Source organism: Paenibacillus campinasensis (genome assembly GCF_002272015.1).
Classification (GTDB): Bacteria; Bacillota; Bacilli; order Paenibacillales; family Paenibacillaceae; genus Paenibacillus_AQ; species Paenibacillus_AQ campinasensis.
Window position 1 is genome coordinate 1 of sequence record NZ_NPBY01000074.1, and the last position, 54207, is coordinate 54207.

At 43.4% G+C, this 54207-nt stretch carries 73 protein-coding genes; 60 read left to right on the forward strand and 13 right to left on the reverse strand.

Annotated features, from left to right (window positions below; all coding sequences use genetic code 11):
• Positions 1-88 precede the first annotated feature (88 nt).
• The 24 genes from CHH67_RS21110 to CHH67_RS21225 all read left to right on the forward strand — a co-directional run bounded on the left by CHH67_RS21110 (position 89) and on the right by CHH67_RS21225 (position 15065).
• Positions 89-583: a hypothetical protein gene (locus CHH67_RS21110; RefSeq protein WP_095267356.1), complete on the forward strand. Its 495-nt coding sequence runs from the start codon at positions 89-91 to the stop codon at positions 581-583.
• Positions 584-693: 110 nt separating this feature from the next.
• Positions 694-2193: a hypothetical protein gene (locus tag CHH67_RS21115; protein WP_095267357.1), complete on the forward strand. Its 1500-nt coding sequence runs from the start codon at positions 694-696 to the stop codon at positions 2191-2193.
• 497 nt (positions 2194-2690) lie between these two features.
• Positions 2691-2855 (forward strand): hypothetical protein, encoded by a 165-nt coding sequence (locus CHH67_RS26315; RefSeq protein ID WP_179292187.1) that lies wholly within the window; start codon positions 2691-2693, stop codon positions 2853-2855.
• Between the two features lie 17 nt (positions 2856-2872).
• Positions 2873-3157, forward strand: a complete 285-nt coding sequence (locus tag CHH67_RS21120; RefSeq protein WP_095267358.1) for a hypothetical protein — start codon at positions 2873-2875, stop codon at positions 3155-3157.
• Positions 3154-3438, forward strand: a complete 285-nt coding sequence (locus CHH67_RS21125) for a hypothetical protein (protein WP_095267359.1) — start codon at positions 3154-3156, stop codon at positions 3436-3438. Before CHH67_RS21120 ends, CHH67_RS21125 begins: the two co-directional genes overlap by 4 nt.
• Before the next feature lie 65 nt (positions 3439-3503).
• Positions 3504-5267: a DNA cytosine methyltransferase gene (locus CHH67_RS21130; RefSeq protein ID WP_095267360.1), complete on the forward strand. Its 1764-nt coding sequence runs from the start codon at positions 3504-3506 to the stop codon at positions 5265-5267.
• Between the two features lie 657 nt (positions 5268-5924).
• Complete coding sequence (locus CHH67_RS21140; protein WP_179292188.1) at positions 5925-6323, forward strand: sigma-70 family RNA polymerase sigma factor; 399 nt, start codon at positions 5925-5927, stop codon at positions 6321-6323.
• Positions 6324-6329: 6 nt separating this feature from the next.
• Entirely contained in the window at positions 6330-6482 is a 153-nt protein-coding gene (locus CHH67_RS21145; RefSeq protein ID WP_095267363.1) for a YvrJ family protein, read from the forward strand.
• Positions 6483-6496: 14 nt separating this feature from the next.
• The gene (locus tag CHH67_RS21150; RefSeq protein ID WP_095267364.1) at positions 6497-6685 is read left to right on the forward strand and encodes a helix-turn-helix domain-containing protein; all 189 of its coding nucleotides are present in this window, start codon (positions 6497-6499) and stop codon (positions 6683-6685) included.
• Positions 6686-6832: 147 nt separating this feature from the next.
• Positions 6833-7303 (forward strand): hypothetical protein, encoded by a 471-nt coding sequence (locus CHH67_RS21155; RefSeq protein ID WP_095267365.1) that lies wholly within the window; start codon positions 6833-6835, stop codon positions 7301-7303.
• A gap of 692 nt (positions 7304-7995) precedes the next feature.
• Positions 7996-8898: a tyrosine-type recombinase/integrase gene (locus tag CHH67_RS21165; protein ID WP_095267367.1), complete on the forward strand. Its 903-nt coding sequence runs from the start codon at positions 7996-7998 to the stop codon at positions 8896-8898.
• Positions 8899-8938: 40 nt separating this feature from the next.
• A complete protein-coding gene (locus CHH67_RS21170; RefSeq protein ID WP_095267368.1) occupies positions 8939-9130 on the forward strand; it encodes a hypothetical protein in 192 nt (63 codons plus the stop codon).
• A 345-nt stretch (positions 9131-9475) separates the two neighbouring features.
• On the forward strand, positions 9476-9772 hold the full coding sequence (locus tag CHH67_RS21175; RefSeq protein ID WP_095267369.1) for a hypothetical protein: 297 nt from the start codon (positions 9476-9478) through the stop codon (positions 9770-9772).
• A gap of 25 nt (positions 9773-9797) precedes the next feature.
• Positions 9798-10025, forward strand: coding sequence for a hypothetical protein (locus CHH67_RS21180; RefSeq protein WP_095267370.1), 228 nt, complete (start codon positions 9798-9800; stop codon positions 10023-10025).
• Positions 10026-10140: 115 nt separating this feature from the next.
• Positions 10141-10347, forward strand: a complete 207-nt coding sequence (locus CHH67_RS21185; protein WP_095267371.1) for a hypothetical protein — start codon at positions 10141-10143, stop codon at positions 10345-10347.
• A gap of 68 nt (positions 10348-10415) precedes the next feature.
• Entirely contained in the window at positions 10416-10973 is a 558-nt protein-coding gene (locus CHH67_RS21190; protein WP_095267372.1) for a hypothetical protein, read from the forward strand.
• A gap of 232 nt (positions 10974-11205) precedes the next feature.
• Complete coding sequence (locus CHH67_RS26320; RefSeq protein ID WP_179292189.1) at positions 11206-11382, forward strand: hypothetical protein; 177 nt, start codon at positions 11206-11208, stop codon at positions 11380-11382.
• A 738-nt stretch (positions 11383-12120) separates the two neighbouring features.
• Positions 12121-12303, forward strand: a complete 183-nt coding sequence (locus tag CHH67_RS21200) for a hypothetical protein (RefSeq protein WP_095267374.1) — start codon at positions 12121-12123, stop codon at positions 12301-12303.
• A gap of 77 nt (positions 12304-12380) precedes the next feature.
• Complete coding sequence (locus CHH67_RS21205) at positions 12381-12632, forward strand: hypothetical protein (protein ID WP_095267375.1); 252 nt, start codon at positions 12381-12383, stop codon at positions 12630-12632.
• An 86-nt stretch (positions 12633-12718) separates the two neighbouring features.
• The gene (locus tag CHH67_RS21210; RefSeq protein ID WP_144029299.1) at positions 12719-12931 is read left to right on the forward strand and encodes a hypothetical protein; all 213 of its coding nucleotides are present in this window, start codon (positions 12719-12721) and stop codon (positions 12929-12931) included.
• 328 nt (positions 12932-13259) lie between these two features.
• Complete coding sequence (locus CHH67_RS21215; protein ID WP_095267377.1) at positions 13260-14114, forward strand: ArdC family protein; 855 nt, start codon at positions 13260-13262, stop codon at positions 14112-14114.
• A 54-nt stretch (positions 14115-14168) separates the two neighbouring features.
• Positions 14169-14411, forward strand: coding sequence for a 3-isopropylmalate dehydratase (locus CHH67_RS21220; RefSeq protein ID WP_244908284.1), 243 nt, complete (start codon positions 14169-14171; stop codon positions 14409-14411).
• Between the two features lie 140 nt (positions 14412-14551).
• Entirely contained in the window at positions 14552-14749 is a 198-nt protein-coding gene (locus tag CHH67_RS26580) for a hypothetical protein (protein WP_218832063.1), read from the forward strand.
• 31 nt (positions 14750-14780) lie between these two features.
• Positions 14781-15065, forward strand: coding sequence for a hypothetical protein (locus CHH67_RS21225; RefSeq protein WP_095267378.1), 285 nt, complete (start codon positions 14781-14783; stop codon positions 15063-15065).
• 73 nt (positions 15066-15138) lie between these two features.
• Here CHH67_RS21225 and CHH67_RS21230 read toward each other — a convergent pair whose 3' ends face one another.
• Together CHH67_RS21230 and CHH67_RS21235 are read right to left on the reverse strand one after the other, a co-directional pair.
• On the reverse strand, positions 15139-15726 hold the full coding sequence (locus tag CHH67_RS21230) for a Cap15 family cyclic dinucleotide receptor domain-containing protein (protein ID WP_095267379.1): 588 nt from the start codon (positions 15724-15726) through the stop codon (positions 15139-15141).
• 3 nt (positions 15727-15729) lie between these two features.
• Positions 15730-16629, reverse strand: a complete 900-nt coding sequence (locus CHH67_RS21235) for a nucleotidyltransferase domain-containing protein (protein WP_095267380.1) — start codon at positions 16627-16629, stop codon at positions 15730-15732.
• 189 nt (positions 16630-16818) lie between these two features.
• Here CHH67_RS21235 and CHH67_RS21240 point away from each other — a divergent pair, with 189 nt between their 5' ends.
• Both CHH67_RS21240 and CHH67_RS21245 read left to right on the forward strand, forming a co-directional pair.
• Positions 16819-17658 (forward strand): ATP-dependent DNA ligase, encoded by an 840-nt coding sequence (locus CHH67_RS21240; protein WP_218832065.1) that lies wholly within the window; start codon positions 16819-16821, stop codon positions 17656-17658.
• Positions 17659-17734: 76 nt separating this feature from the next.
• Positions 17735-18244: a hypothetical protein gene (locus tag CHH67_RS21245; protein WP_095267382.1), complete on the forward strand. Its 510-nt coding sequence runs from the start codon at positions 17735-17737 to the stop codon at positions 18242-18244.
• Here CHH67_RS21245 and CHH67_RS21250 read toward each other — a convergent pair.
• On the reverse strand, positions 18241-20205 hold the full coding sequence (locus CHH67_RS21250) for a DUF2325 domain-containing protein (protein WP_095267383.1): 1965 nt from the start codon (positions 20203-20205) through the stop codon (positions 18241-18243). The two genes, CHH67_RS21245 and CHH67_RS21250, sit on opposite strands and share 4 nt — an antisense overlap.
• Before the next feature lie 219 nt (positions 20206-20424).
• On the opposite strand from CHH67_RS21250, the gene CHH67_RS27120 reads away from it, so the two are divergent.
• From CHH67_RS27120 to CHH67_RS21300, 10 genes are all read left to right on the forward strand, one after another.
• On the forward strand, positions 20425-20550 hold the full coding sequence (locus CHH67_RS27120; protein WP_280523063.1) for a hypothetical protein: 126 nt from the start codon (positions 20425-20427) through the stop codon (positions 20548-20550).
• Positions 20551-20674: 124 nt separating this feature from the next.
• Complete coding sequence (gene tnpA / locus CHH67_RS21255; protein WP_095267384.1) at positions 20675-21073, forward strand: IS200/IS605 family transposase; 399 nt, start codon at positions 20675-20677, stop codon at positions 21071-21073.
• A gap of 11 nt (positions 21074-21084) precedes the next feature.
• Positions 21085-22191: an RNA-guided endonuclease TnpB family protein gene (locus tag CHH67_RS21260; RefSeq protein WP_095267385.1), complete on the forward strand. Its 1107-nt coding sequence runs from the start codon at positions 21085-21087 to the stop codon at positions 22189-22191.
• A 1462-nt stretch (positions 22192-23653) separates the two neighbouring features.
• Positions 23654-24064 carry a hypothetical protein gene (locus CHH67_RS21270; protein ID WP_095267387.1) on the forward strand — a complete coding sequence of 137 codons (411 nt, stop codon included), beginning with the start codon at positions 23654-23656 and terminating at the stop codon, positions 24062-24064.
• A gap of 37 nt (positions 24065-24101) precedes the next feature.
• The gene (locus CHH67_RS21275) at positions 24102-25028 is read left to right on the forward strand and encodes a helix-turn-helix domain-containing protein (RefSeq protein ID WP_095267388.1); all 927 of its coding nucleotides are present in this window, start codon (positions 24102-24104) and stop codon (positions 25026-25028) included.
• The gene (locus CHH67_RS21280; protein WP_095267389.1) at positions 25012-25563 is read left to right on the forward strand and encodes a DUF5983 family protein; all 552 of its coding nucleotides are present in this window, start codon (positions 25012-25014) and stop codon (positions 25561-25563) included. The genes CHH67_RS21275 and CHH67_RS21280 overlap by 17 nt, the downstream gene beginning before the upstream one ends.
• 185 nt (positions 25564-25748) lie before the next feature.
• Positions 25749-26231, forward strand: a complete 483-nt coding sequence (locus CHH67_RS21285; RefSeq protein ID WP_144029301.1) for a hypothetical protein — start codon at positions 25749-25751, stop codon at positions 26229-26231.
• Between the two features lie 348 nt (positions 26232-26579).
• Positions 26580-27014 carry a hypothetical protein gene (locus tag CHH67_RS21290; protein ID WP_095267391.1) on the forward strand — a complete coding sequence of 145 codons (435 nt, stop codon included), beginning with the start codon at positions 26580-26582 and terminating at the stop codon, positions 27012-27014.
• A 144-nt stretch (positions 27015-27158) separates the two neighbouring features.
• On the forward strand, positions 27159-27356 hold the full coding sequence (locus tag CHH67_RS21295) for a hypothetical protein (RefSeq protein ID WP_244908285.1): 198 nt from the start codon (positions 27159-27161) through the stop codon (positions 27354-27356).
• Positions 27316-28422: a zeta toxin family protein gene (locus CHH67_RS21300; protein ID WP_095267392.1), complete on the forward strand. Its 1107-nt coding sequence runs from the start codon at positions 27316-27318 to the stop codon at positions 28420-28422. The genes CHH67_RS21295 and CHH67_RS21300 overlap by 41 nt, the downstream gene beginning before the upstream one ends.
• 101 nt (positions 28423-28523) lie before the next feature.
• On the opposite strand, the gene CHH67_RS21305 is transcribed toward CHH67_RS21300, so the two are convergent.
• Positions 28524-28745, reverse strand: a complete 222-nt coding sequence (locus CHH67_RS21305; protein ID WP_179292191.1) for a helix-turn-helix domain-containing protein — start codon at positions 28743-28745, stop codon at positions 28524-28526.
• Positions 28746-29284: 539 nt separating this feature from the next.
• Here CHH67_RS21305 and CHH67_RS21310 point away from each other — a divergent pair.
• The 10 genes from CHH67_RS21310 to CHH67_RS21360 all read left to right on the forward strand — a co-directional run bounded on the left by CHH67_RS21310 (position 29285) and on the right by CHH67_RS21360 (position 34374).
• Positions 29285-29575: a hypothetical protein gene (locus CHH67_RS21310; protein ID WP_095267394.1), complete on the forward strand. Its 291-nt coding sequence runs from the start codon at positions 29285-29287 to the stop codon at positions 29573-29575.
• A 435-nt stretch (positions 29576-30010) separates the two neighbouring features.
• Positions 30011-30232 carry a hypothetical protein gene (locus CHH67_RS21320; protein WP_095267396.1) on the forward strand — a complete coding sequence of 74 codons (222 nt, stop codon included), beginning with the start codon at positions 30011-30013 and terminating at the stop codon, positions 30230-30232.
• A complete protein-coding gene (locus tag CHH67_RS21325) occupies positions 30225-30587 on the forward strand; it encodes a hypothetical protein (protein WP_095267397.1) in 363 nt (120 codons plus the stop codon). Before CHH67_RS21320 ends, CHH67_RS21325 begins: the two co-directional genes overlap by 8 nt.
• Positions 30584-31081 (forward strand): hypothetical protein, encoded by a 498-nt coding sequence (locus CHH67_RS21330; RefSeq protein ID WP_095267398.1) that lies wholly within the window; start codon positions 30584-30586, stop codon positions 31079-31081. The genes CHH67_RS21325 and CHH67_RS21330 overlap by 4 nt, the downstream gene beginning before the upstream one ends.
• Positions 31082-31350: 269 nt before the next feature.
• A complete protein-coding gene (locus CHH67_RS21335) occupies positions 31351-31569 on the forward strand; it encodes a hypothetical protein (protein ID WP_095267399.1) in 219 nt (72 codons plus the stop codon).
• A gap of 86 nt (positions 31570-31655) precedes the next feature.
• Positions 31656-31922 carry a hypothetical protein gene (locus CHH67_RS21340; protein WP_095267400.1) on the forward strand — a complete coding sequence of 89 codons (267 nt, stop codon included), beginning with the start codon at positions 31656-31658 and terminating at the stop codon, positions 31920-31922.
• A 34-nt stretch (positions 31923-31956) separates the two neighbouring features.
• Positions 31957-32325 carry a hypothetical protein gene (locus CHH67_RS21345; protein WP_095267401.1) on the forward strand — a complete coding sequence of 123 codons (369 nt, stop codon included), beginning with the start codon at positions 31957-31959 and terminating at the stop codon, positions 32323-32325.
• The gene (locus CHH67_RS21350) at positions 32322-32663 is read left to right on the forward strand and encodes a hypothetical protein (RefSeq protein ID WP_095267402.1); all 342 of its coding nucleotides are present in this window, start codon (positions 32322-32324) and stop codon (positions 32661-32663) included. The genes CHH67_RS21345 and CHH67_RS21350 overlap by 4 nt, the downstream gene beginning before the upstream one ends.
• 621 nt (positions 32664-33284) lie before the next feature.
• A complete protein-coding gene (locus tag CHH67_RS21355) occupies positions 33285-33593 on the forward strand; it encodes a hypothetical protein (protein ID WP_095267403.1) in 309 nt (102 codons plus the stop codon).
• Positions 33594-33657: 64 nt separating this feature from the next.
• Positions 33658-34374, forward strand: a complete 717-nt coding sequence (locus CHH67_RS21360; RefSeq protein WP_095267404.1) for an LPD29 domain-containing protein — start codon at positions 33658-33660, stop codon at positions 34372-34374.
• A 252-nt stretch (positions 34375-34626) separates the two neighbouring features.
• Here CHH67_RS21360 and CHH67_RS21370 read toward each other — a convergent pair whose 3' ends face one another.
• The 5 genes from CHH67_RS21370 to CHH67_RS21390 all read right to left on the reverse strand — a co-directional run bounded on the left by CHH67_RS21370 (position 34627) and on the right by CHH67_RS21390 (position 38432).
• On the reverse strand, positions 34627-34962 hold the full coding sequence (locus tag CHH67_RS21370; RefSeq protein WP_095267406.1) for a hypothetical protein: 336 nt from the start codon (positions 34960-34962) through the stop codon (positions 34627-34629).
• A gap of 84 nt (positions 34963-35046) precedes the next feature.
• Positions 35047-35385, reverse strand: coding sequence for a YolD-like family protein (locus tag CHH67_RS21375; RefSeq protein ID WP_095267407.1), 339 nt, complete (start codon positions 35383-35385; stop codon positions 35047-35049).
• A gap of 152 nt (positions 35386-35537) precedes the next feature.
• The gene (locus tag CHH67_RS21380) at positions 35538-36593 is read right to left on the reverse strand and encodes an RNA-guided endonuclease TnpB family protein (RefSeq protein WP_095267408.1); all 1056 of its coding nucleotides are present in this window, start codon (positions 36591-36593) and stop codon (positions 35538-35540) included.
• Between the two features lie 4 nt (positions 36594-36597).
• Entirely contained in the window at positions 36598-36996 is a 399-nt protein-coding gene (tnpA, locus tag CHH67_RS21385; protein WP_095267409.1) for an IS200/IS605 family transposase, read from the reverse strand.
• A gap of 152 nt (positions 36997-37148) precedes the next feature.
• Positions 37149-38432, reverse strand: coding sequence for a DNA polymerase IV (locus CHH67_RS21390; RefSeq protein WP_244908286.1), 1284 nt, complete (start codon positions 38430-38432; stop codon positions 37149-37151).
• 165 nt (positions 38433-38597) lie between these two features.
• Here CHH67_RS21390 and CHH67_RS21395 point away from each other — a divergent pair, with 165 nt between their 5' ends.
• Positions 38598-39929: an AP2 domain-containing protein gene (locus tag CHH67_RS21395; protein ID WP_095267410.1), complete on the forward strand. Its 1332-nt coding sequence runs from the start codon at positions 38598-38600 to the stop codon at positions 39927-39929.
• A gap of 295 nt (positions 39930-40224) precedes the next feature.
• Here CHH67_RS21395 and CHH67_RS21400 read toward each other — a convergent pair whose 3' ends face one another.
• The gene (locus CHH67_RS21400; RefSeq protein ID WP_218832067.1) at positions 40225-41610 is read right to left on the reverse strand and encodes a DUF2325 domain-containing protein; all 1386 of its coding nucleotides are present in this window, start codon (positions 41608-41610) and stop codon (positions 40225-40227) included.
• 11 nt (positions 41611-41621) lie between these two features.
• A complete protein-coding gene (locus tag CHH67_RS21405; protein WP_095267412.1) occupies positions 41622-41840 on the reverse strand; it encodes a hypothetical protein in 219 nt (72 codons plus the stop codon).
• 165 nt (positions 41841-42005) lie between these two features.
• Between CHH67_RS21405 and CHH67_RS21410 the strand changes: the two genes are divergently transcribed.
• From CHH67_RS21410 to CHH67_RS26015, 5 genes are all read left to right on the forward strand, one after another.
• On the forward strand, positions 42006-42245 hold the full coding sequence (locus tag CHH67_RS21410) for a hypothetical protein (RefSeq protein ID WP_095267413.1): 240 nt from the start codon (positions 42006-42008) through the stop codon (positions 42243-42245).
• Positions 42246-42448: 203 nt separating this feature from the next.
• Positions 42449-43126, forward strand: coding sequence for an LbetaH domain-containing protein (locus tag CHH67_RS21415; protein ID WP_095267414.1), 678 nt, complete (start codon positions 42449-42451; stop codon positions 43124-43126).
• Positions 43123-43464, forward strand: coding sequence for a hypothetical protein (locus CHH67_RS21420; protein WP_095267415.1), 342 nt, complete (start codon positions 43123-43125; stop codon positions 43462-43464). The genes CHH67_RS21415 and CHH67_RS21420 overlap by 4 nt, the downstream gene beginning before the upstream one ends.
• Positions 43465-43515: 51 nt before the next feature.
• Positions 43516-44322 (forward strand): hypothetical protein, encoded by an 807-nt coding sequence (locus tag CHH67_RS21425; RefSeq protein WP_095267416.1) that lies wholly within the window; start codon positions 43516-43518, stop codon positions 44320-44322.
• Positions 44323-44449: 127 nt separating this feature from the next.
• Positions 44450-45556 (forward strand): CRISPR-associated protein Csx16, encoded by a 1107-nt coding sequence (locus CHH67_RS26015; protein ID WP_144029304.1) that lies wholly within the window; start codon positions 44450-44452, stop codon positions 45554-45556.
• 132 nt (positions 45557-45688) lie between these two features.
• Here CHH67_RS26015 and CHH67_RS26325 read toward each other — a convergent pair whose 3' ends face one another.
• Entirely contained in the window at positions 45689-45841 is a 153-nt protein-coding gene (locus tag CHH67_RS26325) for a hypothetical protein (protein ID WP_179292192.1), read from the reverse strand.
• A 164-nt stretch (positions 45842-46005) separates the two neighbouring features.
• Here CHH67_RS26325 and CHH67_RS21435 point away from each other — a divergent pair, with 164 nt between their 5' ends.
• The 8 genes from CHH67_RS21435 (at position 46006) to CHH67_RS21470 (ending at position 51351) form a co-directional block, all read left to right on the forward strand.
• Positions 46006-47655, forward strand: a complete 1650-nt coding sequence (locus CHH67_RS21435) for an AAA family ATPase (protein WP_095267417.1) — start codon at positions 46006-46008, stop codon at positions 47653-47655.
• An 11-nt stretch (positions 47656-47666) separates the two neighbouring features.
• Complete coding sequence (locus CHH67_RS21440) at positions 47667-48050, forward strand: DUF1257 domain-containing protein (RefSeq protein WP_095267418.1); 384 nt, start codon at positions 47667-47669, stop codon at positions 48048-48050.
• 5 nt (positions 48051-48055) lie between these two features.
• Positions 48056-48256, forward strand: a complete 201-nt coding sequence (locus CHH67_RS21445; RefSeq protein ID WP_095267419.1) for a DUF2997 domain-containing protein — start codon at positions 48056-48058, stop codon at positions 48254-48256.
• A gap of 1 nt (position 48257) precedes the next feature.
• Positions 48258-48818 (forward strand): 4Fe-4S single cluster domain-containing protein, encoded by a 561-nt coding sequence (locus CHH67_RS21450; RefSeq protein ID WP_095267420.1) that lies wholly within the window; start codon positions 48258-48260, stop codon positions 48816-48818.
• Positions 48819-48832: 14 nt separating this feature from the next.
• Positions 48833-49390: a hypothetical protein gene (locus CHH67_RS21455; RefSeq protein ID WP_095267421.1), complete on the forward strand. Its 558-nt coding sequence runs from the start codon at positions 48833-48835 to the stop codon at positions 49388-49390.
• A gap of 109 nt (positions 49391-49499) precedes the next feature.
• Positions 49500-50066, forward strand: coding sequence for a hypothetical protein (locus CHH67_RS21460; RefSeq protein WP_095267422.1), 567 nt, complete (start codon positions 49500-49502; stop codon positions 50064-50066).
• A 116-nt stretch (positions 50067-50182) separates the two neighbouring features.
• On the forward strand, positions 50183-50728 hold the full coding sequence (locus CHH67_RS21465; protein WP_095267423.1) for a hypothetical protein: 546 nt from the start codon (positions 50183-50185) through the stop codon (positions 50726-50728).
• On the forward strand, positions 50725-51351 hold the full coding sequence (locus tag CHH67_RS21470) for a hypothetical protein (RefSeq protein ID WP_095267424.1): 627 nt from the start codon (positions 50725-50727) through the stop codon (positions 51349-51351). Before CHH67_RS21465 ends, CHH67_RS21470 begins: the two co-directional genes overlap by 4 nt.
• Positions 51352-51647: 296 nt before the next feature.
• Here CHH67_RS21470 and CHH67_RS21475 read toward each other — a convergent pair whose 3' ends face one another.
• The gene (locus CHH67_RS21475) at positions 51648-52094 is read right to left on the reverse strand and encodes a PBECR3 domain-containing polyvalent protein (protein WP_095267425.1); all 447 of its coding nucleotides are present in this window, start codon (positions 52092-52094) and stop codon (positions 51648-51650) included.
• Positions 52095-54207 lie beyond the last annotated feature (2113 nt).

The window sequence follows — 54207 nt, forward strand, 5'->3', positions numbered from 1 at the left end:
GGGTTTCGAAGCAGCAAATTCGACCTGATAAGCTTGTGCCAAGCGGCAAGCACACCGGCCGCACACTGATTTAAATGGAGGGATTAATATGAACCTGCATCATGTATACGTTAATCGAAATGAGACCATGCAACCAAAGAGTCTTCACGAGCAACTGCGTGAAATCGAAGAAAAAATCGCAGAGGAATTTTCTCAGGACCTCAAGGGAGAACGTATCTCCGACCAATTCAATGAGTGGAGAAAAAAACATAAGGAGCTCGGTATAAATATTAGATATCTTCTCCAAGGTATGAGGGATACTCAGGGATATATAGATGAGCAACAAGCCGAAATTGATCGGCTTGAGCAGCAAGTTAAACAGTTTTCGAGAAATATGGCTAAAACCAAACAGGCCAAAGAAAACCGGGAATACGCATCTTTGTTAGTCAATGAAATCATTCCTCGGTTTAAAGAGCAGATACAGTATAGTGAAATATCAATTCAAAGGAAGAAGCTCGTCTTGGATGGTTATTCGTGGCCAGAAGCAATACGAATGAGGCCGGAGCCAGACTCGGAGGAGATAGAAAACCCTGTTCTGTTTTGAACGATCGATCTCTAGGGGCGGGCTTCAGTATAAATTGTGCGGTCATAAGAACGTTGATTATAGGCCGCCTGGAAAAACCAGGCGGCGGCAGATTAATAGGAGGAATATTGATGAAATTCCGGAAAAATGCCTACTCAATTGAATACGATCATGTCGGAGATGTATCTTTCGTGGATCGGAAAGGAATATGGACGGCCAGTTATGTCAGACGAAATTCTCTAGAATCTTCCGTATCGAAATTTTCATTCGCACTCTATTTTCAAGCGAATCTTGAGCGGCTGCCGAAAGCCAGTCCTTATAAGGAATACTGTAATATTTACATGGGAGAGAATACGACGCCCGAGATGATGAAATCGAGGATTAAGTCAGCGTTTGGATATACTCCGGAGCGAGACACCGTGATTGGTATGTATCATCATTTCTTGAGATTGAGCAATGCTTGCCTTGAAGAAGATCAATACTATGCTTTGCAAGATAAGGAAGAAGCAAAAGCGATTCTCGAAAGAATAATTGTTCAAGCCAGGCGGCGGATTCATTCCAATCAAATGACTCCTTATACGGATTGCCGGTTCAGTACAGATCGACGCTTGGCCTATGAGAAGTATTTAATGAAGGAAGAGATCGAGGAGGCAAGGGAAGCGCAGAAGGCGATTAACGGGCACGCATTTGAAGAACCGATGTCTATCATTCAGAAGACCGGTCTCCTTGCTAAGTTAAATCACAGAATCGAACAAGAAATTGAATTATATCGCCGTACGAAAGAAATTGAAGCAAACCAGGAACTGAATGCTTATTTATTGGAGCTGCTTGAGGTTGATGTCGATTTCCGGAAACTGGTATCACTAACACTCTCCTGTTACGGGGATATCCGGACGGCTGACTTCAAAGTTGAAGTTGCACATCGGATGTTTGGCTACACTAAGCAGTTGGATGATTTTCGTAAAACAGCTTACGAAGCTCTTCACACCTTGCTGACGAAATATCGATTGCCGACTTATGATCTGCATATCCTGGTTCGGATCGGGGAGGTATATTTGAAGAAAGGTGGCATGCTGCCGCCGCCAAATGCTCCTTTCGAAAGAAGGCAGGGGGAGTTTTATTATCGGGACAAGATCTTTTGTGGGATCGACTCGTATACAATTCGGCAAGTTGGGCGGGTTTACTTATATACAGACTGCGATAGAAAGCTCTCTATTAACCAGGCTTGTCATTTTGAGAAAGCGCCATACGTTGATCAACCGAGTGAAGTAGAGCACTTTTTGCACAATGAACTGGCAAGGTTGAACAATACTTTTCTCTTTCCTGAAGCCCATAAGCGTCCCCTTGGGGAAGTGATTCGACATTTAGGGGGCAAGGGTTTTAAAGTCAAGAAACTGAAAGAAGAGTATATGCGTAAGCTAAACGAATCGGTTGCTGCTGGGGCATATGAAGCATACCAAACAATCCTTGACGTATTCCGGTATTTTTATTTGGAGGAACGCTTGGCTGATCTCCATGATTTGGCTAAAGTGTCCAACCAGGATTCTATCCAAAAAATCCAAGCTGAACTGATGGATCTGCAGCGTAAACATCATTCTGTTTTAAACTTTGGGGAGAGTATCTTATCTTAGAGCCATGAAACCCCACCACCCACGAAAAGCCCAAGCGACCAGCGGAAAACCACCGCTGTTCCATTGGGCTTTTTGCGCTATAAGGAAGCGATCCTTTCGGATCGCCTGGAATATAGGCGCACTGTGGGTACCCGGTGGCATGGGGAAATAAACATGGTTGGAACCGGAAACCGGTTCCTTGATTGTAACGCTTTTTCGCTTTTGCCACCCGCATGTTAACCGGAACAGGCCAACTAAATAACCAGCCGATCGAGCCTCCGGCTTCGCCCCTCCATCGCCTGGTTATTAAGTTGGCCAACCGACTATTCAAGGGGCAAAAAACTCTTTCCTTCCAAAGCATGATTGTTATGGTGGGAAAGAGTTTTTTTGCTTTAACCCTTGATTAGCCGGTTATGTTCCGGTTCCCAAGCTCCATGTCAAAAGGCGAAAAAACGCCCTTTGGGACCGCATCTCATGCGGTTGGCAACGCCAAAAAGCTATTTTGAAAGGAGATCACAATGTTTGTAGCCCAACCCATTGATTTTGATGAAATATCGGAGTGCCTGGCTCAAAAGCAATACGAAGAATCAATGTTGAAACTAAAAGCTGCCTATGAAAAGGCCCGGGCGAATGGGGATCAAGAGAAAATGACCGCGCTGCTTGAAGCGATGGATGAACTTTAAAAGGAGTGGATCAGGTAATGAAGATTTCGGTACAGAAGCATAAAGAGGAAGGCAGAACGGCAGGGTTTGAAGTGGAGCTGATCTGTAAAAGTGAAGCAGAATTCAGAAAGGCTTTCGAGGAGATTAAGGGAGTGGACGGGGTGAGATGGTGCGGCTGCCCGGTCGAGGAAGATGAATATTATTCGGATATGATTGCTTATCTTCCAAAGGTTCCGGGTGTCCTGGTTTCGGAATTGCAAGACGAAGCCCGAGCGATCGCAAGGGAGTGCAAGTATATTCTAAAGTCTAAAAATTTGAAATGAAAGGTGTGATCATGATGGAAGAGCTCTTGCTGTATCTAAGGATTCTTCACGGTGACGTCAATACAGCAAACGAAGTAAAGCTATTTATATCACAGCTGCTTGGACGGATCGAGTTTGGAGAATTTGAGGAAGGGATAACCCAGGTTATAGACTTCCTAAACATGCATGAACAAACCAACTTGAAGGTAGCCAGTTTTACAGAAGAAATGATCGCTCTCATTAAGCGTGGAAGTTTTACAGATGTGAACGAGGACAAAATGTATGGTTTTATCTTCTGCTAGGACATTAAAGCGGTGGATCGACAGGAGTCGATCCACTGGAATACTACCAGGAAGGTGAGAATTTTATGAAATCCTTCAAATTTACATATTGGAGAAAACGAGATGTGATTCTTTCCAAACCAGGGAAAGATACAGCGAAAAAAATCAGCATACTGAATCAAAAATATGGATATGACAAGGATTATATAGGAGAGATTACGGTTGACAATTTCGCTGGTGGAGGCGGGGCCTCCACCGGAATGGAGCGTGCATTAGGCTGTTCCGTTGACATCGCCATCAATCATGATCGCGATGCTATCGCGATGCATAAAAAAAACCATCCTCATACCAAACATTACTGTGAAAACGTTTGGGAAGTCGATCCTTTGGAAGCAGCCGCCGGACGCCCTATTGGATTAGGATGGTTCAGCCCGGACTGCAAACATTTTTCAAAAGCGAAGGGAGGTCGTCCAGTTCAGAAAAACATCCGCGGTCTTGCGTGGGTTATGGTCAAATGGTGTGGAAAAACTCATATGCGGATGGCCATTTTGGAGAACGTCGAAGAGTTTACTTCATGGGGGCCGCTGATTGCTAAGCGGGATCCCCAAACGGGACGTGTTTTGAAAGTGGATGGAAGTGTCGCTGCTCCGGGTGAAGTTGTCGCTTGGCGTGACCAGCAGCTCACACCAGATCCAAAGAGAAAAGGAAAATATTTTCGGGATTTCATCCGGACGCTAAAGAAGCTTGGATATGCTGTCGAATGGAGGGAGTTACGCGCTAGAGATTATGGCGCACCAACAAGTAGGAAGCGCTTGATCCTCATGGCGCGCTGCGACGGCAAGCCGATTGTATGGCCAAAAGAAACGCATGGCCATCCGGATAGTCCTCAAGTGAAAAGCGGTAAAATGAAGCCTTGGCGAACCGCTGCTGAAATTATTGATTGGTCTATTCCTTGTCCGAGTATCTTCGACCGAAAACGGCCGCTTGCAGACAATACACAGCGGCGAATAGCTAAAGGTATTGAAAAATTCGTACTCAATGATCCAAACCCCTACATATTGCCTTTTGTAATCAAGGTGAACCATCAGGGAGAAGGTTTTCGGGGGCAGTCGATACAAGAACCTATGCAAACAATAACCTCAAAAAATGGCTGGGGAGTTGTAACGCCGTTCGTAGCAAGAATTGGGCAAACCGGGTTTGGGGGAGATCGGCTGCAGTATCCGGTGACAAACCCTCTAACGACCATTACAACAAAAAACGAGCATTTGCTTGTCAATCCCGTCTTGATCCAGATGGGATACGGTGAACGAAAAGGGCAGGAACCCCGGGTGCTAGATCTCAGTCAGCCGATCGGAACCATAACTGCAGGAGGTAATAAATTCGGGATTGCCGAAGCGATTCTGCAGAGTGAAGGCGAAGCTGCTTTAAAGGACATAGAAGATAGGAGCCTTAACGTTGCCGCATTCTTGATGCAGTACAATGGTGCAAGCATCGGGCAGCGCCTGGATCAACCGATCAATACGATCACCACGAAGGATCGATTCGGTATTGTGGTTGTAATCCACGGAGTTCCTTTCCGAATCGTTGATATTGGTTTCCGAATGCTAGAACCTCACGAATTGTTTGCTGCGATGGGCTTTCCTGACAGTTATATCATCAATATTGACGCTGACGGAAGAACCATATCGAAATCTCAACAGGTAGCCAGATGTGGCAATTCGGTTCCACCAGCGCTGCCGGAAGCCTTGGTTCGGGCAAACCTGCCGCATCTTTGTACAGGGGCAGGAACACGATTGACCTTCGAACGATACAGAGTATCCGGAGAAGGGCAAATGGAGTTTTCAATTTAATGGGACCAGCAAAAATAAGCAGCTGAAAACACTTTTAATCATGAGAGGACGTCCATTGGACGTCTTTTTGACGTTTCACAACAACTAAAAGGCAGGATAAACCGATAGTTAATCCGCCAGAAAAACACAGGAGGGAGGGTTATATTTCAAAGGCGCTTTTCAATTGAATAGGTGAACTTGAAAGTTTCCAAATCATGCTCGAAAACAAGCAAGCAAAGGAGAGTATTAAAATGTTAACATTTGCGACAATAATGACGGGAATTATCCATGCATTGATTTTTATCGAGAGGCATCCTATGCTGCAGGCACTGGTTGAGTTCCTTCTCTGGAAAATATGGAACTGGATTAAACAGCGCTTCAGAAAAAGAAAAGCGTCTCCAATCCAGAAGGGGTCTCCTCGTTTCCGGAATCGGAGGTTGCCGAGGAAGCGTATAAGGAATCACCATAAACGCAAGTTCAAAAAATAAGCAGAAAAAATCGGAAGCGCCAGACTAGTGATCGGCGTTTCCTTTTTCATAGCGCATTTTTATCTTACCTTGGATTTTTGGAAATTGAATGATAAAATATAAGAACATTTGTTCTGTTGGTTGTAAAATATTAACTCGCTTCCTCTATGTATTATTAGAGGGGTCTTTTCTAAAGGAGGTGAGTGGTATATTGGAAAAGGAAGATATAACTCGGCGTTTTGTTAAGTACATGGCTAATCTTATTCATTACAATTCTATTAATTATGACAAGAAAAGAAGAGTTTCGATCAATAGGTTTCCTCTAACTTTGGACAATGATAAACGTCCAGAATCAATCGTGATGGCTTATTACGATCCGGAAGCCATACCCCCTGATTTGAAAGATCACATATCAGATTCTGCACTATTCCAGGCATACACTAAGCTTACAGAAAAACAACAAAGGATCTTATCCCTGGCGTATGTACAGGGCCTCAATGACAAAGGAATAGCGACAGTATTAGGCGTATCTCAGCAAAATGTTTCAAAAATTCGTCTAAATTCTTTGCGCAAACTAAGACAGTTATTAACCAATCAAGAACAGAGGTGAGGGCAAATGGATCAATTAGATTGGGTAGGTTTGATTGCTAATTTAGGGTTTCCGATTGCTATCACCGCTTATTTACTTCTTAGATTTGAGAAAAAAATTATTGAATTGAGCGAAGCAATTAATGGTCTGAAGGATGAATTACACAAAAAAATAAAGTGAAGGGGAGATAATCTATGATGGCAGATTTACTTTTGAAAGCACAGCTACATAAAGATAAAAATGCTGTAGTAGAGATTCTGGACTCTTTCACCCCTAAAATAAATGCGTCACTACGTCAAGTACCTCCTGATCACCGAGAGGATCTAAGGCAAGAACTATATTTATCAATGATAGAAGTTATCCATAGATTTGATCTTAATTAAAATTTATGTTGTGGTTGTAGATATTGAGATTCATTTCTCTTTATATATATGTAACCTGATTCAATCAAACTAGGCTGCGGGGCACAGCTTAGTTTGATTCCCGCCCCTATCTCTAATTAAATCTATTAAATCTGGAGGGATTTTATCATGGCTGATGTACGTGAATATTGGGAAAGACTTAGTGTTACTGCTTCTGAACTCAACGATATTGTTTCCGCACAACAAGTTGCAGTGGATGCCTTTGATCGGAAAGCAAGCCAAGACTGGATCCGGAGACAACTCGAAGCCATCAATAGTTATGCGACTACCTTTTTGGCTCTTGCCTTTGCAAGGAGTACTCCTGTTGGTGTAGCAACGGGAATTGCTATTATCATTGCTGGTCCACTAGCGGATAACTATTTCCTCAATGCTATCAGAAATGGTCTGCACGGGAGGGACCAAGGGACTTTACGACACTCTACCTGGTTTAATAATAACACTGATAAATACCAACGCATTGAATTTGAAGCTGCTTTTGTAGAGTACACCGACGCTGGAGGTAGAATACGTTTCATTACTGGAGCTGGCCCCATTGACCGTATGCAACGACGCGATGGAACTTGGGTTTACGCTTCTTAATTTAAATAAAAGACCGCACTAATTGTGCGGTCTTTGTTAGATTAAGATGTAAACAATAGTAACTATTATAGATAAGGCCATCATGCATAGTGAAGTAATATGTTTTTGTGAACTTCGAATGTACTTCCATTGAAAGATAGATTTAACACCGAACACTAGAGTAAGTAATACGCCAAGCCCAATATATTTATAAGTAGGTACTTTAACAAAAACCTCTAACAGAATTCCAAAAATTACCGCAATCACCCAAAACCACCTGTATGGGATAATACCATCCGTGTCTGATATCTTCTCGTCTGTTTTTCTAATACTAATATCCAGAACAAATTGAATCACAGCTCCGAGTAATATTACTATAATAGCAAAATTCATCAATATCACCTTTCCTTTCCGATTATTTAAAATATATTACACTAATACAGATTTTTATGCATCAGTAATATGTATCAAATATCTTTTGTACAAATGACTGATCACCGATAAAACAAGAACAACTTTTATTTATGTGTAAAGAGAAGTTCTCATGATCTGCCATTATTATGGGATCGAGGGCTTATAAACACTTTCGTCGTCTTATCTATACAGAAGATGACGAGTTGTGATAAAATGGAATAAATAAAGCTAGATTCTACCGTTTCGTAAGAAAAGAAAAACTTGTCGTCTTCTATAATTACAAAATGAGGGATTCATGAATGCCGCAAATGTTCGACTATTTTATTCATCATCTGGACCAGTCAGGATCGTCTGATCGGACAATTGCAAATTACAAAGCGACATGGAGTAAGTTTCAAAAGTGGATGCAAAATTCCGATCCGGATATTCAAGATGCTGGCCAGGCTACTCAGAAGGATATTTCCGACTATAAGCGTTACATGATTGAATTTGGAGGCAGGGGAGGAGCGCCTGCTAAACCAAGTACGATGCAGCTCACGTTCGTACATCTAAATGCCATCTTTCATTTTTTTTCACAAAACAACTTTATTCCGGACAATCCAGTTGAACGGGTGAAAAAACCACCGGTGGCCCGGCGAACGCCTAAATGGTTGTCTAGGAACGAACAGAACGCCTTTTTGCGAGAAGTGCGTAAAAGTGGTAGTAAGAGAGACAATGCCATTGTGACTTTGATGTTACGAGCTGGGTTACGTGTTCACGAGCTGTGTAATCTTCTGCTAACCGATGTGACTTTAAATGCGAGATCGGGGAACGCCTACATACATGGTAAGGGTTACAAGGATCGTGAGGTGCCCTTAAATTCTGAAGTGCGAAACTCTTTAGAAAGTTACCTTAAAGAGCGCAAGGACGATAGCCCGTATGTATTTTCTTCGCAACGTTCAAAGAAAATGTCAGTCCGCGGCGTGCAGCATATGGTAGAGAAGTACCGCGAGAGGACTAGAATCCCACATCTTACCTGCCATGCTCTTAGACACACTTTCGGGCACGACTTGGTGGCTGCCGGTAACGACCTTCAGAAAGTGGCCATGCTGATGGGGCATTATAAAGAGGACGGGACGCCGAATATCGAAATGACCATGATTTATACGACTCCTGGTGCTGAGGATCTGGAGGCTGCGGTGGAGTCGATCAGCTGGACGTAAGAGACCTTAAATATTTTGTTGAGAGGAGAATGTAAAACAAATGATGACAAACATAGTTATAGAACTGATTGAGGAACAAATTGGGCGTAAGATGACTGAAATTGAAATAGCTGAAATATCTCGGTTAAATGACGAAGGTTGGCCAGCATCGGTATTGGCTCCAAACATGCAGGTGATTCTGTCATTAATTGAATCTGCCAGGGAATTTGGAGAAAAAAGTTCTTCTAAATAAAAATGAATGAGTAAGTTGACTTCTGGAAGCAAATGTTTTTTCCAGTGGCTATTGTTTTATTTCTTGCCTATCTTATTAATTTGGCAATTCTGTAATTATGGCTGCGGTGGAGTCGATTGCTGGACCGGAATTAGAATGGAGGAGTCGTCGGCTGTTATTTGAAAGGTGGACCGTCAGATAGAGTAGTGTGCACGACATGTAAGCACGAAGAGCCTCTGTATGCGAATGCGGGAAGTATTCCGGAATGGGTGTTTGATAAGCGTAAAGTGCACAACAAAATCTGGAATGGAAAGCAGTACGTAGAGGCGGACGATTAATGAGACGAATAATACTACCGGAATTGATATGACGCTGAAAACAAGCGAGGCGCTAAAAATTAAAAAGGAGGGGGAGTATCAAACTATGGATCTCACTAGTGGTGAAACATCTGCAATAAAATCTGCTTTGGAAAAATACGTGAAAGATACTGAAGGGCGTATAAAATGGGCTGAATCTTTGGAGGATGATTACAAGGATGAAATTGGATACACCAAAGACAAGTATTTAGAAGTAACTAAGCAGCAACATCAAGACGCTCTCGGTGCTCTTAGTAAAATATCAGCGGGTGTGATCAATGTTAGAAGATTCAAATACGAGGATTAAAGGCGGACATAAGGAGAGATAACAGGTGTACTCACTTTATTACTCAAAAAAAGAGAAAGTCATAGAAATTAAAAAAGCAAAGAAAGTTCTTCAAAAATTGGAGTATACGGATGAAGTAACGAGATATAACGATTGCTACTACATTTGCTCAAAACGTTCTCCCCTTGTTGAAAAGGCTAAAGAGATACACGGAGAGTGGGTTGCTGAAATAGAGCAAGAATTGAGGGCCTTGAGGTCTATAGAAATTAAATAACGATTTACAGCGAACAGTGGGTGCCTCACAAGAGGCGAAAAGGTATTTTAATAGTACGAAAATATGATCCTGTTGTCACAAGCAGCGTTACTGGATCGTTGGAGGGAAAATTATTATGAAATGTTTTGAAGTATTCTATGGAATGGGTGGGATAGCAACAGGTGGCTATTTCAAGTCTTTAATCGTTGCGGCGAGTGAGGAAAACATTGAAGCCATGCTGTGCGAAGAACATGGTGAGGATGTGTTGATTACCAAAGTCAATGAGACGAGTCAAACGAATGGGTACGATCACGATCAGATCTTGTCTACTACACGGGTGTAATGTGAGGGCATGAATATAATCCTTAGTCTAATATCGACAAGATTCATTAATATCTGGAGGGACTAATTATGGAAATCACCCCTTTTTCCATCGGTAAACAATATGACACAGTCGTAAATGGACAGATATGGTCCTTTACCTTTGACGGCGTTGACCCCGAAGATGAAGATCTATACTTCATCACTTGGAGTACGGGTGAAGAAGAGATCCATTCCAAGGAAGATCTCCTTCGCGGTATAGAGGAAGTGGATATTCTAAGAGCCGCCGGAATTGTATATCCAAGAGGAGTATCAGATCAGGATCAGTATGAGGCTTTGAGATCCGTAATGGATCAGCCTACGTATCGTTTTGGAGGAATGGTGGTTCCGCGGGCTATGGTATTGACCTGCAATTTTGCCCCGGAACATTACTACTTGGAAACGAGGGCCAGATTCGATTCAGAATACATGGGATTTGAATATGATCCGGCAAACAGCCTTCTCAACATCACTTCTCCAGATCCGGATGCGCAGTTGCCGGACTGGGTTATGGATCGACTTCCTGTGTCTGCTGTGATGCGAATTAACCAGGATTCGGTACATAAAAAAACAATCATTGTAGTAAAGCTTCAGGAAACACCTAGCTGATTGCATCGGAAGGAGAATGAGTAAAATGACACATCTCGAAATATCTCTTTTGGTGATCTCGATTTATGTAGTGTGTGTTTTGTTATCCGGGCTTGTTGCCTTGGGTAATACAAATGACGAGGTGAACACCACGAAAACAATAATCGGTTTTCTCTTTCCTGCGGCCTTTTGCTTGGCTGCTTTACTGATTATTGCGGACTTATTACCATAAAAATAATTTGGAGGAGATTCAATGAAAAAAGAAAAAAAGAAGTTCGATGCAGAGAGACAGTTATTTTTTTTAGAGTTCTTTTTTGAGTCATTATTGCCTTTGCTGTTGATTGTCGGATTGTTCGGTTCCTTTATGTACATTTTGTATCAAGCTCTTGGAATCCAAATAGATATATTAAAATTGTACCTTCAAGAATAAATAACCGAATGAACCGATTGTATTGAACATAGAGTCGTCAATTTATGTCTTCATGAAAAAGGCAGATTAATGCTTGATGTGATTTTGATCCTTTTGGAAGAGTCGTTGGTGACTGATCGAGAGGAGGTATTGACTCTTGGGTTCACTTCGTTGAAATTCGTGGATCGAATTCGAAAGATCTGATAGGGCTCATGCTACCGGCTCTAACCTGTCGAAAACCACGCCAGGTAAGATCCGGTACGCACCGCTGCGGCAGGGCTACGGTCGATAACGAGAGCCCCTAAGCCGGCGGTTCCCTCCGGCCAAGGGGCTCTATGTTCCTGCCCGGCGCTGATCCCACCGCACGGAGCGAAAATCTAACGTGAAGGCAATTTCTAGAATGATGAACAGGGCAAGGATAGAACCGGCATAACGCCGGTTCTTTTGGTGTTTGGTTTTTTCGCTTTTGCCATCCGCATGGTAACAGGAACAAGCCTACTAAGCATCCAGGCGGCCGAGCCTCCGGCTGCGCCCCTCCACCGCCTGGATGCCAAGTAGGCGAGCTGCCAGATCAAGGGGCAAAAAAATCTTTCCTTTCAATGGTTGTCTACCAGGAAGGAAAGATTTTTTGTGCTTATTCCCTTGACCAGTCAGCTATGTACCTATTCCCAAGCTCCGCGTCAAAAGGCGAAAAAAACGCCCTTTCGGGACATCTGTCCCATGCGGAAGGCAAGGTTATTCAGGAGGGGAGTGAATGGAATGAAGTTCGAAGAAGGAGCTATCTACACGATTGACTACGGCGTTGTAAGTAAGTTGGCCACTTTCCTTATGAGTAAGGATGGCCTGAATCTATTTCGGGATTCTGATGGGTTATTTAACTTATCTGATACATTTCTTTTAAAGGGTAGGGTCAAAGTCACTGCTGCCGACACGGATTTCTGAGTTTATCAAATGAATTAAATAACGGCAGCCGCACGGCTGTCCAAACCATATATTATTCACGGAAAGGATTGATCGCTATGCCATTGAAACAGCAACAATTCAAACGGATGTGTAGGTTTCAAGAAAAGCACTTTACTCCAGAACAAATTGATGAGATGGGTTTCGAAGATGACAAAGAAATCCCAGGTGTTTCATACCATTGGTTTTTCTGGGTTGGGGAAGTGAGGTATGAGCAGCGTTACGATCTGAAGAGTAAAGAGATCACACTGAAGAAAGCAATGCCCTTGCCCAAAAGGATGTCTTCCTCTGCAGGATGTCGGTTCATCTAACTAGATTTACGGGCAGCCGCCCGCACCGCCGTTCGGCATTGCGGGCGGCTGCTGCACTGTACATTTTGAAGAAAGGAGATCAGATCGTGGAGCTGCCTAAAAATATAGAGAACTGGTTGAAAAGAAATGCGCCTGGCTATGATGTGAAGCCGGATACAACCCATGGTTATTGGATATTTATCGCATCGAAAAATGGGGCCGATAAAGCCCAGGCATATTTTGAAAGGTTTCATAAACACAGCGTTCAGAAAATGGAATGGCGGGCATCCTGGACTTGGCTTGCGATCCATATTATATAGCCAGCTGGGCAGGGGAAAGGCTCTTACATCGTTCGGGCTCATGCTACCGGCTCTAACCTGTCGAAAACCACGTCAGGTAAGAGCCGGTACGCACCGCTGCGGCAGGGCTTCGGTCGATAACGAGAGCCCCTAAGCCGGCGGTTCCCCTCCGGCCAAGGGGCTCTACGTTCCTGCCCGGCGAAGGAAAGATTTTTTGTGCTTATTCCCTTGACCAGTCAGCTATGTACCTATTCCCAAGCTCCGCGTCAAAAGGCGAAAAAAACGCCCTTTCGGGACACCCTCCCATGCGGATGACAAAAACACCAAACAACTTTTAGGAGGAATCAAGATGAAAAAAACAGTATATGAAATCGTAACAGAGCAGATTCTAAAGCTTATGGCCCAGGGTGTAGCACCTTGGAGACGACCTTGGAAACCTGGTGAAGAAGCGATAAATTGGTTTACTGAAAAACCTTATCGCGGCATAAACAAGCTTCTTACTGAGCCTGGCGGGGAGTATGCAACATGGAAGCAAATTCATGATGCAGGCGGAACGGTGAAGCCTGAAGAGAGAAAGAATTATAATATTATTGTTTTTTACACGGACTACATTAAGGAAGTAGACGAGGACACCATAGAAAAATTCCCTGTTTTGAGATATTACAAGGTGTACAACGTTAATACACAATGCACGGGTTTGACATCTAAGAGGCCGATAACAGAAAAACCGAATGACACGCAGCATAACCCAATTTTGGAGGCGGAACGCATAATCAACGATTTTGCTAATGCTCCTGAAATTGTGTTTAAGAGTGGCAGGGCCGTTTACAATTCGTTCTTTGACCGGGTTTCTGTCCCACCTCTAAATGATTTTGACAGCCCGGAGGAATATTATGCCACCTTGTTTCATGAATTGGTGCATTCGACGGGCCACAAAAACAGACTTAACCGGAAGTTTGGCAGGAAGTTTGCCGACGAGCAATATAGCAAGGAAGAACTGATTGCCGAGTTTGGCGCCGCGATGCTTTGCGGTATTGCTGGTATTGAACAACCCGTTATTGAGAACAGTGCGGCATATATTGATAGTTGGATGAAGGTTCTAAAAAATGATAGCCGCTTAATTGTCACTGCAGCAAACGCAGCGCAAAAAGCGGCAGACTATATCCAGAACATTAAGCCGAATAAAGATCAAATTGCAGTATAGAAGAGGAGCGCCGCCTTGCCGGGCGGCGCATTATAAACAGAAGGAGCGGTTAACGTGAATTTATCTGAAATGAATGAAAAATTGGAAATCGTGAAACTTGGAAGCCAGAGATTCAAAACCGCCGGGGGGTACTATCAGCCGGAGGGATATGCTCTCCGACATCCGGAACTTGGATTCCTGGCATTTGAGGGAGATGTTCCCTATATTCCCGTAGGAGGAAGGCAGGCGCTGCAGGAAATCCTTGATGCGGGAGGGCTTGTTAGCACCGATGGCTGCAAATGGATCCAAGCCATGTAGCGCGGGACTGGTGGAAGGAATCACCGCATGCGGTGATTCCTCGATCGGAATGAATGGACAAAACCGGCTTAGAATAGCCGGCTTTTTTTGTTTTTTTGACGCGCCCCGGAAAAGGTAACGAGCTGCTGCCGCAGCTCCTTTTGAACAAAAAGTTTTCAGACCTTACGCTCCGATCTTACCACTCCGCGCCTCAAGCAATGCAAGTCCATGCCCCTTCGGGGTGGCCGAGGGAGAGCTTCGCAGCAGGGCCGGTGACGGACTATACCGCCCGTCCCCAGCCCTTTATTCAAATGGCCAGACTTGCATTGACGGCGCTCCGTGGTGCGCTCTACGCGTAAGGTTAAGAAATCAAAAGGAGCTGATTCAAAGATGAAAAAACAAGAACACCTTTTCAAGAACTTTTGTAAAGACTTTGAGAAACTTAGTGGATTCTCATTTCATGAAGATCGCATACAGCGCCTATCTACTGGTGATTCCTTTGTACTGTGTTATGATGCCGTCTTTCGGGGCGAATCCAATATAAAGACATTCGTAAATATCTTTATGCACGCGGACGGGAAAATAAAATGGAGAGCAACTTGTGAGGAAGCTTTAGAGGAAATTTACGCACTCCATGAACTCTATTTTCAGGAGGGCGCAAAGGGGGCTGCATAACCCTCTTAGCACAGCCCGCCGACAAGTGCCGGCGGGCTGTGCTAAGAAATATTCATCCATTACTTGAGATTCATTAGCGTTTGAAATGCAAAGAACCATAACTTAGCCTTCCTCGTCCTGTGAAATACTCACCGTCAAGTTGTCTTCGGTCTTTCGATAATACCAGTCTAGTAAACCCATGATGAATATTCATGGTGCTGGCCGCAGTATACTTAGGTTCATTTTGATATTGATAACTTAGAACCAGTCCATCTGCATCGGTAGTGATGATCGAAGATGTCATACTCTTGGATGATGATGTTCCGTTCTTAAACACCACAAGCATTCTTGTCCAGGTTTGTTTTATTTCAATCTCAGCTTCTTTTTGTGTGGAATGTTCGTCATAGGAGGTTAAGAAATAGCCAGACCAGGTACCGTTGAGATCAGGTGTTTTAATGATGCCCATTTTCCCAAACCATGTGCATTTCCATAAGAGAGTATCAAAAAGGCGGTAATAAATAGTATAGAAGCCTGCAACGGCTGGTGCATCGAGCCACCAGGGTGTGGTGAACCCCAAGAGATTCATCGCCTTGGGCAGTCCAAGAGCAGATAAAATACTCAATATTGCCAGATACAAAGGGATTTTGCTTCTTTCGTCTGAATCGGTTGAATAGGTATGCATGCTTTACTTTCCCCAATCATTCCATAAATTGATAATGGCCGATAGAAATCTTTCTGCATTTTTAATCTGCCATTGTTCAGGAGCAGACCCAAAAAGGTAAAGTTGTTTGTTCTGACAAAGGAAGGGGGTGAAGTCAGCACTATGAAACCAATTCAAGATTTCGTACATAGAATTGCTATAGGAGCTTTGGAATTTGTTGTTCGGAACATTATAAAGAAGCCCTTCAATAAAGTAGCCAGGAGCAAGTGATTTATCAAAAAGCCCTTTATCATGCATATAAGATCGTGCGTTTTTGAATATTCGAATCATCGCTTTGTACTTCTCACGGGTATTTTGATGTTTTGTAACACCGTTACTATAATGAACTTTTGGGAAATTAATGACTTGACGGTTCTCTTTGGTTGTCCAGAAAGATATACCCTCAACAAAGTCAGTGCTCTCGCCTGTGAATTGCGTATAATGACGGTATTGTAAGGAAGGAACCACATCAGCTGGTAATCGTCCATTACCCGGCAAAATTTTTATCGACTTGTTACCAACCTTGATGCTCAATCTTCCATAGTAATCTTCCAGCACGTCAATGAGATCTTTTTTAAATTCTTCCCACGAATATGTAGCTGGGCTCAACTCCATATCAAACCATACTCTTTCATTGACATCTAGCTGGTCTATGTTATAAGCATAGGTGCTGTTTAATTGAACAACGATGTCTACGTCTGAATCTCCGCGAATATTCGTGGAGTTCCTATAAGATCCTTGAAGATAGGTATCAATTTCAACTCCTTTATTTTTGAAGACCGGACTACTATCAATAACGCCTCGAATTCGTTCATGGGTAAGCTTGGATGATGTAATTGCGCCTTGGTGTGCCCATGTTTCAAGCTGACTTTCGGGAATAGACAAATTGCATACCTCCAGACTAAATACGAATGAACGTTCTTGTCATCATTCTACATCACATGGGTGATTGTGTAAATTAATGTCGGGTCAATTCTTGTTCCTTCTGCAAGCAGAGGTTTTCCATGAACTCCCGGTTATTTCGTGGCGTCTCACTATGGTAAGCTTTTTGTGGTGATGATTATGATAGATCCTATGTTGTTAGCGGATCTCAAGCAACCATTTGAATCCCCGCAACATATTGCGGAATTAAAACTGGATGGCATACGTGCTGTTCTGGAAGTCGATGATCGCGTTAAAATGTATACCCGGCATCAAAATGATATTTCTTCCCGTTTCACGGAGGTGACTTCAGCTGCAGCTTCAGCAGTCCTTCCGGGAACAACCCTAGATGGTGAACTCATCATATCTGATCTCATTACCGGGAAACCTGACTTTGAAGCGATGATGAGTCGTTTTCAAACGAAAAAGGTAAAGCAGAGAACTCCAGGATTAACCTTTGTGGCATTTGATATTCTTCGATACAAGGGAGAGGATCTGCGTGCCCACGGACTGATGGAACGGAAAGAAATTCTTCATGAAGCCCTTCAGGAGAACGATGTCATGAAGCGTATTCGATTTATGGAGCACAGCTTTATTTCATTTTTTGAATTATGTAAGCAACAAAAGCTTGAAGGGATTGTCATTAAGAAACGGGACAGCAAATATTATTCCGGAAGAAGACCGAAGGATATATGGCAGCGTGTCGTGGTTTATGAACGAGAGAAGTGTGTTATCCTTGGCTATTCAAAAAGGGAGCTGGCCTGGCTCGTTGGTGTAGAGAGGAATGGACAATTAGAGCCGGCCGGTGTCGTGAAGTATGGATTGACTGAGGAGCGCCGGAACAAGGCGTTTCCCATTATGGTTCGTCATCAAACTCACGAAACGAAGGATTATGTGTATATCAAGCCTATGGTTGAAGCTACCGTTCGGTTTCGTCACTGGACAAAGGCGGGGAAAATGAGACTCGCAGTGCTGGAAGACGTTCATTTATAAGGGGAACGAAGTTTGATGTAGAGTTATATATTCGGCTATGATAAGGTAAACATAGATTTCAAAAGGAAGTAACCCGTTGGTTCAGATTAGCCAACCTGTGGCGGGTTACTTCTTTTTTCGATCTTCGCCGATGCACCTTATCCAGGTAAATTATGCTGCCATTAATACCGATATAGATAATAATAAGTACATGATGTCGAGGGGGAAAGGTATGGTTTCATTCACTCGTTTCGAACAAGAACTTAAAGAATCCGAAAAAAAAGTAGAAGAATACAAGCAGCTATCTCACGATGAGAGAGTAGTTTTGAAGATTTACCACAAGTCGATTGCTTCCTCATACTCAATGAATCAGTCAACCCACAGTCTATTGAACTCACTCAGCATGATCCTCTTAATGGTCTCGTTAATTTATGCCCTAACGGATATGGCGAATGTATGGCTTTTGGTTCCTATTGGTGCTTTAGCGCTTTCTCTTCTTTTTTTAATCATCACTTTCACCGTCCATCATAAAAAAGCAACAAGATCGGCAAAGGAGGCAGAGCTCATCGAGCTGGCTGAGTCCATGGATCAAAAGAGGAAGAGTTAATCTTCCTTTTTTTGTAGTCCATTCCGGATCAACTCTTTGTTTTCCCACAGTAGAGATCTTAGATTTGACTTAGAACCTTCGATCATGAATTGTGGGATTCCATTTGCTTTAGCAATCTCTACAGCGGACCAAATGGCTTTATGTGATGTCGCCGTAAAAAGTTTGAATAAGGCATTACATTTACGAAGTTCGGCGAAGATTCGTTCCGGCGACTCTCCATTCTCGTGCACGTATTCGGCCCCCGTTTCTTTAACGACAGACTCAAACCACTTGGCCTGACCTCCAATCACCGCAATTTTGCACCCTTCCAGAAATGGTTCTGTACTACGAGTTATTTTTTTCTTCCTATCTTCTTTCTTTTTGATAAACGTATGTTTTTCTTCTGGTGTATTTCCTTCATTATCATTCTCGCTGTATAGCTTTGAAAGACGGGCGAGATTCTTGTTTATTCCCACGTTGAACAAGCAAGGGCTTCCATGAAGAGGTTGCTGAATCTCTACATCTTTATAATGAATCGGGAATCGACTTTCTGGATTGTTTACATCCACGCAGTAGTACGTATGGTGTTCGCCGATCTCGATAAATCCCAGGAATTGCTCGATCGGCGCATAGGAATCATCGCCTTGAAAGATGATCTGAATATTGCTGCAAGTCGTCTTGCCACCACGTGTTACGATTTCGCAAGTAACTTCAGCCTCATGTTCTAATCCTATCGTGTGAATAACTGCTTCTCGAACATAGATTGTCTCGCCGTTATCAAATTCAATAACCCCACCCAAGTCTTTACGATAAAATGTGCCTGTACGCGTTTCGGCGGCTGTGCTGTTAGGTGCTTGAATTTCTCTTGTTGCCGGATCTTTTTCATTGTTGTTATCGCTATCGATATCGTTTGACTTACGTTCACGTTCAACTTCGGAATCGAAGAAGTGATTCTCTATCTGATTCATTAAATGAAAAGTGTTCAGGATCTTCTCGCGATGAGTGCGTTGCTCTTCACGAGGGAGATTTATCATGTTATTTAGAAGGTTCTGAGAATGATCATACAAGTGGTTAATCATTTGAGCCGATATGACACTGGGATCATCTTTTTGGGCCATTTGTTGTTCTAGACGATCTATTTTTTCCTGGAGCCGGTTCAATGCTGAATCGAATTCCAGCTGCTGCTGAGTCAATAGGGCCATCAATCTTTTTATTTCTTTGTTTAGTCGAACATTCTCGCTTTCCAGTTCGAGTCTCTTCTGACGCTCCTCGGCATACTTCTGCTCAGCTGCGATTCGCTCCGCAGTTGTTTTTTGGATCTCGCTCGTTAATGATTCAACTTCGTTTTTCAAGTGCGTGTTAAAGCCCTCGTGTTCGCGTATTTTCTTGTGCAAGCGATCGATCGTCAGTTCTGCTTCGCGACGCTGCGCTCGTTCTTGGGCAACCAACATACTCTCCTTTTGTTCTTTCTTTGCCGGTGTTTTCGTCTGATCGAGAGTCGAGGGGGTATGGTCTTGTGGAGGAGGCAGCTCCACTATAAGTTCCTTCAAACGCTGTTCTGTCCGAGCGGTTGGGTTCGGAAAGAAGAGGAGTGCCCAATAATACTTCCAAGCACCATACTTATCTATTTTTTCTTTTTCTGAAGCTAAAAAATCTGTATCTGATATATCCGGATGATCTTCGTATACTTCGATGATGGTCATCATAATGGCTTCAATCAATTTTAGTTTTTGGCTTGGTTTTTTTGTTCGGGCAAGAATGACTTGAATGAATCCGTTCGCTGCGATTATCCTTTTGGGGGCTGGTTTCATATTCATAGTCGCTTGGAACTGTTTTATTTCAAAATCGCTTAGTTCTTGTAGAAGATAAGTAAGTTCTTTTATAGGGAATGGTGATGATAGAAAATGCGCTATTACATTTCGAAAGGCTGTAATGATGGGCGGATCTATAGATTCTATTGATTCAAAAATACTTTTTTTCAATTATTGTCCTCCATTCATGAGAAAGCGCCTCCATGATGCCCGGCTTTAGGCCGATCTTAGAGACGTATCTAAATATCAATCAAATTATACAATTCATCATTGCAGTCCTACAAGGATTCTATACAAGCCCTATTTCCACTTTTTCTTTGTGATTGAGGTATAGTTAAATATAAAAGTGTTGATGATTTATAGAGAATTCAAGATAGAAGGAGTGAGGGTATGACGACGTTCTATGATCAATTTGAAAGTGTCGATGAAGCGAGGCTGCAGCTGCTCGTGGCTAATGATATTGAGGGGCATCAACTCGAGTTTAACTTCCCTCCGAAAGAAGTCTCCTACTTCTAATCGTGAAGGTGCGTCAGCACCAGTGTAAGTGGGAGATGAATTTCGGTTAGGCGTAGCCTAAAGTTGTCTCTTTTTTTGTACTATGATATAATCAGTCTTAGGTAAAAGAAAGGTTGTTATATCAATGGAATTAGACAATAATAATCATTCAGTGTTCTTGTTGTATTATCATCTCGTTCTGGTCGTAAAATATCGCAGAAAAGTGATTGACGATGACTTATCTGACTACGCGAAAGATATGTTTGTACGATTAGGTGAAAATTACAATATTTCCTTAATCGAATGGAATCACGATATTGACCATGTGCATATTTTGTTCAAAGCACATCCGAATACTGAAATGTCAAAGTTCATCAACGCTTATAAAAGCGCAAGTTCTCGACTTATCAAAAAGAATTTTCCACAAGTGAAAAGAAAACTTTGGAAAGAGTATTTTTGGTCAAGAAGTTTTTGCTTACTTACAACAGGCGGTTCGCCTATTGAAGTGATAAAGAAATATATAGAAAATCAAGGTATGAAATGAGGTGATTCGATATGGCAAATAAAGCATATAAGTTTCGTCTGTACCCAACGCAAGAACAAGAGCAACTTCTTGCAAAAACCTTCGGTTGTGTCCGTTTCGTCTACAACAAAATGCTTTCGGAGCAAAAGGAAACATATGAACAATTCAAGGACGACAAAGAAACGCTAAAGAAGCAAAAATTCCCGACTCCTGCTAAGTACAAAGAAGAGTTTGCATGGCTCAAAGAAGTAGATAGTCTGGCATTAGCGAATGCCCAACTAAACCTGCAAAAAGCATACAAAAATTTCTTTTCTGGTCGTGCTGAATTTCCGAAGTTCAAAAACCGTAAGGCGAGACAATCCTACACAACTAATGTGGTCAATGGAAACATTATGCTTTTGGATGGCTATATCAAATTACCGAAACTGAAACTTGTGAAAATGAAGCAACATCGGGAAATTCCGTCGCATCATATCATCAAGTCTTGTACGGTTTCTCGAACAAAAACAGGGAAATACTACGTTTCGATTCTCACCGAATATGAACACCAACCTGTACCAAAAGAAGTACAAGCTGTTGTTGGCATAGATTTTTCCATGAATGGCTTATTTGTCGATAGTGAAGAAGGTAAGACAGCCAATTATCCTCGTTTTTATCGTCAAGCCCTGGAAAAGTTAGCAAAGGAACAACGCATCTTATCACGCAGAAAGAAAGGCTCTAATCGTTGGCACAAACAGCGTCTGAAAGTAGCGAAGCTACATGAAAGAATTGCGAACCAACGAAAAGACTTTCTACATAAGGAATCGCACAAATTATCGAAACAATATGACTGCGTGGTTATCGAAGACCTCAACATGAAAGGAATGTCACAAGCCCTCAATTTCGGAAAAAGTGTTGCTGATAATGCATGGGGCATGTTCACGACATTTCTCCAATACAAGTTAGAGGAGCAAGGAAAAAAGATTATCAAAATAGATAAGTGGTTTCCATCATCCAAGACTTGCTCCTGTTGTGGTCAAGTAAAGGAGTCTCTATCTCTTTCTGAGCGCATATTCCACTGTGAATGTGGTTTTGTGGCAGACAGGGACTGGAACGCTTCTATCAACGTCAAACATGAAGGATTGCGATTGTTAGCATAATCATATATAGAGCATGGAATAGGCTCGATAGCTAAGTAAATTTCGTACCGTGAGGTACGATTACCTTAGAAGCCCCCACCTCTAAGCGAAGCGTAGGTGGCAGGTAGTTCACGAATGCATTTGGATTGAGGGTAGATCTAAGTTCCGGATTATCGGGCACGAAACCCCACCACCCATAAAGCCCAAGCGACCAGCGGAAGGTCATCGCTGTTCCATTGGGCTTTTTGCATTGTTTCACAATGCAACCTGGGTACCCGGTGGCGTGCAGGCTAGCCAGCAATTTCGAAGAAGAAAGCCCCTTGTTTGTCTCCCAAGAAGACCTTCTGCAGTGACAGCTTCTTTCGTCTTCTTCAAACATCCGATCGTATAGTGCGCCCCGTAAATGATTTTGGTATAATCATCCTATGGACTGAAGGTGCGGTGGAGTGATCGCGGCGCGACTCTCGTCAAGGGGGTGACGCCATGATCGCCCTTGTGGAGCTGCTAGACATACTCAAAGGTACTGCTGCGGCACTGAGTATTTTACTCAGTGCCCGGAAGCTTTGCCGTTGGATTCGTCGGAAGCTAAACAAGCGAAAACCCACCGCAAAAGGTTAGGTCGCCTTCGGTGGGTTTTCGTTAAGCAATTAACTTAGCGCGCCGTGGGTTTCCACAGCTTTTGGTCCTAAGAGTCTTCATCGTACCAGGATGAAGGCTCTTTTTTAGTATACTTCGAAATTCAGCAAATATACCTTCTGTTAGATATACAGTGTATATATGATATAACCTGTTTATGTCCTAATCATATCACAAATTGATCGAACTTTGAAGGAACTTCCGAAGTTCGGTTATTTCCGTGGGGTTGTTAGAGGTCGGGTTCGCAGCCTTCAATAGGTGGACCGGCCCTCATGGATGCCCTGCCTGCGGGCAGGGCTTCGGAATAAATGGTGTCGCTTCGCTACCGGGATGCCCATTTCCGCATCCCGACAGCTCGGACCTCGAAGAATATCCTTCGATGACAAAAACATTCTCAAAAGAAAAAAGGCAGCGCTGCCGTCCTGGGGACGTCTTCGCTGCCTTTTTGTTAGCTTATTCGAAGATGAAAAACCGGTTTGATTCGCGAGAGGTTCCTCCTGCAGTCGCAGCTCCTTTCGTTTTCTTTGAACATCCAATCGCATGTCGTATCCGTTGATCATAGCAAACCACGCAGCCATCCTCCAAGCAAGGGTGGCTTTTCTCTTTCGAGAACGCCATCCTCCGGACGAGCCCTTGCATTCCGGCTGTCTGCGTGGTGAGGGCGCTATGACGGCTACGACATACGGATGTTCTTTGAAAACTCAATACGCTCGCTTTACCAGCAGAAGGAAACTGCTCATCAAACCAAAATCAAATAATCCGCTCATTGCCGCTCGGGCTAGACCGGCAAACGAAGCCGGATGTTGGGTTTCAAAGGACAAAGTTTAAATCAGGAGGTTTCGCCATTATGTTGAAAATTTCAAATTTCAAGCATCTGCAAAACGACCGTCTATACCGGGTTTTTGACGCGGCAGGTAATTCGCAAGTTTTAGTCTTCCAAAGTTGGTACGAGGAAGACGGTCTTATCTTCATTGTGTTTTGTCGTCCAGATTCTGAGCTGGTGGAAATTTGGGCGCAAGAAGATTTTCTCCAGGCGATTGATGATAGAAAGGCGCAGACGGCGTACAAGCGTTTCTGTCAATCGGTTGCAGATGAGATGTTTAGAAAGCATGAACTTATGCTCGCCATCTCTCATGCCGAGCAAGCACTTTCCTCATTGGTCGAAACGCTATACAACGCCGGTAAGTCATTTCGGGATTTCAAAAGTGACTTGGAAAAGTTGTTAGTGATCCCGGATGAGATCAAGGAGAAGTTCTAGTTGAAGGGCAGCATCCACGTTTAGGAGGGGATTCACATTGGAAATTCGCGGTTTCAATGACGCATTTGGAGAGCTAACGACTTTGATATCTGTCCCGAACCGGGACAGATATGGAAATGCTCAATATCGCGGCAATTATGCAGGTGATGTTCTGGCCAAACTAATTTCTTACTTGCAGCGTACGGGGATTCAATCCCCGTACGTCTATGACCCAATGGAAGGAGGGAAGACCAGCCGGGATGTCTGTTCTTACCTGGGCATTCCCTATGTAGGAGACGACATCCACAACGGATTCGATGTCGTGAATGATGACTTTCATGATGTCGGGTTCGACCTTACGGTTCTTCACTATCCGTATTGGAACATGATCGACTATGCCGCTGATCTACCCAAGCATCTCCAAAGCCTAGACATGAGCCGGATGGACTGGAAAACGTTCATTGCCGCGGTGTCTCATGTGAATCAGAAAGCGGCAGCTCACAGTCGATATGTGGCCGTGTTGGTAGGCGACATGGTTGTAAAAGGTAAGGGCTATATCAAAAGCATTCAGAGAGAGATGTCTTGGGTAGGCGCTCCTGTGCGGCACTTCACCAAAGTTCAGCACAATGCAATGAGTTACCGCCGTAACTACCGTGGCAATTTTATTCCAATTGTCACAGAGCATCTGATTTTGTTCAAAACAGATTATAAGCCAGGAGGGCAACTTTGGATACTTGCTCCCGGCCAATACAAACAAATCTCCACGGACCAATACATTACGTGGAGGAACGCGGTGAAGCATGTAACAAAAAACTTAGAGAACATTACACCGCAAGCCGTCTTTGAGGCGGTGAAAGAACGTTTTCCAATCAAGCTCAAAAACACAAATACGCCGGAAGCCACAGTAAGGCGTACTTTGCAGGAGCTTGAAGCTGAAGGGTTTCTTCGAAGAAGGGTTCGTGGCTATTATGAGCGAGCCGTTTGATCCAAAAAATATTGAAAGGATGATTCATATGAAGATTTTCATCGTTGTAAAACAGTTCCAGGAAGTGATTGAGCAAGTCACTCCATTTGTTGGGAGCAATGCGAAGAGGAACGCCATGAATGACTTTAAGGAATGGACGGGCGTCGATTATGAGGAATATGAAAAAAGAAGACAACAAGGAGAGGATGCGCATGACATTCTCGGAGAAGATTTTGTTGGCAGCAACATTTATGTTGAAACTGCATTCTCCGGCCTTGAGACGAGTCAGATGCTTTGTGTAAGCACCAGTCATTTGAGTCAACAGGCAGCAGCAGCGCTGGAGAAAGACATGAAATTACCCCTGATCTACTTTCGGAAGCACCAATATGGTTACTTTGTCTTTGTCCCTGAATCTAATGAGATTCAGGAACAACTTGAAACTCTTCCGGATGGCTTGAGGGAAGTGCTTCAGTTTGCATCTGATGCAGGCGTTGAATGGTTGATGGTCGATCAAGACGGCCCGGTTGTACCTGGATTGAAATGCTATGAGTGGTGAGGGGATAGGGCTTGCCCTATTCCATTCCCATAAATATAAAGGAGGACGACATTGTGCGAGAAATTAGTATCACTAAATTATACAGTTCCCTTGTTGGGAACTACTATGGAGACATGTCAGTAAAGATTCTATGCGCCCTCATAGATCAGAGAATCGAAATGAAGTTGCCAAGCAGGCAACTACGAATGACGTTGCTCGATGAAGTGAGGAGATTGAACAATTTGCCTGGTCGCTGGGTTACGGAGAAACAAAAAAGAATTGCAGGCAACATCTCAAATGATTTGCGAGAATATCCGGATGATGAAACTTGCATCCTGGAGTGCAAGCAAAAGAACGGAGATCCATTTTTCATTAATCTGAATGAGGAATTGATCCGGAAGAATGTTTCTTCGAATCAAAATCCATGGGCTTCATACGGACTTGTATATTACTATAAGCAACCGCAACAGGGGGAGATTTTCTTTAGGGAAGAGATTACGTATTGTGATAAGCCTGGGATTCTGGATTCTATCTTCGATGTGGTTTCTCAAGAGATGGACGTAATTAAGAAGATAAGATGTCCAGCTTGTCAGAACCGAGTCTACAATGGATATCATTTTAAAAAAGCCATTCAACTGAGTCATCGGCCTGTTTTGATACAGTGCCCCAATTGTGACGTTGTAATATGAAGAACAAAGGCAGCCTTGATCGGCTGCCTTTGTTCTTCATGGCGGAAAATAGTTTGGTGGTTTCATATTAAAACTCCGAAGTTTCAAAAATAAACTTCGGAGTTTTAATATGAAACATCGTATTTTTATAATGAAAATTCGAGTTTCCATTATAAAAATACATAAATAGCCAAAAAGTAGCAGTAATGATAGTTCGTTATTATACGAAGTTAGTGTTAGATTGAGGTTAACTTGTGGTAAAATAATACTACTAGTCGAAGAGTGGCCAAACCGATGTACTATAATTTGGTTTAATGGTACAAATAAATGAGAGGATTTTAATATAAGTGTTATTTGGAGGTAATGACCATGGCCAATCTATTTGGCTTGTCCATCGACGAGTTGGATTACTTGATTCACTTGATCGAGAAGAATCAAAAAAGATCTGAATATTCTTCGCTTTACTCTAAAATAAAGGGGGCGAGAGCTCGCGAGTCGCTTCACGAAGATTCTTCGATCAGCTGGTTTTTTAATCCGAGGAATTTTTCAACTCCAATGTCAGGACTGCTTAGAATTTCAAATGAAGTAAAAGAAAGAACTATTCGTGATGTAATCTATAGTGTTTCAGATGGAAGTTCAGTTGATAACCGGATTGTTAATTCAATCCACCGATCAGGACGTACCTATATGCAGGAATTGCTCGACATGACACCGAATGAGATTATGTTGCTTCGAAACTTTGGTGTGGGTTCTCAGAAAAGACTTGCTCTTTTGTTATGGACGCTTCAAAATAATCATACATAATATGCAGTGTATCAATACATAAAATAAACCGGCTAAATCAGCCGGTTTTTTCAACTACCTTAGAATAGGTCTAATTACTTATTGGAACAGGTCTTTTGGTCCATGTTGTGGTATAATAATGGAAAAATGAAAGGGGATATAATCGTGGATAGGTTAAATCGACAGGAGCTTGAAGAACTTGGAAAGCTTGCAGCGGCTGAAGCTCGAAAGTCTGCACAAAAAGCCAATACCTTTTTTAGTTATAGCGAAAATGGAAAGGTTATACGAGAGTATCCTGACGGGAGAAAAACGGAGGTAACGTATGACGAAAGAGGACAATTTAAAGAGATACCAACCCCTTGATGATCGGCCTTCGATGACAGTTTATGCCGGCACTAATGGTGCAGGAAAATCTGAATTAACAAAAATTTTGAAACACCGCAATCCCGATATTGTTGTCATTGATGCAGATGAAATAGCGAAAAGCTACAGTCATCTGCCCAAGAACCGCGCTGACTTTGCAGCTGGTCGTGAGGCAGTGAAGCTCGTTCGTCAGTGCATAGAGGAGGGGAAGTCTTTCTCGATTGAAACAACACTTGGTGGAAAAAATGTTCTGAATCAAATGCAACTGGCCAAGAAATCTGGATTTAGTATAAATCTGTACTATGTTGGGTTAGATAGTGTTGATCTTCACATTGACCGGGTTGCTCAGCGTGTCGCTAAAGGTGGGCATCATATTCCTGAAGAAGATATACGTCGGCGATATGTGACGTCATTGGAAAATCTTCCGCAAGCGATTCGTCTAGCCGATCGTTCTTTCTTGTTTGACAACTCTAATGTCTATCAAATTCAAGCAGAAGTTTATCGGGGCCAGATACGTTATCAAGCGCCACCGAGCGAAATTACTTCCTGGGCCAAAAATGTGTTGAAAGACTGGCACAATATCCAAAGTGAAATACATAAGGATCTTCAAGCAGAGCAAAGCACACTAAGAAACTTGCTCGGGGAGGCAAAAAGGAAACTTTATGAGCTGGAAAGCCCACTTCGGGACATGCAGCAGCTTGAACGGTTGGAGGCTCGGCAGGCTGATTTAAACAAACGTTATGACATGATGCAGCCTAAAGGAATATTTGAAAAACTTCGTCAGCCCAACAGAACGGATTTACAGAAGCTATCCGATGAAAGAAATGCGGTTCAAAAACAAATAGATACAACTCGTCAGCGTATTCCAGGTCCAAAAGAGATGGCTGGGATTAGAACGATGATCACATCTACTTCTTCTTTTATCGAAATACTTGATCGAGCGTTAAAAGAATGTACAAAACAAGTTATGGCCGTGGGAAATCAAATATCTCAGCGCGATTTAAAACAAACGATGTCTCGTGTCCAGTCTCATGAGATATCTTCATCGATTGAAATGGATCGCTAAAGTGATCCATCTTTTTTTAGAAGTCAGTTATCTGCGGTCATCCTTCAATTTTTGGAATAAGGAAGTAGGCAGAATACCTCAAGAGTAACGGAAAAAAGACCCTACTTTTCTGAAGTAGGGTCTTTTTTGTATTCGATAAGCTGTGATATCTCTTCTAGTTCCAGAGCTTCCATGATTTTTTCTATATTTTTTATCGACACACGCTTAACCCGGTTTTTCATCATGTCATCAATGCTATTCCATCTTATTCCGGTCGCTTCGCTAAGATCGGTTGGACTGAAACCCTTGCGAAACATCACTTCATCTAGTTTGAATTTGATCATGTTAACACCTCGGTTATTAATATACACCCTTATAATCATTTTAACAACGTCTATCGTTATTTTTCAACGTTTAACGTTTACTACCAACGATAGGAGTTGTATAATTGAATAAGTGAGAGACTTTTAAAGGAAGGAGTATTTTAATGCCAAATCAAAAAGGATGGTACACAAAAGAGGAAGTTATGGAAACGGGATTGCCGTACTATAATTCGGTCGCTAAACGTTGGAGTCACGAACCATATCCGTTTGCGGTATTGCTGACCAGAACGAGATGTGCGCAACTCAAGATTCCCATCTTAGAGAGCGGACGAGAAAAACCTTCAGCATTTCGGCATATTGCACTAGCTGGCCGTGGGACTAATGATGATAAACGATATCGATATGCTCCTTTATACGACCGAACAGATGCATATCATCTGATTAAAGATCAGCTGTTTCCACATGAGATTATGGGAGATCCGGAGTGCCGATGAAGAATACCTTCATTCATGTGGGATTGCTGGATATGCCGCAAAACCAATACAAAGGAGAATTTTGAAATGAATAACAACAAACTTACACTTTGGTACGAAGTAGGAAAACGGGAAGAAGTAAAGTCAGAGGTGAAAAAGAACATCCAGCAGCACTATAGTTTTTCGGATTCGGAGTTTGAATCCATCGATGATGGATTTAAGTTTCTATTTGACGATGAAACTAACGGCGAAATCGCTATTAGGTTCAACGAAGAAAAAAATGCTCTAGCCGTAACTGTGGAAGGAACATGGTCCTGGGAGGTAATCGAGATTTATAACCATTGCCTGCCTCAATCAGCGGAACACGATCCTGTATAATTCATAAGGCCGAAGGTCCGCGTGACGACCGAATAATCCGAGCGTAAGCGTGGTCCGTATAAGGCTGAATCCCTTTAGAGAGGAGTGAATATATTGCGATATGTTATATACCTTTCTACCAGCCAACTAGAAGCTGATGATTACAAGAACACCTACGGCTATTATGCTGGAACTTATCAAATGAGTGGTGATGCATTCCCTATTTGGGATAGAGCAGTGACATCTCGGACTAAAAAGTACAAGAGCAAATCGAGAGCGGAGTCAATGGCAAAAACGTTGCTTGATAGGTGCGCGTATGTATTGAGTTGGAGAGTAGAACAAGTTGAGTGATGTGCCATCCCTTTAGAGAGGAAGAGAAGATATCAGAGAGTACAAATTCAGAGGCAAGCGAATAGATAACGGTGAGTGGGTGTATGGATCGGAGGGTGGATATAAATGAGTCAGTCGGGGTGGATTCTATACGATAGTAACATCGGGTATTACGTCGGCAAAGACTACATTGACCACGGTGAGAAGTTTCCTGGGAGTGGGGCGAAACCCGAAGCCAAGGTTTACAGGACGAAGAAAATCGCAGAGAAGGTTGCAGAGAGGTTAGCTAGACAAATGTATTGCGATTTCAATGTTGTTCCGCTGGATAAGGAGGGTGGATATGAATAACCAAGTAAAGCCGACAGATACACAGAAGCTGCTGCACTGGATAGAGTCGAAGCTCGAAGCGACTAGATTAACCCCTGCATGGTTTGCCTATCGAGAAATGCAGAAAAAAGTGCTCTTAGGAGCATTTGAAACAGATACCCCACCAGTACCCACCATTAAGCTGGGAGATAAGGTGTTTGCATGCCCCAACTGCCAAGAAGCATCCACTGCAGGTGAATGGAACCTTGCAACCTCAGATGCGTGCGGTACGCATGAAATTACACTAATTGAGTCTAAACATGCAGAAGAGTCATTTTTTACTTGCCCTAAGTGCGGATCAGAGGAAGATTACGGTTTATTGGTGGTAGTGGAATGAGTAGAGACTTAAAAAAGGATATGGAAACAATCAAATATCTGCAATCATGGCGACTTGATCCGGGCGGCGTAGAAGATGGTGCGGCATTTTACACGATTGAAGAAGATGGTATCCAGACAGAAATAAAGGCCGATAACATGCTCGATGAAGATGCTTGGAAATTGAATGACGCATTTTTAGCTTTGGAATATTACCATAGGCAATACGCAGCAGAGAAAGAACGGGCAGATAAGCTGGAAATGAACTTAGAAGCTACTGAAGGATTGACGAGAGCAGAAACGAAGCGTGCAGACAGTTGGCGTGAACACGGACGTAAACTGAGTATTGATCTGCAGTACGCAGAAGCCCGTGAACAGAAGCTGAAAGAAGCAATTGAAACAGTAATCAACGAAAAGGAAGCTTGGCGCGATTCCGGTAATGCACTGGACGTTGTAACAAGATATTTAAAGGACACATTAAATTCCCTTTACCCCAAGAAGGGAGCCGGCACATGAGAGAGGGAACGTCAATTACTCTGTGCCGGGCGAAGAGCCATTTGATGAAAACTTTGATGTGTCGGCGACCGTCAAGGTTTCTGGTGCGATAACTGTGATGGTTTTACTTAATTAACTCAAAATCTCATTATCCTAAGTTTTCTCTTCTTCTAGAGAGCAAGGCTCCGCAGGAAGGTGTTTTAAAAGCCAAAAAGAAATCGGTTTCCGTCGATAGTAAATATTCAAAGGCGTTTCAGCGCATAATTCATCAGTAAAAGAGAGGATTCAATATGAAAACTCCTAAATACATAATTAAATCGAATGCTCGTTCTTGTCTATGGTATGCAGCTGCCAGAGACCAGGTTCTGGAGGCTCATCCGGACCAAGATCTCATAGATCTCGGTAAAATTGCTTTGGTCGTCCCCACTGAATTAGTAACGATGCTGGGTGATAAAAAATTGGAGAAAGTGTATGCTCCGGTTCATGACTTGATCCAAGTGAACGAATAGGAGCAGCAGATCCTACTGGAATTTCCCCACTGCATCTGCAGCTTCGGCCGATGCAGGGATAAGCTGTTTGGAAGGAGAAGTTATTCATGCTTATGATCGGGCCGGCAATTGGCTATATCATCATTGGAAGTGGATTGTTTCGCTTCCGGAAACAACTAAATCTCAAACCAGAGCCGATAGCGGAATGGATTGGTTTTGCCTTTTGGTGGGGAGGTTGGATTGCTTTATTATGGGCTTGTTTCTCTTGGTTGTTTTCTTTTCCGGAGCCTTTAAATTGGTTGGGATTAGTTTTCGCCATGTTTTGGGTAGGGGTTCGTGCTTTGAAGGTTTGTTCTATGGTGTCACCGCAATGATAAGTTTATTTCGATGCAGAGGAGTGTGTTATTAATGAGTAAAGAGATGGGAGAAAGTTCACTACAGGGCGATATGATTCGTATGCCCTTGCCTCATGGTGGTTTTGCAGTATATCCCTCTAAATTTGCCTATGATGCAATACGCAAACAGAAATTCTCTATCTTTGTGGCCAAAGGGATCACTAAGCAAGATCCCAGTGTTCTGATGGCCACGCATGTTACTGGTTCGAAGGCGATCCTTTTTGGTCCTTATGATCAATTGCGTCAACGGTTGTTTGATATTCCTTGGAAGGAAAATATCATTATCTCATCTAACGACCAGTTTTTTCGTAAGATTGCCCCATCTCTTCAAGCATTGGATGAGGTAATCGAGGCATTAACATCTTCAGGAGGAAAGGTATGAGAAAACGTCAGCGCAAGAAAAACGAAAAATTGTATGTTAAGCTTTATCCCGTGGAGACCAGCTTATTATTTATGTCTCACGAGGAGAGGCAGAAGTCTATAGACGATTATCTGCAAGTGCGTAGGCAGCTCGCACGAAAACCCTATAGAGAACTTAAAAAAAAGAGAATGATCTATGTGCATTCTCCTGGTGTCGCAGAGCGAAACTTCAGCAAGAAACTTTCTAAACGAATTCGTAAGACCGGTGTTTTTCAGGAAGCTTCTTCATTTACTGCTGTTCAGTCTGCTGCAGATTTTCCGGATTCACTTAAAGATAGATTTTCCTTGACTAGGAAGTAAAGCTTATGAAGGGATGTTTTTACGAAAATAACTCTGATCCCCCAGCTCGTACAGTCGGGAAGTCGAAGCGACTCACCGGCTCTAAGCAGCAAGCTGCCAAGTGCCGGTAGATTCCATTCGACTTCTGATCCTCCTTTGCGTTCCGATGTCTTTTTATGAATTTCAGGACGAACAGAGCCTCTTTGAGGCTCTTTTTTTGTGGGCAGAATCAGGGAGGAGATCGGTTTTGGGAGTACAGAGCTGAAGTTAGCGTCGGGCTGCTGCTTCTTCCGTTTTCATCGCGTTTATCCGTAAACATGTCGGATCCGTCATCATAGCCAACCATAAAGAACCCTTCCATGCAAAGGTAAAAAAAGGTGTTGGAAAACCGCCAACACCTTTTTTTATCCTGGCGGACTAGCCTTTGCATTCCAGGAACCTTCATGGTTACTCGTGGCTATGACGGCTCCGACATACGGATAAACGCTCTTTGAAAACTCCATACGCAGCAGCAAGACACGCAAGTCACAGTTCTGTACTCAAAACCTAAACCTTAAAACCATCCGCTCATTGCCGCTCGGGCTAGACCGGCAACCGAAACCGGATAAAGGTTTGGAAACGAAAATTAAGGAGGTTTTAGATATGAATGAAAATATGAAATGGTTTGTTAATTTCTTCAAAGAAAAGAGGCTCGATGATGATCTATACGTCATCGAACACCAGGGAAAGGCTCATATCATGGAATCCGCAGTGCTACGAGATATTATCGTTCATCGCACTCCAGAAGAAGATCAGTGGCTCATACAGTACATGCTGCTGAAAATGGATCTTTATAACTGTGATCTTCGCGATTATCTCAAACTTCTGGCCAAAGGTTATATCTTGGCCACATTGGACTCCGCAACGGATGTGTTCGATCGAAGCAGGTCGGTTGGGAGCCAGAGGAACTAGGTTTGCTCGTCGCGTGCCTCGCCGGCACGCGAGACTTACTACAATTCGAAAGGGGAAGTAAAAAATGATTCATATTCCAGGGAAAGAAACGAAAAAGCATATTAGTGAGGCTCTAAAAATTGTGTTTCCGGGCGTTAAGTTTTCATTCCGAAGTTCATTTGATTCGGTTGAAGTATATTGGACGGACGGTCCACTTCCAGACGAAGTTGAACGGGTACTCAACCGGTTTGAAAGTTACACTTGGGTGCTCGATAAGACTGATTATAAGAGGGCCACGGGGTACGAATGGAAAGGGCAGGTGTACTTGGGGCCGGAATTTTTGTTGGCATCCCGTACATTGTCAGAAGACAGAAGGAATATTCTCTTTCTTGAATCTAAAGAATCCTGGGGGCAACTGAAAGTGTTTGAACGGTATGAGATTGAACGTGATCTCATTCGTCAGGGAATTCTTGATGGAGTTAGCCCTAGGCATTGTCCGGATCTGATGGCGGACAAGCCAGTAATCGACAATCGGAAAAAGGTAGAGAACCAGGTGATCCCTTTTCCGGAACGGAGATCTGAACAAAGAGAGGAGGTGATAGAGGTGAATCCGATAGACGAAGAAATAAAGCAGGTCTCGGAGGAGATCGAGGAGCTGCGAAGTGAGCTCATTAGAGTGGCCAGCGGGATCGAGTTGATTCACAAGGATGTTGTTTCTATGTCTCAATCACTGGATAAGCTGATTGTACGGTTTATGCAGCTGAAAGAGAAGAAAAGCAAAAAGCCGACTACGGATCAGTAATCGACTTTTCGGGATGCGTAAAACTTCCAGGCTCTACGCATCCCCATCATACCAAAAAGGGGAGCTGGATATCAATGTTCGAAGTGATTTGGAATCTTTCCGGGCTCGTTTTATTTTTAGGTCTCGTGACGCTCGGGTTGTACAATGCCTTTGCAACTGAGGAGGAAGTGGTAGAGGATACAGTTATTGTCCGAGAAGTTGTAAAAACGAAGAGCTGCCACTTCATTTACGCGGATTATCGTCCGGATGATGTTAAACTATATGGTAAACTTTAAAGAAATTTTGTAGGGCTTCTTTCTTCCGATCTCTTTCAGCATCAATCATCTCTTCAACGTAAAAGATGGTGTTGCATTCTTTGTCTGAGATACCTACGTTTTTGTTATAGGATCGGCGGAAGAACTCACGCAAATTTTGCGTCTTTGAAATTTGATAAGGAATAATAACCCCATAGGAGTCCTTTGCCATAACTATGACACAGGGAATTTCAGGGTAGTCTTTGGTATTAGAGTAGCTTAACTCTTTCCAATTCCATGATCTCATTTCTTCTGGTAATTCATTGGATCTAATAACAAATGTTCTATTAATCATAAACTCACCTCTATTACCTATATCGGTGAGTTTTCTGATTAGATGAATGTTTGAACCGCTCAGGTAATAACTGAGCGTTTTTTTCTATTGGATCGAAATGATATCCTCTATTTTAATCCATTCCCATTCTCCCGGCCTGGTAGTAAATTTGATTTCACGTTTATGCGTCAGGATGACAGACACCACGCCGGTCCGTTCCATTTCTGCATATTCATCATATAGCTTCAGCGTAACTGTTCTGTGTACATAATACGATTCAGCGAGGGCGTGTTCGATCAGCTCGATTTCTTGAGCATCCAGGAGTGGCTTTTCTCGTCTGCTCTCTTCGAGCTGCCGACGAATAATGAGTTCTTTGTGTTCTGGCAGCATCATTCGGCTCGATTCCCAAAGGCCGTTGCCTTCAAGTTTTTTGCGTGTCGTCATTTTTGAGACTCCCACGGCTAAAGCCGCAAGCTGACACCTTCGGTATCAGTGGGATTCTTGGGTGGTAGTCGGAAGTGCATTTCTACTATCCGTAGTTCCCCCAAGTTCAGGGCTGTCTCATCAGCCCGTCCTAAGACAGTGCATATAGCATCTTAGGCTGGCAGACTGTTACCATCTGCCACAGGTTGACGCATGATATTGATAGCTCCAACCCGATCGCGATGAGCGTTGAATCCGCATGAACATTCGAATCTCCGATCTCTCGCTTTGTTCTTCCCCCCACAGGCAGGGCAAGATTGAGAGGTGTAGGCAGGATTAACCTCCACAACCCTTATGCCGACAAGCCTTGCTTTGTAGGAGATGAATTGTTGCAGCTGATAGAAAGTCCAACTATGCAGATTCTTTGCGTTTTTACGGCTGTTTCTTGCCGTCTTGCGAATATTCTCCAGTCGTTCTAGCTTGATAAGCGACACACCTTGTTGAATGGCTGTATGGACAATTTGACGACTAATCTTATGGTTTTGATCTTTCATCCAACGTTGCTCTTTATTGCCTAACTTCCGAATGGCAGACAATTTTTTTAGTTTCCCTAATTTCCGCCTCCGTTGCTGGTACTTTCTGCGTATGTACTTGTTCTGTCTGCCATTTCCATAAAATCTGGTTTTTCCTGTAGAAGTTACAGCAACAGCAGGCACTTTTAAACCAAGATCAATTCCCATCATGCATTCACCGTTCGATTCGGTTGTTGGAACTTCTAGCGATATTTGAGCGTACCATTTTCCTGATTTTTCAACGATTCGCATCAGTCCAAGCTTGGCCTTACTTAACAACTCCATGTCTCGATTCGTTGGAGTAGCAAGAAATGTTGTCTTCTTTGTTTTACTATCAACGACGATAGGGAAAGCCACCGTACTTTCAGATATGGAATAGTTTTGATTGTTGATGAAATAGATAGGCTTTTTAAGAATAGGGCGAGTTCCCCCCTTCTTAGTTTTACGGTACACACTCCTGGCATCACGAATGGCTTGATTACAGACCGCAGAAGGAAGGCGGGATTCTACATCTTTGGTTGTCACTTTCGGAAAAACTCCAAGTTGTTCTGCCTGTTCACTTAGTTGGTTTACTACGCGAATATACTCTTTTCCTAGTTGGCGCAGAACATCTGGATGTTCAGGGAAAATTCGGACTTTTACAGTTAAAGTTTGCATGAGTTCACCCCCTTTTCTTTTGTTCTTCGACATAGCGTATTACTGTTTCACTGGATACGTTTCCTGCTGTACTGACGAAGAAAGAACGTGTCCACAGACTTGGCAAATGAGCAAGATGCTTAAACTCCTGCCTTAATATTCGAGAAGTCACTCCTTTCACTTTTGCCATGATGTCTGATGGAGAATCGGTGGGAAGAGAGTTCAGGAACAGATGGACATGATCTGGCATCACTTCCATGGCTACAATATGCCAGTCGTTCTCTTGACATATCTTTTCAACTAGTTCCTTGAATCGAATTTCCACTTGCTTTACTAATACTTTTCTTCGATAACGTGGACAGAAAACAAAATGATAGTTGATGAGAGATACGGTGGTAGCTGTACGTCTATATTCTTGTCCCATATCATCAGTGTATCAGTTTTATGATTAAACTACAACGCTACCAAAAAGAAATGGGTTCGTACACTTGCTGAGTGTTTGCTGCCCAGCTCATCCCCATGCAGGGATGTTCGGGCTAAGCCATTTTTCATCCCACGATTTAAACCGTGGGCTTTCTATCGGAAATTACTGTAATGTCCTCCTATCTTAGATGAACGATCGAGTGCCTGTCCGGCTTCGGTTTTAGAGACTGCTCGAATGATGATCGTTTCTCCGTATTTTCGTTTCAGGGCATCGGTCACGCGTTCAAGCGCCATGGCTTTTTCTCGATCTAGGTCAAATAGCGAAAGCTGATATTCTTGATCTGGAATCAGCTGCGATAAACTGACGCCGATCCTCCGGATCGGCTGCCCATCCCAATGCTTCTTAAACAACTGGCGTGCCCAGCGATATACCTGATTAGTCACATTACTGGGTTCCTCCATCTTCAGTTGTTTTGTGAATCCGGTAGGGCAATCATAATCAGCTCCTTGGCAACCAACGGTGACAACGTTCCCCATAAGACCGAGGCTGCGGCTCCGCTGGCAAACCAACTCCGTCAACTCTAGCAGCACAACATTAATTTCTTCGTCCAGCCGACGATAATCCCGTGGTAAAGTCATCATATGGCCAACGGACTTGGGCGTAACCTGGTGTGTGCCTGGTCGTACCGGGCTATCATCAATTCCGTTGGCGATCCTCCAATACATTTCAGCCTGTATATCGGCGTTCTTGCCAAATTTTCGCCGCATCATCTGTTTAAGCTTGGGCAAGGGGGTGTTGGCCACGCTGCCGATGGTAGGCAAGCCCATCGCCCAAAAATGGCGAGTCATCCGGCTGCCAGACATATACATGTCACTTACAGGCAATCTCCATAAGGTTTCCGGAAGCATTTCCCTTGTCAGAGTGTAGATTCCGGATTCATTCTTCTTGGCATAGTTATCACAGGCTGTTTTTGCAAGGATCTTTGTATCTGAGATACCGAATCGGGTATATATACCGGTTGTTTCCAAAACATGATCTTGAATGAGTTTGGCCAACTCTTCTGCAGTTTCAGCGAATAAGTGGATAGATCCTGAAACGTCACAAAACAGCTCGTCAACACTAAATGGTTCAACCAAGTCTGTATAGCTTTTAAAAATATCATTGATTAACATGGATACATCTATGTAACGCTGCATCCGGGGTTTGATGACCACGAGATCCGGACACTTGGCCAGTGCTTCCCCTAGGCGTTCTGCGGTTGTAATCCCCTTTTTCTTTGCCATAGGGCATGCGGCCAAAACGATTCCGGATCTTCTGGCCGGGTCCCCGGCTACTACCAGAGGCCGATCTCGGTATTCTGGGTGCTCAGCCTTCTCTACACTGGCATAAAAGGATTGACAATCTGCGAGCATAATGATGCGTTTTTTTGGTTTCACCGCCCTAAATTTCCCTCCTTACGCATGCCTGATCAAAACAGAACGTTTGTTTGTATTATATGCGAACATTAGTTCCTTTTTCAATAATGAGGCTGTGGAAATTATTGCGAAGTTGTTTCCTTTTTGCCTAAGTCGAATATATTTAAGATAGGGAGGATGCGTGGAATGAAAAAATATGGAGACATAACCATGAGTAAGATCTGTGCGGCTCCGGATTGCAATAATATCGTGGAGCATAGTGGTAAGTATTGCGCTTCACGTTGCCGTTACCGGCATCACAAGCAACAAAAGTATGAAGAACGTAAAGCGGCCGGATTATGTAGACAATGTGGAGGCCCAATGGATCCTCCTTCATCATCGACTGAGAAACAGTCTAAGTCTTGTGCAAAATGCCAAAACTACTTTAAAAAAAGGTATCAATCACTGCAGAAAGACACGCTCAAGAACACGAGTGGGAATAAACAGACGGCTAAAAAGAAGCAAATTAGAGCTGGCCAGCGATTCCATCATTTGGTGGCAATTTCTAAATTACCTGATAAGGTCCATAATGAAGAAGCGTGGCTTTGTAAGTGCGATTGCAAGGAAGAGACAATCGCGTTGAAAGGCCAGCTTCTGCACGGTACAAAAAAATCATGTGGTTGCCTACGGGGGAAAACACCTGCAAACGCATTGGATCTAGAGGGGAAAACGTTTGGTTTATTAAAGGTTATCGAGCGTGCTGGTAAGTCTAGAGACGGCAGAGCCCTTTGGCGCTGCCAATGTAAATGTGGTGAAAAGCCTGTGGTTGATGCAACCAGCTTACGAAGTGGAAACACTATATCCTGTGGCTGTCAACGACCGGAACAGGCAGAGTATGCTAGAAATAAATTGAATGAAATGAGCGTAGATGGGGTGATCGTTCCACTATTGACCAAAAAGGTGAGGTCCGATAGTCGAACGGGGCATAAAGGTATTCATCGGCGAATCCGAAGGGGCCGAGTATATTTCGAGCCGTCTATCACGGTAAAAGGAAAGCGATTCTTCGGGAAAACGTCCACTTCATTGGATGAGGCCATCAAGGAACGGAAACGTCTTGAAGAGGAACATCACAAGCCATACGTTGATGCGATAATGCCAAAACCGATACCGAGTAATAGGGTCAAGGATCGAAGAGGAATAGAATACGGGTGGTTAACGGTTATTGAATTTGCTGGATTTAAGGATAAAAAAACACTATGGCGATGTCGATGTAAATGCGGAGAGATCGTTGATGTGCTCGGTCATAATCTAGAATCTAAAATGACACGCTCCTGCGGATGTTTAAAATGGGAAGGAATGCGGCCAGATAACAAGAGTGGCTTCAAAGGGGTGACCTGGGATAAGTCAGGAAGGACATGGGTCGCTCACATCGGTGTTAACGGCAAACGAATATACTTAGGCTCTTCCAGATATAAAGGTGAAGCGATTCAACTGCGATTAGAAGCCGAAAAAAAGTATCACAATCGATCTGAAAAATAATTAGCTAAAGCTCATACACAAGAGACGGCCCCTCCGCCCCCAATGGGGAACGCAAAGGACTCCGCCCTCTGCACTCCCTTATTGCCTCCGGCGGCCAGAAACCCAGGTTTCTGAACTTCCTGCCCTCGCCGGGAGGCAGGCCCCGAAACGTGGTTTCGGGGCAGGCAATAGGGTTGGCGTATGGAACCGCTCATCAAGGGTTCGCTTCGCCGCTGCGGCATATGCTCCTTCCCTCCGGTCAGTCCGCTATTCCTCGCGCCCTTGACGGCTTTCTCTGGTTGTTGTATAGAATCTGTTACGATGGGAGGAGCTTTTTTGCTGCCAGATCTAGTATTCTAGCAATGTTAATTGGGGAACTGTATATGATCGGTGTATCGGTCTCGATTGCATGGGCTCTGGCCGTCCACATTGCAGCGTGTGATATATGCCATTTTAACACAACAATGATGTCCGCCTGTTTAAGGGCAGCATCAAGTTCAACGCCCATTGTCATCCCATCAACGGTTATTATGCGACATGGAGCATTCACATTACTTGCTTGCTCACTCCGATCCCCACCAATGATAACCAGGGTCTTACCTTGCAGAGAGGCGTATGATTGCGGGGGATCGTTTTCCGTGTCCTCCGGTTCCGATGGGCCTGTGTCAGGAAAGTCTACAGTTGCACTTGCTTCTGGTAACAGTTTTTGCAGTCTTTTTACTTCTGTAAGCAACTCGCTGATAAAGCTTTTCTGCTCCCGGATCTTCCTTTTATCATTGGAGTCCCCCGTGTTAATCAGCGCCGATGCTTGAAGAGCATCTTCAAGTTGCCTTATACGATCGTATGCTTCAGCAAGCTTTCGCTGTCCTACTGCTACCTCAGCTTTTAACGTTTCGTTTGCATGAAAATATTCAGTCGCCCTTTTTTTTGCTCCTTCAACTTCGTTGTTCAGAGTTGACAATTTGCGTAACAGAAAAGCATTGTCCCCGCGATCCCGGCGGAATAACTGTGCAACTGAACGGGTGCGTTCCGGCTCGTGAACGTCTGGAACGGGGAAATGTAGCATGGCAAATTGTGTTCTCCGACGGCCGTAGGTTTTTGCATACTCTACCGGTGTCCAACCAACGGCGCCGATATATAGCAATTCCTCCCGCACAAAATACTCGTTTGCTGCTCTCCAAAATATTCTTTTATCCGCATCTGATAGATTCCGGTTAAGCGCATCCTTACGAGCGTGCTGATCTGTACGCAGCTGCGATTTAATTCCCATCTCTTTGTATGCCGACTCGATTTCGACACGAGTTAGTTCGTTGACCGCTGCTCTCCAGTCCTCTAGAGCAAAGTCGGTATAAGCCATCCAAAATTCTGAAGCCTTTGATTCGAAAACTTCATATCTGGCCTCATGAGCAGCCATCCATTCCGCTGATTCTTCCTGTGTCCGGAGGGAGCCATAAGGGATCTCTTGGCTTAGTTCGGGGATTTTATTTTCTGAATCACGGTAAACCATACTTTTTGGAGGATACCAGTGTCCGCATTTTTTGCATTGAAGGTTTTTCACTTCATGCTTAACTGTATCCATTTTCTTTTCCATCTCGGCGTACGTCATACGTCCATAATCATAAATCATTACTTCATTATACGCATTACAGGAGGCGCAGCGACCAACCGAGAATACTTTGAAGTGTACCTGGATCTTAGCCATGTGCGTGTCCATTATTGATCTACCTCACGTTTGGTGATTGTTACGTCATATCCAAGCAGCTCAGCCATGCGTAAAAAATCAACGAGTCTAAGCGACTCATTTTTAATGGCAGCGTGAAATGTTGAAGGCTTGATGCCGGCCATCTCCGAGAGAGCCTTTCTATGTTTAATACCGGAGTCTGCGATCATAACATCTACGATCTGGTCCACCTTTTTTTGATTGATTTTCAATTGTATCACCTTCCTTGTTATCTTAACAATACAATATAATTGTTCTAAAGTCAAAAATATTGTTTGTAATCTAATTATGTTATTGACAATCCAATTATATTGGATTATAATTGAGACATAAGAAATAAACAAAGCGCCTCTAACAGGCGCGAAAGGAGAAGAGGCATGTTTATAGTAAATTTTAATACGGGAGCCGGTAACCAACAGGCGCCTACATTGGAAGAAGCGAAGCAAAAAGCGGTGGATAGCATTAGTTTTACCCAACAACACATTACTATTGAGGACGAGCATGGTAACGTGGTTTCAATTGCTCGGTGGTACGGCGTAGAGCCGACCGAAGAAGACGAAGTGCTGGAACGAATCGCCGGCGGTTTTTACCAACGGTGGAGCGACGAACTGGAATAAAAGCACCGGTGGGTGTATAGGAGGAACAATGCTAGTTCTAAACAAAAAAGCATCAGCCGGGGAATGGGCCCCGGCTGATGCTAGAAAGATTAGTATTATTTCAATCAACGAGCTCACAGGGAGCACGACATATATGTATCGTACTCCTGGACTAAAAATATGTCAAGCGCCTGCGGCTAGAGGCGCGAAAGGAGAACTGGAAAATGAAAAAATATGTACTAACCGCTAATCGAAAAGTTGTAGATGATGTTATTCTTCACCAAATAAAAGCAATAAAAGATTTTGGTGATGTAGAGGAAGGTGATCTGGGAGGTTGGATCCAGAAAGAAGACAATCTCAGCCATGAAGGGGAAGCGTGGGTATCCGATAATGCCATGGTATATGGCGACGCTACGGTACTTGGAAATGCTTGTGTGACTGGTAATGCTGAAATTTTCGGTCACGCTCGTATACAGTCTGAAGCATTTGTAGGCGATCACGCAAAAGTATCTGGTTATGCCTTTATAGCAGGAGACTCTAGGATATCTGATTTTGCTCAGATCGGCGGAGGCGCAATGGTTACTAGCTCAACTATATTTGGTAAAGCAATAGTCGAGCGAAACGCGTCTGTACATTTTGCCTGCATAGGGGGCCGTGGATATATAGTGGATAAAGATGAGATCTTATCAATATCTAACATCTGGTCTGTACACGACCCATTAACAGCGTATGTCACGCTCGATAAACACTTAGAGCTTACATACAAAAATTTCTGTGGTAGTCCTGAAGAATTTGAGGACTATCTTCAGAAAGAAATAAAGGAAAATTCTCACCAAAAGAAATTGAAAGCAGCAGTGGAGTTTATCCGTGTATGGCATGGCGCGAAAGGAGAATGGAAATGACGAGAGTTCCAGTTTATATCCACAACCCCGGTGAGGTTGGGTTGTGGGGCAACGAGATCATTGCTCGTGTCCAGTATACCAGCAACTTGGATTATTGGGATGGTGGTAACTGGACGAATGGCGGTGTTGGCAGGCACAAAGGTATCACTAAGCTGCGGGACGGTCGTTACGTTATCATAAACGGTACCCAGTGGCAGGGCGAGCGCGACTATGCTTATGTAGTCAGCGATCGCGAGGCGCTCGAAGCCATCCTTTCTAGTGGCAATGAGCAGCTGCTCAAGGAGGGACGGTTTAAATCCCTTAGAGCATTAGAAAAGTTAGTGCGAGAATGCCAATAAGCCCCACCCCCGCCGCAGGTGCAACAAGGCGCCGGGCACAAGGAGATCATTATGATTAACTTAAAGATAGGTTTTAGTGCTGATGAGCTGGAAGCCGAATACCCAATTGGCGCGGAGATATTAAAAACCCGCAGATCAGAATTGGGAGGAATAAAGCACAAGAAAGCAGCCGTTGAAGTCCTGACAAGATCTGGCCAAGTAAAGCAAATCAAAGGCGACCTGGTCTACTACTCCTGGATTGTTGGAGGGTTGAACTGGAGCAAGACGTCCTGGGGCGAGAGGCCGGAACGAGGCATCGTCATCCATGAAGTCTTGAACACGGGGAATGGAGCGCACGTTTTCTTTGTTCCCGACGACTCTACCGTAGAAAGTCGCCTTGAAAAGTTGCCTACTTACCCTAACCTTCTAGCTCTAGACATGTCTCACGACCCTTTAGTGATAGAAATAAAAAATAATCATCAAAATAGGCCTCCGATGGAGACCTATAACTTAACTGCTGAATTGCTCAAAACCTTTAGCCTTCAGGGGCATAAGGTATTCGAAGACCTGATGGACCTAAGGCTTCGAAAAATTGAAGGTTATGTAAAGTGGCAAGGCTATGCAGTTACGGCAGGGCGCACAAAGTGGTTTTTTGTGCAGCAAGCTGATGGATCTGTCGTCTTTGGAAACGACGAGTTACATAAAACAAAAGAAAAGAGGGTATGCGGTAGCGTTGATGACTTTTATCAAACGATTATAGCTGAGTCAGATTATTCAGCTATAGCAGACATAAATAAAGAAAATAAACGGGTGATGGACAGAATAAATTATATTCTGGACACGTATAACCCATTAAAATACAGCAAAAGTCGGGCATAGTGCCCGTATGATGCTAGCAAGATTTAAAAAATTTCAATCCACACTCACAAGGAGTGCGACATACACGTATCGTGCTCCTTGACTTAAAAATGTCAAACGCCCGCAGGCGCGAAAGGAGATTACTATAATGAAACTATCTCAACTGCTCGCTACTAAAAAGGTTGTTGCTTCAGGATTCGCGGCTATTGCCGGTCTGTCCGCATTTTCGCGGGGCAGAGAAGAAGTTGTCCTGTCGTCCCTCGCACCCTCCGTTTTGGCGGATCAAGGTGTTACAGAGTATTACGCGCTTCAGCTGCCGCGCGGAACAGTTTTTAATACGCCGGAGGATATCATCGCTGCCGATCTAGACGTGCAAAAATATACTATAGAGACCGTACACAGTGTAGAAGGTATGGAGCATGTTATTGTGTCGCGGCATCAAGGCACGATTAATATCCTTTTGGATAAATACGACCTTGAGGCAAATGGCAATGTCTATGCCTCAGTCACCGCGGAGCAAATTGCTGGCAAGCATGTTATCGGTACACTTCCTCCTCAATTAATCTCAGCGGCTGGTGCTTATACAGCCGTAACCATCAAAAACTTTGATCATACCAAAGACGGGGATCTTTCGGGTCAAGAGCTCAGAGATCGATTGATCATGGCTGATAAGCCAATCAGACTGGTAGAAGTAGAAGAGACGGAGGAGAGATCACGCTTGTCAGACCCAAGTGAGTTTGACATTGTTTTTAGATTCTTCGTGGAAGGTGAATTTGAAGTAGTGGACGAATTCACCAAGGAGTTATACAACCAGCTACAGGAACTTTACGATGATATGGAGGAAAATTATCCTCCAGAAGCCGCAGAGGACCCGTATGAGAATATTGACGGTGTAGGATTAGTACAACAAGTTGCAAAACATTATAAGACTTTAAAAATCCATTACAACTACGATAAAAACGTTAGCTGGACAACAAAAGGTTACGCACTTTACGTGTTGTTGGGTTATTTCGGACCTGACGATGACGAAGAGTTTGTGACAGTGGAATGCTTTAAAGATTCCTATCCTCAAACATTTGAGGAGGAAGCAAAAGAAGAGTGGGCGCAATATTGCAAGCAGTTGTACCGCAATTTCCAACATCCTGTTTTATACAAAGAGGAGTGGGAGTCTGAAGAGATCCCGTTCACGGATAAAAGGTACGAGGAAGATAACCCTGAGTGGAGAAAAGTTCTAGCTGAAAAGAGTTTAGGGTAAACTTATTCCTTCAGACCTAGCGGTGAGGGATGCAATTTTGCTCTTATTTTCTCGGCACGTAAACCGTTTTGTCGATGGAGTGGGTTGGGGATTGGAAGTGCCAAAATGAAAAGCCGGGGAATACGTCCCGGCTTAATTTGTTTCCTTATTATTAAAATCAGTGTTTGCGTTCTCTTTTTTTTGAATAGCTTCAGTCTCAATACGAGCTTTCTTCCACAACTTTGGCAGCGATCTCTCGAAATTATCGATAATACGGCGTTTCTTATCTTCGCTGTTTTTATCCATGTAACCTCCTGGACCCAATATACCTACACACATAGTGTACGAAATATTGGATCTTTGATCAAGAAGAAGAACATATCCGGCTCATAGGTTTCAACTATTTTGTTGTAACCTAAATATGGTAATGATATAATCAAAGTATAACAAGCAAGGAGGAGGAATGTTGAATGAGAAATAGAATAAAACAGTATCTTTTAGCAGGTTATCCGGCTTTATGGATTCAGGATTGGGAAGAAGAGAGGGTTTGCAAGGATCTTCAACGTATTGCCAAAGATGGTAAAGGAAATATCACACTTTCATATCTGGAATGGAGTTGCACGAAGGGCTTCTATGATCCGGCAGCTCAAAAAACACATAAAGACGTAACAGATCCGATTGCTGCTCTGCAGTATGTGGCGTCCCCGAATTCACCAGATAAGACGCTTTATATCTTCAAAAACTTTCACTTCTACCTGGACAACCCCAACTCCAAACATATGATCATTCAACTTATAAAGGATTTGATTCCGGTTGCCAAAATAACGGAGCGGCACCTTATTTTCGTGAGCTCCCAGGTTAACTTACCGCAAGAACTGTCGAAGGACATTACGTTTCTTCAGTTCGATCTTCCAGATGCCGATACTCTTGATTCGGTTCTCTACGATGTGATGTCGTCCGTTGCGATTGGGAAGGCCAGGCTGGATCTCGGGAAGGCGACGGCTGAATCGCGCCGTAAGATGATCGAAGGGGCTGTTAAGGAACATTTAAACGTATCTGAAGAAGATCGTTACCGCTTGGTACAAGCTGCCCTGGGCTTGACGTGCGCCGAAGCGGAGAATGCGTTCGCTCTAACGTGGGTGGAAAACAACTCTTTCACAAGCCCCGAAGCTGTTGCTTACGTACAGAAAATCAAAACCCAGTTCATCAACAATAGCGGCCTATTGGAATACATACCTCCGAAGTTCTCTCTGGATGATATTGGCGGATTGGATGAACTGAAGAAATGGCTGGTCATGTATCAAAAAGCGTTCACGAAAGAGGCCATAGATTTCGGCCTTGCGATCCCTAAAGGCGTGATCTGTACGGGCCAGCCTGGAACAGGTAAGTCTACGGCGGCAAATGCAACAAGCGCCGCGTGGAGGATTCCGCTGCTGCGATTCGATATTGGCCAAATTTTCGGGAGTCTCTTGGGGGAGACGGAACAAAAACTCCGTACCGTTTTGCGTACAGCGGAGGCGCTTGCTCCGTGCATCCTTCAGATCGAAGAGATTGAAAAGTCCTTGGCCGGAATCTCCGGAGGGAATTCCAGCAACGATGGAGGCACCACATCGCGGATCGGCGCTACCTTGCTGACTTGGATGCAGGAAAAGTCGAAGCCTGTTTTCGTCTTCGCAACGGCGAACGATATATCCAATTTGGACTCGGCCCTCATTCGCAAAGGCCGGTTTGACGAGATCTTTTTCATCGATCTGCCCACCTTCGAGGAGAGAGAGGCTATTTTCAAAATCCACATTCGAAAAAGAGGGAGATCGCCTGAAAAATTCGATCTGAATAAACTGGCGACCCATAGCGAGGGCTATGGCGGCGCGGAGATTGAAAGTGCTGTAGAAGCTGGATTGTGGGCGGCATTCAACGATTCTAAGCGAGATCTGACAACGGACGATATTCTCCAGGCGCTGGCCGCAACGAAGCCTGTTTCCATCACAAAAAAGGAAACTATTTTGCAAATTCGCCAATGGGCTGAAGGCCGCGCTAGAAATGCAAGTTCCGTCTCTTCGCAAGTCAATCCCGAGACGTTGGATGATATTTATAGCAGACTTCGGAAAATAACAAATTAAGGAGGGCATCCATGTCACATTGGGTAGAGAAGAAAACGAATTTCGTTGATATTGAAACGCTTGCTGAAGCTTGCAAACTGATCGGTTTGACCCTGACGGAAAATGAACGAGCGCGGGGCTGGAACGGCAACTCGATAAAGGCTGAATATGTGATCAAGCTAAAGGGGAAGTACGACATTGCATTCATTCAAAAAGATGGACGCTGGGATATTAGCGCAGACTGGTATGACGGCTCCGTGGAGAAAGCAATTGGCAAAGACGGAAACAATCTGAAACAAGCGTATACCGCCGCAGCAGCTCTGAAGGTTGCGAGAGCCCATGGTCATCCAGTAGAGATGCAACGTACGGACAACGGGGAAATTAAGCTTGTGCTAACAGTTGGAGCGAGGGGGTAGCCGGTATGGAAAAAAAGATCGAGATCGTATGTAAGAAAGACGGGACGTTCACCATTGAAGCATTCGGTTTCGAGGGGAATAGCTGCGAACAAGCGACGGCTCCATATGAGGAGGCGCTTGGCGGCGAAACGATCGAAAAACAGCGGAAGCCGGAATTCTTCAACGTTAATGCCGCGAATCAAACGACGAAGGTGAACGGTGGTTAATATGAGAATCCATTCCTTTACCCCAAGCACATTCGTAAACGGCCCCGGGAACAGGGCGATGATCCATACCCAAGGATGCACGTTGGCTTGTCCCGGTTGCTTCAATAATTCCACGCATTCCAAGGATGGAGGGAAAGAGGTGTCCGTCCCGGATCTAATTCAGCGAATTCCGGCCGATGTTGATGGGGTTACGATCAGCGGCGGCGAACCCTTTCTTCAGCCGGAGGACTTATTGGAATTGGTCACGGAATTGCGTGAAAGGGTTGATTCCATCGTCGTATTCAGCGGGTTTTACCTTCGTGAGATTCAAAAAATGCCCCTCGGCCAGAAGATTTTGGGACAAATTGACGTGCTGATCGATGGGCGCTTTGAGATCGAGAACATAGCTCAAAACGGCGTGAGGGGATCGGAGAATCAAACGATACATCTTCTGACAGAACGACATTGCCGGGAAGAATTCGAAGAAAGGAATGTCGAGATCATCATTGACAATGAAGGGAAACTTATCATGACGGGATTCCCTCCTGAAGAGATTCGACAAGGGATAGGAAGCCTTACCTAGAAAGGTAGCGAACGATGGATAGACGAGCGCAGTTACAAAGAAAAATTGTTTGGCAGGTCGTAATTTTAATTCTTCTTGTTTTCGCACCAAACGTTATTCGTTTGATGGCTTCCTCGTTGGATAGTGGATCATCTGATAAAGCCAATCTTGAGGAAGTCCTTTTGACTGTTCAATCGTTTGGGCTAGTGATATTTACAGTTTTGATTGTTGTAAGTTTCTATAGAATGTTTCAAATCGTATTAACCGGAGGAGGAGATCAGGCAGCGCGGGCTGCGGCTTATGAATCTTATACCCAACGACTGGCTGAAGAAGCCCAACCGGACTTAGCTGATTCACTAGAAAGCATGTTGGCTTCGAATGAAGGAACATCCGAAAGTTCTACCTCTCGTACTGTTAGAGAACAGGGTCCTAGTTCATATCAGGAGGAAGATAAGTCGGTGCAGGCAGTTCCCGATGATGCTGTTATGCGAGTGATCAGGGAGGGAGAATACGAGTCGAATAGCAGCGAGGATGTAGTAAAAGAAGATCCGGATATCAAGCGGATAATACGTAGTTCGGTGGTTGAAACATGAATTCATCGAAGAGAGCAGCGGATAAACGGCGTACAATCGTTTTTTCTAATCATGACGGGATTCCCTCCTGACAAGGAATAGGGAACCTTGCCTAGAAAGGTAGCGAACGATGGATAGACTAGCGCAGTTACGAAGAGAACTTATTCTGCAAGTAATAAAATTATTGCTCATAATTTTCGCACCAAGCGTTATCAATTTGATAGCTTCCTCGGGGGATAGTGGATCATCTGATAAAGCCAATCTTGCTAAAATGCTGGCGGAAGTCCTTTTGATTGTTCAACCGTTTGGGATAGTGATATTTACAGTTATGATTGTTGTGAGTTTCTGTAGAATGCTTCAAATCGTATTTTCCGGAGGAGGGGATCAGGCAGCGCGGGCTGCGGCTTATGAATCTTATACCCAACGACAGACTGAAGTTGTCCAACCGGACTTAGCTGATTCACTAGAAAGCATGTTGGCTTCGAATGAAGGAACATCCGAAAGTTCTACCTCGCGTACTGTTGGAGAACAAGGTTCTAGTGCATATCAGAAGGGAGAGTCGGTGCATGCAGTTCCCGTTGATGCCGTTATGAGAGTGATCAGGGAGGCAGATCACGAGTCTAATAGCAACGAGCATGTAGTAAAAGAAGATCCGGATATCAAGCGGATAATACGTAGTTCGGTGGATGAAACATAAATTCATCAAATAGAACGGCATGAGGCCATGCTACAGTTCAAATAAACGTTTCTGTCTGCTCTGAGGGATGCCGCTCTACCATGAAAAAAAGTCTTTTGCATAGAAGGTGACGAACGATGGACCGTCTTATTTATGAAAGAACCAAAATAATCACACTCATATTTTTATTAATTTTAGTACCAATTGCTCTCAAAGTGCTGATCCCTTTATTGTTTAGCGATTTCTTAAACAATACATCAAAAATAAGTCAAGCAATTAAGATCATAATAGAACCAGGGCTCACGATTGTTTTTGTGGTGGGAGCAGTCATCATTGCTTGTCAGCTAACTTTAAATGAAATCAAGCGCATGACTTCAAATCTAGAAATAAGTTCGTTCCCAGATCAGCAGAGGGGCACAGCATCTCAACCTGAACAACCCGATCTAGCGGATACCTTAGAGACATGGCATTCCCAAGAAGAATCTTCCGGAAGTTCTGGATCGGTTGAAGAACATCCTTCTAGTTCATACCAGGAGGAAGATAAGTCCGTGCAGGCAATTCTCGATGATTCCGTTACGCGAGTGATCAGGGAGGGAGAATACGAGTCGAATAGCAGCGAGCATGTAGTAAAACAGGATCCGAATATCACGCGGATAATTCATAGTTCGGTGGATGAAACATGAATACATCGAAGAGAGCAGCGGATAAACGGCGTACAATCGTTTTTTCTAGGATGAGCATAGTGGACATGCTTGATCGATCGGAAATGAAATCGTTAAGGGATCATGTCATCGCGGGAATTGAGGCTTCGGAGCCGGGAACGATCCTTTGTTTGGACCTTTTCGATATTAATTGGATCAACAGTTCGGCGGTAGACGAAGTTATCGGAAAAGCACTTGCTCATTTAAGAAAGTCCAAGCTGGAAGTGTTTTTGTATTTGCAGATCGAAAATAACTCCTTTGAGCATTTCTTTAACATCGAGCGTGCTCTGAGGGATGCGGATCTACCATTGATGGTCAATGTAAATAATAGGTCTTTTGCTTTGATAGGACCTTTGCAATCTTATCTGAAAGATTTTCTATTTTATGTGTACTCCCGCGGTCAGACAGGCGTTACTTCCGCAATTGCATCTATTGATCTAGCAATTAACAAGCACAAATGCAGCACTTATTTAGGCAAGCTGTTTGACTTGCGTCTCATTATACGAGTCAAACAAACCACGCAAGTAGGATATGAATACATCTACTATCCCTTGTTCGGAACTGATCTGATGCCGCCGGCTGCCGGTGAGGTGTGTAAGAACTAGCGAACACATGTTCGCAAAATCCGTATTTTGTACATATGTCTGTAATAGTTGTGCAGCTCTTTTCCCCATATATCTCAATAAAAAAAGACCTCATTGAGAGGTCTTTTTGTCTGGATCATAGCAGGGCGGCGTATCCTGATCTCTGGTAACTTACCTAAGCTGGTAAGCGCGTGGGGAACCTTTCCCACCTCAATGATCCATGTTATACATTATGAATGTTTCGTAACTTATTATACGTGGTATCTGTTACATATTACGTATCATATAATACAATACAACCCGTTCACAGTCAAGCATCAGGAGGCTTCGGAAGCCCTCATTGTAGATTTATATGGTACTAAACGTCCACTTCCAAGACGTTTGCTTACTTTGACTTCACCATTATCGAGTTCGTAAAAAGACGATAGAAACAAGTATCCGGTAGGATCAAGTTTTATCGCGAGGAGCAAATGAGGATTTATAACCTTAATTAGTTCTATGCTATCGGGGACTTTTGGATTTTGACCAATATAATCTGGATTACTAATCATGTTAGGAATAAGGTGACCGTGCTTTTCAAGAATCCCAGGGTGCTTTTTTAGGATGTGTTTGATGGCACCAGGGTACATTTTAACCTCTGACTCCGGAAACCGAATCCCCGTTAATTTATCTATAGCCTCAATATCTAATTTCCCTACTGTCTGGATCTCTTTTGAATGAAGATTTAGGGAATATGTTACTTCATCTCCTTTTAAATTGCTCATATTTAGGCCCCCTTATAAGTTCGTTAGAAGACTAATTCTTTCGGAAATATATCAAATAATGTTGGCTATCATTAACCCATCATTTTAGCATCAATAGTAAATTGTGCCACTCATAAATTGATAACAGTTAATAATAGATATCTGAGGTGGTTAGGATCTTTGCTAAACATAATTTATTATAAACGAGGAAATAGAACGAAAGTAACATACAAAAATGCCGCAAAAATCGCGGCATTTTTGTATTCTTTATGTATATGTTTAAGCTATTAATGTCCTCTTAATAATTATACCCCATTTTCCTTGAGTGGTAACCTTCTAAGTAGAAATTTATATCAGTTACCCAACTCACTAAAGCACAGGAAACTTCTATTCCTCTCTCCGGCCCTGCAAACACTAGTGAGAAAGACAGAAGGAACATAAATATACGTTCCTTCTCCTTCTCAAGCAGTTTTATACCAAGAACGGTCTGATACATTAAAAGTATACTCCAATAAGCACAAAAAGATTCACATAACATGGATAATTAATCTCATTCATAGAATATGGGTATTAATACCTAGTTACATTTTCCCAAATTTCGACTTTATTTTGCTAGAAGGGTATGGTATTATATTCAACAAGGAAATATTTAAAACTCTGTCATCAATTAACTGAATATAAAAAAGCCATCAAGTTCAGGCGGTTTTAAGAAGCTGGGAACTTCTTAAACTGCTCATCCGATAAGAGACATCGGGAACAGGCCAAACTCAATGACTTTCTTAACGTATTTACGTTAATTATACCAAAATTCTTTGGGGTTATCAAGGTTAAAGAGGTATATTTGAAAGCACATTGTGCAGGTTTTTTGTTACATAATCTGGTCTGACAGCCCTGCGTCTCTTCCCTATTTCGGATGAAGATGCAGGGCTTTTATATTTCCCATTTAATACCTGATGACAGTAAAAAACCTAGCTTACCAGGCTAGGTTAACAAAAATCGCTTTGAGAGAATTTACTAAACGGTTGAGTTGGATCTACCAAATCCATTCAACCTGGTTGATCTAAGTTACCAGCTTAGATCACCACAAGAGATGTAACGGCAGGTGAGCTGCTACCAACAGTTCCTGCAAAAAACAAGAGGCCAAAAACTACCAAGAACCCAAGAACCCAAGAACCCAAAAACCCAAAAGCACATGAAGCATTTTTTGAAAAAATGTACTTTCATGGGCCTGCTTTCTTGTTGTCTAAAATCTGTCTATGCAAAGATTATAACAAGCATTTGATAGATTTTCAACAAGAATAATTCGTACTATAGACCTTATTTCGACAAATTACTACATACTTTTCGCCTATAAATAAGCGAAAACAAGGATCAGATTATTTGCGGTATTCGTAGAGAAAATGCTTCAAGCAACTCTATTGAATCATAGATAAAACTCAAAACAACTTTATATAGCGGCGTTTGGTACATTTTAACAAAAAAATGATCACCAAAGGCTTAGTTTCCTATTGTCTTTTTTAGGATAACGTAAGCCGGGTCAGATCCTGCCATCTGCGTGGTTATGCAACAAATGTGACAGGAGCACACGTAAAAAACTGTCCATCGTACAGGAGGGCGCCTTACCCCAAGTGTACGGTTATTTCCGGGTTGCCACGTCGAGCCGTGGCCACTAGCCCCTAACCAGGGCCAAGTGAAGCCGGCTTAGCTTCCGTTTACCTACTGTCGGGAGACACTAGCAAGATCGGAAGCATATGTAAGGCAATAACGAAGTGTACTCCGATGCCGTGTGACTCCATGGTGGGGTACGACCGTTCCGAACAGTACGTAGTAAATTACCGATGGAACCTTGCTGGAAACCGTTCAAGGGAGGTAAGACTACGGTTTGAGAAGCAGCTGTAAAAGCTATGGTGGCGGATCGCCACATAGGAACCGTAAGCGATCCAGAGCTAAGACTCTATAAAGCAGTTGGCGCTATTCAGCGCGTGGGTAGAAACAATTCCGGCAACCAGTCGCCGATTCATTAGTGCTGGTCCCTTATTTCTTTCTACCGCACCTTATCCCGAGAGGCGGCCATCGATGCTGCTTATTTTTTTGCACCCTTTCTCGGGATAAGGTGAATTGTGTCCACTTCCCC

Excerpts from the sequence above, each read along its gene's own strand:
- CHH67_RS27120 (WP_280523063.1), top strand. The coding sequence starts at position 20,425 with ATGACGACGTTCTATGATCAATTTGAAAGTGTCGATGAAGCGAGGCTG.
- CHH67_RS21400 (WP_218832067.1), bottom strand. The coding sequence starts at position 41,610 with ATGGCTAAGATCCAGGTACACTTCAAAGTATTCTCGGTTGGTCGCTGC.
- tnpA (WP_095267409.1), bottom strand. The coding sequence starts at position 36,996 with ATGGGACAAGAATATAGACGTACAGCTACCACCGTATCTCTCATCAAC.
- CHH67_RS21370 (WP_095267406.1), bottom strand. The coding sequence starts at position 34,962 with ATGATTAATAGAACATTTGTTATTAGATCCAATGAATTACCAGAAGAA.
- CHH67_RS21270 (WP_095267387.1), top strand. The coding sequence starts at position 23,654 with ATGTTGAAAATTTCAAATTTCAAGCATCTGCAAAACGACCGTCTATAC.
- CHH67_RS21175 (WP_095267369.1), top strand. The coding sequence starts at position 9,476 with ATGACGCTGAAAACAAGCGAGGCGCTAAAAATTAAAAAGGAGGGGGAG.
- CHH67_RS21330 (WP_095267398.1), top strand. The coding sequence starts at position 30,584 with ATGAGTAGAGACTTAAAAAAGGATATGGAAACAATCAAATATCTGCAA.
- CHH67_RS21310 (WP_095267394.1), top strand. The coding sequence starts at position 29,285 with ATGAATAACAACAAACTTACACTTTGGTACGAAGTAGGAAAACGGGAA.
- CHH67_RS21345 (WP_095267401.1), top strand. The coding sequence starts at position 31,957 with ATGAGTAAAGAGATGGGAGAAAGTTCACTACAGGGCGATATGATTCGT.
- CHH67_RS21415 (WP_095267414.1), top strand. The coding sequence starts at position 42,449 with ATGAAAAAATATGTACTAACCGCTAATCGAAAAGTTGTAGATGATGTT.
- CHH67_RS21115 (WP_095267357.1), top strand. The coding sequence starts at position 694 with ATGAAATTCCGGAAAAATGCCTACTCAATTGAATACGATCATGTCGGA.
- CHH67_RS21285 (WP_144029301.1), top strand. The coding sequence starts at position 25,749 with ATGACGTTGCTCGATGAAGTGAGGAGATTGAACAATTTGCCTGGTCGC.
- CHH67_RS21150 (WP_095267364.1), top strand. The coding sequence starts at position 6,497 with ATGATGGCAGATTTACTTTTGAAAGCACAGCTACATAAAGATAAAAAT.
- CHH67_RS21325 (WP_095267397.1), top strand. The coding sequence starts at position 30,225 with ATGAATAACCAAGTAAAGCCGACAGATACACAGAAGCTGCTGCACTGG.
- CHH67_RS21450 (WP_095267420.1), top strand. The coding sequence starts at position 48,258 with ATGAGAATCCATTCCTTTACCCCAAGCACATTCGTAAACGGCCCCGGG.
- CHH67_RS21425 (WP_095267416.1), top strand. The coding sequence starts at position 43,516 with ATGATTAACTTAAAGATAGGTTTTAGTGCTGATGAGCTGGAAGCCGAA.
- CHH67_RS21280 (WP_095267389.1), top strand. The coding sequence starts at position 25,012 with ATGAGCGAGCCGTTTGATCCAAAAAATATTGAAAGGATGATTCATATG.
- CHH67_RS26015 (WP_144029304.1), top strand. The coding sequence starts at position 44,450 with ATGAAACTATCTCAACTGCTCGCTACTAAAAAGGTTGTTGCTTCAGGA.
- CHH67_RS21120 (WP_095267358.1), top strand. The coding sequence starts at position 2,873 with ATGAAGATTTCGGTACAGAAGCATAAAGAGGAAGGCAGAACGGCAGGG.
- CHH67_RS21190 (WP_095267372.1), top strand. The coding sequence starts at position 10,416 with ATGGAAATCACCCCTTTTTCCATCGGTAAACAATATGACACAGTCGTA.
- CHH67_RS21290 (WP_095267391.1), top strand. The coding sequence starts at position 26,580 with ATGGCCAATCTATTTGGCTTGTCCATCGACGAGTTGGATTACTTGATT.
- CHH67_RS21350 (WP_095267402.1), top strand. The coding sequence starts at position 32,322 with ATGAGAAAACGTCAGCGCAAGAAAAACGAAAAATTGTATGTTAAGCTT.
- CHH67_RS21215 (WP_095267377.1), top strand. The coding sequence starts at position 13,260 with ATGAAAAAAACAGTATATGAAATCGTAACAGAGCAGATTCTAAAGCTT.
- CHH67_RS21320 (WP_095267396.1), top strand. The coding sequence starts at position 30,011 with ATGAGTCAGTCGGGGTGGATTCTATACGATAGTAACATCGGGTATTAC.
- CHH67_RS21230 (WP_095267379.1), bottom strand. The coding sequence starts at position 15,726 with ATGCATACCTATTCAACCGATTCAGACGAAAGAAGCAAAATCCCTTTG.
- CHH67_RS21300 (WP_095267392.1), top strand. The coding sequence starts at position 27,316 with ATGACGAAAGAGGACAATTTAAAGAGATACCAACCCCTTGATGATCGG.
- CHH67_RS26315 (WP_179292187.1), top strand. The coding sequence starts at position 2,691 with ATGTTTGTAGCCCAACCCATTGATTTTGATGAAATATCGGAGTGCCTG.
- CHH67_RS26325 (WP_179292192.1), bottom strand. The coding sequence starts at position 45,841 with ATGGATAAAAACAGCGAAGATAAGAAACGCCGTATTATCGATAATTTC.
- CHH67_RS21145 (WP_095267363.1), top strand. The coding sequence starts at position 6,330 with ATGGATCAATTAGATTGGGTAGGTTTGATTGCTAATTTAGGGTTTCCG.
- CHH67_RS21465 (WP_095267423.1), top strand. The coding sequence starts at position 50,183 with ATGGACCGTCTTATTTATGAAAGAACCAAAATAATCACACTCATATTT.
- CHH67_RS21470 (WP_095267424.1), top strand. The coding sequence starts at position 50,725 with ATGAATACATCGAAGAGAGCAGCGGATAAACGGCGTACAATCGTTTTT.
- CHH67_RS21305 (WP_179292191.1), bottom strand. The coding sequence starts at position 28,745 with ATGATCAAATTCAAACTAGATGAAGTGATGTTTCGCAAGGGTTTCAGT.
- CHH67_RS21260 (WP_095267385.1), top strand. The coding sequence starts at position 21,085 with ATGGCAAATAAAGCATATAAGTTTCGTCTGTACCCAACGCAAGAACAA.
- CHH67_RS21335 (WP_095267399.1), top strand. The coding sequence starts at position 31,351 with ATGAAAACTCCTAAATACATAATTAAATCGAATGCTCGTTCTTGTCTA.
- CHH67_RS26320 (WP_179292189.1), top strand. The coding sequence starts at position 11,206 with ATGAAAAAAGAAAAAAAGAAGTTCGATGCAGAGAGACAGTTATTTTTT.
- CHH67_RS21185 (WP_095267371.1), top strand. The coding sequence starts at position 10,141 with ATGAAATGTTTTGAAGTATTCTATGGAATGGGTGGGATAGCAACAGGT.
- CHH67_RS21355 (WP_095267403.1), top strand. The coding sequence starts at position 33,285 with ATGAATGAAAATATGAAATGGTTTGTTAATTTCTTCAAAGAAAAGAGG.
- CHH67_RS21395 (WP_095267410.1), top strand. The coding sequence starts at position 38,598 with ATGAAAAAATATGGAGACATAACCATGAGTAAGATCTGTGCGGCTCCG.
- CHH67_RS21340 (WP_095267400.1), top strand. The coding sequence starts at position 31,656 with ATGCTTATGATCGGGCCGGCAATTGGCTATATCATCATTGGAAGTGGA.
- CHH67_RS21360 (WP_095267404.1), top strand. The coding sequence starts at position 33,658 with ATGATTCATATTCCAGGGAAAGAAACGAAAAAGCATATTAGTGAGGCT.
- CHH67_RS21420 (WP_095267415.1), top strand. The coding sequence starts at position 43,123 with ATGACGAGAGTTCCAGTTTATATCCACAACCCCGGTGAGGTTGGGTTG.
- CHH67_RS21240 (WP_218832065.1), top strand. The coding sequence starts at position 16,819 with ATGTTGTTAGCGGATCTCAAGCAACCATTTGAATCCCCGCAACATATT.
- CHH67_RS21165 (WP_095267367.1), top strand. The coding sequence starts at position 7,996 with ATGCCGCAAATGTTCGACTATTTTATTCATCATCTGGACCAGTCAGGA.
- CHH67_RS21200 (WP_095267374.1), top strand. The coding sequence starts at position 12,121 with ATGAAGTTCGAAGAAGGAGCTATCTACACGATTGACTACGGCGTTGTA.
- CHH67_RS21410 (WP_095267413.1), top strand. The coding sequence starts at position 42,006 with ATGTTTATAGTAAATTTTAATACGGGAGCCGGTAACCAACAGGCGCCT.
- CHH67_RS21455 (WP_095267421.1), top strand. The coding sequence starts at position 48,833 with ATGGATAGACGAGCGCAGTTACAAAGAAAAATTGTTTGGCAGGTCGTA.
- CHH67_RS21170 (WP_095267368.1), top strand. The coding sequence starts at position 8,939 with ATGATGACAAACATAGTTATAGAACTGATTGAGGAACAAATTGGGCGT.
- tnpA (WP_095267384.1), top strand. The coding sequence starts at position 20,675 with ATGGAATTAGACAATAATAATCATTCAGTGTTCTTGTTGTATTATCAT.
- CHH67_RS21225 (WP_095267378.1), top strand. The coding sequence starts at position 14,781 with ATGAAAAAACAAGAACACCTTTTCAAGAACTTTTGTAAAGACTTTGAG.
- CHH67_RS21440 (WP_095267418.1), top strand. The coding sequence starts at position 47,667 with ATGTCACATTGGGTAGAGAAGAAAACGAATTTCGTTGATATTGAAACG.
- CHH67_RS21130 (WP_095267360.1), top strand. The coding sequence starts at position 3,504 with ATGAAATCCTTCAAATTTACATATTGGAGAAAACGAGATGTGATTCTT.
- CHH67_RS21155 (WP_095267365.1), top strand. The coding sequence starts at position 6,833 with ATGGCTGATGTACGTGAATATTGGGAAAGACTTAGTGTTACTGCTTCT.
- CHH67_RS21205 (WP_095267375.1), top strand. The coding sequence starts at position 12,381 with ATGCCATTGAAACAGCAACAATTCAAACGGATGTGTAGGTTTCAAGAA.
- CHH67_RS21110 (WP_095267356.1), top strand. The coding sequence starts at position 89 with ATGAACCTGCATCATGTATACGTTAATCGAAATGAGACCATGCAACCA.
- CHH67_RS21375 (WP_095267407.1), bottom strand. The coding sequence starts at position 35,385 with ATGACGACACGCAAAAAACTTGAAGGCAACGGCCTTTGGGAATCGAGC.
- CHH67_RS21125 (WP_095267359.1), top strand. The coding sequence starts at position 3,154 with ATGAAAGGTGTGATCATGATGGAAGAGCTCTTGCTGTATCTAAGGATT.
- CHH67_RS21475 (WP_095267425.1), bottom strand. The coding sequence starts at position 52,094 with ATGAGCAATTTAAAAGGAGATGAAGTAACATATTCCCTAAATCTTCAT.
- CHH67_RS21445 (WP_095267419.1), top strand. The coding sequence starts at position 48,056 with ATGGAAAAAAAGATCGAGATCGTATGTAAGAAAGACGGGACGTTCACC.
- CHH67_RS21435 (WP_095267417.1), top strand. The coding sequence starts at position 46,006 with ATGAGAAATAGAATAAAACAGTATCTTTTAGCAGGTTATCCGGCTTTA.
- CHH67_RS21460 (WP_095267422.1), top strand. The coding sequence starts at position 49,500 with ATGGATAGACTAGCGCAGTTACGAAGAGAACTTATTCTGCAAGTAATA.
- CHH67_RS21380 (WP_095267408.1), bottom strand. The coding sequence starts at position 36,593 with ATGCAAACTTTAACTGTAAAAGTCCGAATTTTCCCTGAACATCCAGAT.